49 protein-coding genes (1 of these 49 running past the window's edge) are annotated in these 57,671 nt (G+C 62.0%); 20 read left to right on the top strand and 29 right to left on the bottom strand.

Features of this window, described 5'->3' with window-relative positions:
* The 4 genes in view from AB6O04_RS00245 to modC are tightly spaced (at most 25 nt apart) and all read left to right on the top strand, a layout consistent with a single transcriptional unit that may run on beyond the window.
* Positions 1 to 450: the 3' portion of a S1/P1 nuclease gene (locus AB6O04_RS00245; RefSeq protein ID WP_368561604.1), read on the top strand. Its footprint begins 354 nt before the window's first position; the window shows 450 of its 804 coding nt (coding positions 355-804); the start codon falls outside the window, past its left edge; it ends in the stop codon at positions 448 to 450.
* Positions 451 to 475: 25 nt separating this feature from the next.
* Positions 476 to 1,252, top strand: a complete 777-nt coding sequence (modA, locus tag AB6O04_RS00240) for a molybdate ABC transporter substrate-binding protein (protein WP_368561603.1) — start codon at positions 476 to 478, stop codon at positions 1,250 to 1,252.
* Positions 1,253 to 1,262: 10 nt separating this feature from the next.
* Complete coding sequence (modB, locus tag AB6O04_RS00235) at positions 1,263 to 1,955, top strand: molybdate ABC transporter permease subunit (protein WP_368561602.1); 693 nt, start codon at positions 1,263 to 1,265, stop codon at positions 1,953 to 1,955.
* Entirely contained in the window at positions 1,955 to 2,572 is a 618-nt protein-coding gene (modC, locus tag AB6O04_RS00230; RefSeq protein WP_368561601.1) for a molybdenum ABC transporter ATP-binding protein, read from the top strand. The genes modB and modC overlap by 1 nt, the downstream gene beginning before the upstream one ends.
* A gap of 128 nt (positions 2,573 to 2,700) precedes the next feature.
* Here the strand turns inward: modC and AB6O04_RS00225 are convergent, their stop codons facing one another.
* Both AB6O04_RS00225 and AB6O04_RS00220 read right to left on the bottom strand, forming a co-directional pair.
* A complete protein-coding gene (locus AB6O04_RS00225) occupies positions 2,701 to 4,092 on the bottom strand; it encodes a TonB family protein (RefSeq protein ID WP_368561600.1) in 1,392 nt (463 codons plus the stop codon).
* Positions 4,082 to 4,450, bottom strand: a complete 369-nt coding sequence (locus AB6O04_RS00220; protein WP_368561599.1) for a BlaI/MecI/CopY family transcriptional regulator — start codon at positions 4,448 to 4,450, stop codon at positions 4,082 to 4,084. The genes AB6O04_RS00225 and AB6O04_RS00220 overlap by 11 nt, the downstream gene beginning before the upstream one ends.
* 110 nt (positions 4,451 to 4,560) lie before the next feature.
* Between AB6O04_RS00220 and AB6O04_RS00215 the strand changes: the two genes are divergently transcribed.
* On the top strand, positions 4,561 to 6,507 hold the full coding sequence (locus AB6O04_RS00215) for an acetyl-CoA hydrolase/transferase C-terminal domain-containing protein (RefSeq protein WP_368561598.1): 1,947 nt from the start codon (positions 4,561 to 4,563) through the stop codon (positions 6,505 to 6,507).
* Between the two features lie 243 nt (positions 6,508 to 6,750).
* Here the strand turns inward: AB6O04_RS00215 and AB6O04_RS00210 are convergent, their stop codons facing one another.
* The 15 genes from AB6O04_RS00210 to AB6O04_RS00140 form a co-directional block, all read right to left on the bottom strand.
* Positions 6,751 to 8,115, bottom strand: coding sequence for an AcvB/VirJ family lysyl-phosphatidylglycerol hydrolase (locus AB6O04_RS00210; protein ID WP_368561597.1), 1,365 nt, complete (start codon positions 8,113 to 8,115; stop codon positions 6,751 to 6,753).
* An 11-nt stretch (positions 8,116 to 8,126) separates the two neighbouring features.
* Entirely contained in the window at positions 8,127 to 10,709 is a 2,583-nt protein-coding gene (mprF, locus tag AB6O04_RS00205; RefSeq protein ID WP_368561596.1) for a bifunctional lysylphosphatidylglycerol flippase/synthetase MprF, read from the bottom strand.
* Between the two features lie 135 nt (positions 10,710 to 10,844).
* A complete protein-coding gene (tkt, locus tag AB6O04_RS00200) occupies positions 10,845 to 12,860 on the bottom strand; it encodes a transketolase (RefSeq protein ID WP_368561595.1) in 2,016 nt (671 codons plus the stop codon).
* Positions 12,861 to 13,080: 220 nt separating this feature from the next.
* The gene (locus AB6O04_RS00195; protein ID WP_368561594.1) at positions 13,081 to 14,388 is read right to left on the bottom strand and encodes a dicarboxylate/amino acid:cation symporter; all 1,308 of its coding nucleotides are present in this window, start codon (positions 14,386 to 14,388) and stop codon (positions 13,081 to 13,083) included.
* Between the two features lie 205 nt (positions 14,389 to 14,593).
* Positions 14,594 to 16,273, bottom strand: coding sequence for a BatD family protein (locus AB6O04_RS00190; RefSeq protein WP_368561593.1), 1,680 nt, complete (start codon positions 16,271 to 16,273; stop codon positions 14,594 to 14,596).
* On the bottom strand, positions 16,270 to 18,084 hold the full coding sequence (locus AB6O04_RS00185) for a tetratricopeptide repeat protein (RefSeq protein WP_368561592.1): 1,815 nt from the start codon (positions 18,082 to 18,084) through the stop codon (positions 16,270 to 16,272). The genes AB6O04_RS00190 and AB6O04_RS00185 overlap by 4 nt, the downstream gene beginning before the upstream one ends.
* On the bottom strand, positions 18,045 to 19,085 hold the full coding sequence (locus tag AB6O04_RS00180; protein ID WP_368561591.1) for a VWA domain-containing protein: 1,041 nt from the start codon (positions 19,083 to 19,085) through the stop codon (positions 18,045 to 18,047). The genes AB6O04_RS00185 and AB6O04_RS00180 overlap by 40 nt, the downstream gene beginning before the upstream one ends.
* On the bottom strand, positions 19,082 to 19,534 hold the full coding sequence (locus AB6O04_RS00175; protein ID WP_368561590.1) for a DUF4381 domain-containing protein: 453 nt from the start codon (positions 19,532 to 19,534) through the stop codon (positions 19,082 to 19,084). Before AB6O04_RS00175 ends, AB6O04_RS00180 begins: the two co-directional genes overlap by 4 nt.
* The gene (locus tag AB6O04_RS00170; RefSeq protein WP_368561589.1) at positions 19,534 to 20,430 is read right to left on the bottom strand and encodes a DUF58 domain-containing protein; all 897 of its coding nucleotides are present in this window, start codon (positions 20,428 to 20,430) and stop codon (positions 19,534 to 19,536) included. Before AB6O04_RS00170 ends, AB6O04_RS00175 begins: the two co-directional genes overlap by 1 nt.
* 384 nt (positions 20,431 to 20,814) lie before the next feature.
* The gene (locus tag AB6O04_RS00165) at positions 20,815 to 21,831 is read right to left on the bottom strand and encodes an AAA family ATPase (RefSeq protein ID WP_368561588.1); all 1,017 of its coding nucleotides are present in this window, start codon (positions 21,829 to 21,831) and stop codon (positions 20,815 to 20,817) included.
* Positions 21,832 to 22,077: 246 nt separating this feature from the next.
* The gene (locus AB6O04_RS00160) at positions 22,078 to 23,994 is read right to left on the bottom strand and encodes a type IV pilus secretin PilQ (protein ID WP_368561587.1); all 1,917 of its coding nucleotides are present in this window, start codon (positions 23,992 to 23,994) and stop codon (positions 22,078 to 22,080) included.
* A 14-nt stretch (positions 23,995 to 24,008) separates the two neighbouring features.
* Complete coding sequence (locus AB6O04_RS00155) at positions 24,009 to 24,548, bottom strand: pilus assembly protein PilP (RefSeq protein WP_368561586.1); 540 nt, start codon at positions 24,546 to 24,548, stop codon at positions 24,009 to 24,011.
* Complete coding sequence (locus AB6O04_RS00150; RefSeq protein ID WP_368561585.1) at positions 24,545 to 25,210, bottom strand: type 4a pilus biogenesis protein PilO; 666 nt, start codon at positions 25,208 to 25,210, stop codon at positions 24,545 to 24,547. Before AB6O04_RS00150 ends, AB6O04_RS00155 begins: the two co-directional genes overlap by 4 nt.
* A 10-nt stretch (positions 25,211 to 25,220) precedes the next feature.
* The gene (locus AB6O04_RS00145; protein WP_368561584.1) at positions 25,221 to 25,997 is read right to left on the bottom strand and encodes a PilN domain-containing protein; all 777 of its coding nucleotides are present in this window, start codon (positions 25,995 to 25,997) and stop codon (positions 25,221 to 25,223) included.
* Positions 25,997 to 27,055 carry a pilus assembly protein PilM gene (locus tag AB6O04_RS00140; RefSeq protein ID WP_368561583.1) on the bottom strand — a complete coding sequence of 353 codons (1,059 nt, stop codon included), beginning with the start codon at positions 27,053 to 27,055 and terminating at the stop codon, positions 25,997 to 25,999. Before AB6O04_RS00140 ends, AB6O04_RS00145 begins: the two co-directional genes overlap by 1 nt.
* Before the next feature lie 217 nt (positions 27,056 to 27,272).
* On the opposite strand from AB6O04_RS00140, the gene AB6O04_RS00135 reads away from it, so the two are divergent.
* Together AB6O04_RS00135 and AB6O04_RS00130 are read left to right on the top strand one after the other, a co-directional pair.
* Positions 27,273 to 29,696 carry a penicillin-binding protein 1A gene (locus tag AB6O04_RS00135; protein WP_368561582.1) on the top strand — a complete coding sequence of 808 codons (2,424 nt, stop codon included), beginning with the start codon at positions 27,273 to 27,275 and terminating at the stop codon, positions 29,694 to 29,696.
* A 112-nt stretch (positions 29,697 to 29,808) separates the two neighbouring features.
* The gene (locus AB6O04_RS00130) at positions 29,809 to 30,471 is read left to right on the top strand and encodes a hypothetical protein (protein ID WP_368561581.1); all 663 of its coding nucleotides are present in this window, start codon (positions 29,809 to 29,811) and stop codon (positions 30,469 to 30,471) included.
* A 265-nt stretch (positions 30,472 to 30,736) separates the two neighbouring features.
* On the opposite strand, the gene AB6O04_RS00125 is transcribed toward AB6O04_RS00130, so the two are convergent.
* The 7 genes from AB6O04_RS00125 to AB6O04_RS00095 all read right to left on the bottom strand — a co-directional run bounded on the left by AB6O04_RS00125 (position 30,737) and on the right by AB6O04_RS00095 (position 41,001).
* Positions 30,737 to 32,026 carry a citrate synthase gene (locus tag AB6O04_RS00125; RefSeq protein WP_368561580.1) on the bottom strand — a complete coding sequence of 430 codons (1,290 nt, stop codon included), beginning with the start codon at positions 32,024 to 32,026 and terminating at the stop codon, positions 30,737 to 30,739.
* Between the two features lie 248 nt (positions 32,027 to 32,274).
* Positions 32,275 to 32,517 (bottom strand): type B 50S ribosomal protein L31, encoded by a 243-nt coding sequence (locus AB6O04_RS00120; RefSeq protein WP_337342638.1) that lies wholly within the window; start codon positions 32,515 to 32,517, stop codon positions 32,275 to 32,277.
* 85 nt (positions 32,518 to 32,602) lie between these two features.
* Entirely contained in the window at positions 32,603 to 33,541 is a 939-nt protein-coding gene (locus AB6O04_RS00115; protein ID WP_368561579.1) for a nucleoside hydrolase, read from the bottom strand.
* Between the two features lie 365 nt (positions 33,542 to 33,906).
* Entirely contained in the window at positions 33,907 to 36,012 is a 2,106-nt protein-coding gene (gene recG / locus AB6O04_RS00110; RefSeq protein ID WP_368561578.1) for an ATP-dependent DNA helicase RecG, read from the bottom strand.
* 103 nt (positions 36,013 to 36,115) lie between these two features.
* A complete protein-coding gene (locus tag AB6O04_RS00105) occupies positions 36,116 to 38,551 on the bottom strand; it encodes a TonB-dependent receptor (protein WP_368561577.1) in 2,436 nt (811 codons plus the stop codon).
* Between the two features lie 71 nt (positions 38,552 to 38,622).
* Complete coding sequence (locus AB6O04_RS00100) at positions 38,623 to 39,768, bottom strand: SO2930 family diheme c-type cytochrome (RefSeq protein WP_368561576.1); 1,146 nt, start codon at positions 39,766 to 39,768, stop codon at positions 38,623 to 38,625.
* A 3-nt stretch (positions 39,769 to 39,771) separates the two neighbouring features.
* Positions 39,772 to 41,001 (bottom strand): parallel beta-helix domain-containing protein, encoded by a 1,230-nt coding sequence (locus tag AB6O04_RS00095; protein ID WP_368561575.1) that lies wholly within the window; start codon positions 40,999 to 41,001, stop codon positions 39,772 to 39,774.
* Positions 41,002 to 41,154: 153 nt separating this feature from the next.
* Between AB6O04_RS00095 and AB6O04_RS00090 the strand changes: the two genes are divergently transcribed.
* Positions 41,155 to 42,201, top strand: a complete 1,047-nt coding sequence (locus AB6O04_RS00090) for an AraC family transcriptional regulator (RefSeq protein WP_368561574.1) — start codon at positions 41,155 to 41,157, stop codon at positions 42,199 to 42,201.
* Positions 42,202 to 42,465: 264 nt separating this feature from the next.
* Here the strand turns inward: AB6O04_RS00090 and AB6O04_RS00085 are convergent, their stop codons facing one another.
* The 5 genes from AB6O04_RS00085 to AB6O04_RS00065 form a co-directional block, all read right to left on the bottom strand.
* Positions 42,466 to 42,849: a RidA family protein gene (locus AB6O04_RS00085; protein ID WP_337342645.1), complete on the bottom strand. Its 384-nt coding sequence runs from the start codon at positions 42,847 to 42,849 to the stop codon at positions 42,466 to 42,468.
* Between the two features lie 161 nt (positions 42,850 to 43,010).
* On the bottom strand, positions 43,011 to 45,182 hold the full coding sequence (locus AB6O04_RS00080) for a bifunctional (p)ppGpp synthetase/guanosine-3',5'-bis(diphosphate) 3'-pyrophosphohydrolase (RefSeq protein WP_368561573.1): 2,172 nt from the start codon (positions 45,180 to 45,182) through the stop codon (positions 43,011 to 43,013).
* 119 nt (positions 45,183 to 45,301) lie between these two features.
* A complete protein-coding gene (rpoZ, locus tag AB6O04_RS00075; protein ID WP_097121050.1) occupies positions 45,302 to 45,601 on the bottom strand; it encodes a DNA-directed RNA polymerase subunit omega in 300 nt (99 codons plus the stop codon).
* Between the two features lie 248 nt (positions 45,602 to 45,849).
* Positions 45,850 to 46,467 (bottom strand): guanylate kinase, encoded by a 618-nt coding sequence (gene gmk / locus AB6O04_RS00070; RefSeq protein WP_368561572.1) that lies wholly within the window; start codon positions 46,465 to 46,467, stop codon positions 45,850 to 45,852.
* A complete protein-coding gene (locus tag AB6O04_RS00065; protein WP_368561571.1) occupies positions 46,464 to 47,324 on the bottom strand; it encodes a YicC/YloC family endoribonuclease in 861 nt (286 codons plus the stop codon). The genes gmk and AB6O04_RS00065 overlap by 4 nt, the downstream gene beginning before the upstream one ends.
* A gap of 120 nt (positions 47,325 to 47,444) precedes the next feature.
* On the opposite strand from AB6O04_RS00065, the gene rph reads away from it, so the two are divergent.
* From rph to AB6O04_RS00005, 12 genes are all read left to right on the top strand, one after another.
* Positions 47,445 to 48,170, top strand: a complete 726-nt coding sequence (rph, locus tag AB6O04_RS00060; RefSeq protein ID WP_368561570.1) for a ribonuclease PH — start codon at positions 47,445 to 47,447, stop codon at positions 48,168 to 48,170.
* A 162-nt stretch (positions 48,171 to 48,332) separates the two neighbouring features.
* Positions 48,333 to 48,725 carry a VOC family protein gene (locus tag AB6O04_RS00055; RefSeq protein WP_368561569.1) on the top strand — a complete coding sequence of 131 codons (393 nt, stop codon included), beginning with the start codon at positions 48,333 to 48,335 and terminating at the stop codon, positions 48,723 to 48,725.
* Between the two features lie 22 nt (positions 48,726 to 48,747).
* The gene (gene rdgB, locus AB6O04_RS00050) at positions 48,748 to 49,344 is read left to right on the top strand and encodes an RdgB/HAM1 family non-canonical purine NTP pyrophosphatase (protein ID WP_368561568.1); all 597 of its coding nucleotides are present in this window, start codon (positions 48,748 to 48,750) and stop codon (positions 49,342 to 49,344) included.
* A gap of 37 nt (positions 49,345 to 49,381) precedes the next feature.
* Positions 49,382 to 50,536 carry a radical SAM family heme chaperone HemW gene (hemW, locus tag AB6O04_RS00045; RefSeq protein ID WP_368561567.1) on the top strand — a complete coding sequence of 385 codons (1,155 nt, stop codon included), beginning with the start codon at positions 49,382 to 49,384 and terminating at the stop codon, positions 50,534 to 50,536.
* 174 nt (positions 50,537 to 50,710) lie between these two features.
* Positions 50,711 to 53,095, top strand: a complete 2,385-nt coding sequence (locus AB6O04_RS00040; protein ID WP_368561566.1) for a DUF1631 domain-containing protein — start codon at positions 50,711 to 50,713, stop codon at positions 53,093 to 53,095.
* The gene (locus AB6O04_RS00035; RefSeq protein WP_368561565.1) at positions 53,092 to 53,439 is read left to right on the top strand and encodes a PilZ domain-containing protein; all 348 of its coding nucleotides are present in this window, start codon (positions 53,092 to 53,094) and stop codon (positions 53,437 to 53,439) included. Before AB6O04_RS00040 ends, AB6O04_RS00035 begins: the two co-directional genes overlap by 4 nt.
* 415 nt (positions 53,440 to 53,854) lie before the next feature.
* Positions 53,855 to 55,195, top strand: coding sequence for a Xaa-Pro dipeptidase (gene pepQ, locus AB6O04_RS00030; protein WP_368561564.1), 1,341 nt, complete (start codon positions 53,855 to 53,857; stop codon positions 55,193 to 55,195).
* An 85-nt stretch (positions 55,196 to 55,280) separates the two neighbouring features.
* Positions 55,281 to 55,604, top strand: coding sequence for a low molecular weight protein tyrosine phosphatase family protein (locus tag AB6O04_RS00025; protein ID WP_368561563.1), 324 nt, complete (start codon positions 55,281 to 55,283; stop codon positions 55,602 to 55,604).
* Positions 55,605 to 55,875: 271 nt separating this feature from the next.
* On the top strand, positions 55,876 to 56,238 hold the full coding sequence (locus tag AB6O04_RS00020; RefSeq protein ID WP_368561562.1) for a hypothetical protein: 363 nt from the start codon (positions 55,876 to 55,878) through the stop codon (positions 56,236 to 56,238).
* Between the two features lie 143 nt (positions 56,239 to 56,381).
* A complete protein-coding gene (locus AB6O04_RS00015) occupies positions 56,382 to 56,603 on the top strand; it encodes a hypothetical protein (RefSeq protein WP_368561561.1) in 222 nt (73 codons plus the stop codon).
* 126 nt (positions 56,604 to 56,729) lie between these two features.
* Entirely contained in the window at positions 56,730 to 57,071 is a 342-nt protein-coding gene (locus AB6O04_RS00010; RefSeq protein WP_368561560.1) for a hypothetical protein, read from the top strand.
* 81 nt (positions 57,072 to 57,152) lie between these two features.
* A complete protein-coding gene (locus AB6O04_RS00005; protein WP_368561559.1) occupies positions 57,153 to 57,653 on the top strand; it encodes a transposase in 501 nt (166 codons plus the stop codon).
* Positions 57,654 to 57,671 lie beyond the last annotated feature (18 nt).

Here is a 57,671-nt window from a genome sequence, read left to right as displayed (position 1 = left end):
GACCGCAGCAAACCCAAGGCCGAGCGCCTGCAAGCCTTGAAGTTCGTCGTACATTTCGTCGGCGATGTCCACCAGCCGCTTCATGCCAGCAACACCAACGACCGGGGCGGCAACGACTTCCAGGTCAACTATCGCGGCCAGGGCAGCAATCTGCATAGCGTGTGGGACAGCGGCCTGCTGAAGTCCGCCCGCCTGAGCGAAGACGCATATCTTCGCCATCTGCAAGCGCTGCCGCCACCGAAGGAGGCTACTCAATCTCTCTTGCCCACTGCGCCCGCCCAGTGGGCGGAACAGTCCTGCAAGTCGGTAACCCAGCCTGGCTTCTATCCGGCGCGTGCGAAGTTGGACGATAGCTACTACACCCGCCATCGGTCCATCGCCGAGCAGCGCCTGCGCGAGGGCGGCGCGCACCTGGCTCAGTTGCTCAATGCCACGCTAAGCGGTAGTTGATCTCACCCGTGCGAAGATCGCTCTGATGATGAACCTGCCGAACCGTTTCCTCGCGGTGTTGCTGCTGATGTTTCTGGCATCGCCGCTGCATGCCGTCGAGCCGGCAAGGCCGCTAACGGTTTTTGCCGCAGCCAGTCTCAAGGAGTCCCTGGACGAAGCGGCACGCGCTTACGAAAAGCAAACCGGCACGCCGGTGCGGGTTTCATACGCCGCCAGCTCTGCATTGGCGCGGCAGATAGAGCGAGGTGCGCCCGCGGATGTTTTCTTTTCGGCTGATCTTGAGTGGATGGATTACCTGCAGCAGCGGCGGAAGATTGACCCGGCCAATCGCCGCAATGTGCTGGGCAATCAATTGGCACTGGTGGCGCCAAAGAACAGCCGTGCTCAGGTCGACCTCAGGAATCCAGCATCGCTATCTACCGCACTCGGTGACAGGCGGCTGGCCGTCGGCCAGATCCGTAGCGTCCCGGCGGGCAAGTACGCACGTGCTTCGCTGGAATCGCTGGGCGCGTGGGACAACGTGAAATCGAAACTCGCCGAATCGGAAAGCGTACGCGCCGCATTGATGCTGGTGGCACGCGGTGAGACACCGCTGGGCATCGTCTATCTTTCCGACGCGAAAGCGGAACCCGGCGTGCGAGTAGTCGCGATTTTCCCGAACGATAGCCATCCACCTATCCTCTATCCCGTGGCGTCGCTGCGCGATAATCGGCATCCGCAAACGGGAGCTTTCGTACGCTGGCTGTCTTCACCTGCTGCGCGCGGTATTTTCCAGCGCCGCGGCTTTACCGTGCTTCCCTAAGGTTGCTCGCTTGCCCTGGTTCTCACCCGAAGAAGTCACCACCATTGCATTGAGCCTGAAAGTGGCTCTGGTGGCATCGGTCGCCAGCCTGCCGTTCGGCGTGGCGCTGGGTTGGCTGTTGGCGCGACGCCGCTTTCCGGGCAAAGCCTTGGTGGATGCTCTGGTGCATTTGCCGCTGGTGCTGCCGCCTGTGGTCATGGGCTACGCGCTTCTGGTCTCCTTGGGTACACAGGGGCCGGTGGGGGCATTCCTCGAGAACCATTTCGGCATCGTGTTCGCTTTCCGCTGGACAGGCGCTGCGCTTGCGTCCGCGGTGATGGGTTTCCCGCTGATGGTGCGCGCCATCCGGCTTTCGCTCGAGGCCACGGATCGTCGCTTGGAACAGGCTGCGTCGACACTCGGCGCCGGGCCTTGGCGCGTCTTCTTCACCATCACTCTGCCGTTGGCGTGGCCGGGACTTGTAGCCGGCACGGTACTGGCTTTCGCCAAAGCGCTGGGAGAGTTCGGCGCCACCATCACGTTCGTGTCCAATATCCCCGGCGAAACGCAAACATTGTCGTCGGCGATCTATGGACTGATGCAGGTTCCCGGCGCCGAAAGCGGCATTTGGCGACTGGCGGCGGTTGCCGTCAGTATCTCCCTGCTGGCGTTGATGTTGTCGGAGTACCTGGTGCGGCGCCATCGCGGGAACGAGGAACACTGATGCTGCGGCTGGACATCGAACTGCGACGCGGCGGTTTCCAACGACATGTTCGGCTGGAATCAGACGCGCGCGTCACCGCGTTGACCGGCCCTTCTGGTGCAGGCAAGACTACGGTGCTCAACGCGATCGCCGGCTTGCTGAAACCGCATGCGGGACGCATCGAAATAGATGGACGTTGCTTGTTCGACAGCGAGCAGCGCATCGATGTACCAGCCCATCGCCGCCACGTCGGCTACGTCTTCCAGGATGCCCGCCTGTTTCCGCATCTGGATGTGCGTCGCAACCTGCTGTACGGCCGCCACGGCCGCGACCGCACTCCTCAATTCGGCTTCGATGCCATCGTCGAACTGCTGGGCATCGCTCCTCTGCTGAAACGCCGGCCAACCCACCTTTCCGGCGGCGAAGCGCAACGCGTCGCCATGGGCCGCGCATTGTTGTCGCAGCCGGCCATCCTGTTGTTCGACGAACCCCTGTCCGCCTTGGACCAAGCCCGGCGCGAAGAACTGATCCCCTACCTGCAACGCGTCCGCGACGAAATCCGCTTGCCGATCGTGTACGTCAGCCACCATCCGGAAGAGGTGCGCCGGCTGGCGGATGAGATACGGACGCTAGAGTAGTGTTGTAGAGCGGAGCTTCGCCCCGCGATAGCATAGAGTCAGTAGCAATGAGGCCGTCGCAACGGCAAGTGATAGGAAATAGCCGCATAGAGACGCTTCTCGTAGAGCCGAGATCTAATGTTGAACTGTCAACTCGTCATGGCGGCAGTGCCGACGTCGCTCCTACAATCCGCGCTTTGGTAGAGCCGAGCTTGCTCGGCTGATCGTATCCGAAGGGCATTGCGCCAAAAACAGCGGAGCAAGCTCCGCTCTACGACAGTGTTCATCGCTCGGATGCGTTCGCTATGCCCCGAAGGAGTGGCCGCATCAGCGGCTTGACGCTTGGCGTCGAAATAGATGGGCACACGTATCCAGCCTTCCACCGGCTTCCCGTCCTGTTGCTTCGGGACGAAGGTCCATTGCTTCGCGGCTTGAATAGATGCCGCATCGAAAACGCCAGCCGGATCTGCCTTCTCCACCCGTACATCCTTGGGCTTGCCGTCCGTGCCAACCAAAATCCTCAATAGCACCTGCCCGGAAACGCCTTGCTTGGCCACGCCCTCAGGATATGGCGGTGCCGGCGTGCGCATCGCGACTACATCAGTAACGGCAGCAGGCGGTTCAGTCGATGTCTTCAGCACCGGTCGTGGCGCGTCCGCTTGCGGAGGCTGCATGGCCCAAGCGACCGCGGCGGTGGTCAGTGCGAAAGAGACTGCGAGTAACGATCCGGCTTTCGTGCGGCGACGAGATGGCAGTGGAAATTTCAGCATGGCGATACGCTCCTTCAGCAGATGATGGCCGCCCCAATGGCAGGCCAATGGAAAAACGTCCACAGCTAGCTGGGTCTTCAGCATGGCATCGCCATAGGTGCGGCGCTGCTGCGGAAATCGTGCGATCACGGCCTGATCGCACGACAGCTCCTGGTCGTGCCGGAAGTACCGCGCCGCCAGTTGGACCAGTGGATTGAACCAATACAGGCAACTAATCAAGGTAAGTGCCGCATTGACCTGGAGGTCGCCACGGCACAGATGCGCGCGCTCGTGCTGTAGAACCAGACACCGTTCTTGTTCGTTGTAGCGAAGATCGAAATCGGATGGCACCACGATGCGGGGACGCAGTACACCAATCACGGCTGGCAACCCTGCACAGACACCAGCTTCATAGAGGCCATCGGCGCGTCGCCTCAGATGCCCTAGGCGGGAGACAAACCGGCACTGCCGCACGGCATAGAAAATCGCGGTTGTTGCTGCGCCCGCTATCCAGAGCGCCAGTAGCCACGGTCCGTAGTTCCGCTGCAGGGCGTGCTCGACCATCAGCGGCTGCAATGGGCCCAGCCGCATTTCCATCGTTAACACCTGCTCGCCCACGCGCGCCGGCAGCAGCACGGCAGCCATCGCAGCGGGTACTGCTGTCCAAAGCAGATAGGCGATACGAGCGCCAAACCGGTCCGCGACCCATCGGCGTACGGCCATCACCAGCACGATAGCGGCACTGCCAGTCAATGTGGTTTCGAAAAGCGCAGTCAACAGTTCATTGCTCATCATCCAGCTCCCTGATGAGCTTTTTCAGCTCGGCAATATCTGCTGCGGATAGCTTTCCGCGCTCGCTGAAATGGGCCACCAAAGGCGCCACCCGACCGCCGAACAAGCGCTCCAGCAAACCTTCGCTCTGCTGCTCCACCCACGCCTCCCGCTGCAACGCGGGCGAGTACAAGTAGCGGCGGCCCTGCTTCTCCGCGTGAATAGCACCCTTGTTGAGCAAGCGATTGAGCAAGGTCTTGATGGTGGGCTCGGCCCAACCGGTACTGGCAGCCAAGGCCACGATTACCTCTTCCGCGCTAAGAGGATTTCGCTGCCACAGGACTTCCATCACCATGGCTTCGGCGTCACTGATCGACATATCGATTACACCTGTAATTTTTACTGATTACATTCGTAATCGAACGAGTTGTCAACCCCTTTTATCGCCATTCGTCGGCATCTCAGCCGACATCGCCTAAGCTGCCCGCCATGACCCTCCTCCTTGAAAGCCTCGACGACGCCGTCGACTTCATCTTCCAGAACACGCCAGCCACCATCCGCATGGGGGCGCCATTAGGCATCGGCAAACCGCATCGCCTGTTGAATGCGCTGTATGCGCGCATAGAAAGCGACACCACACGGCATTGGCATCTTTATACGGCGTTGTCCCTGGACCCACCCGCGGGCGGTGAAGGCCTGGAGGGACGTTTCGTCGGTCCATTCGCGGAACGGCACTTCGGCGCCGATTTTCCCCGGCTGGCCTACGTGCAGGCGATGAAGCGCGATGCACTGCCGGCCAACATCGAAGTCGAAGAGTTCTACATGCAATCGGGCGCACTACTGCGGTCGGCGCAGGCGCAACGTCACTACGCCAGCCTCAACTACACCCATGTGGCGCGGGCGCTGGCCGAACGGCAAGTCAACGTCATCATCCAGAAAGTGGCGCGCGAGCCGGGCGGCACGCGCCTGTCGCTCTCCAGCAACAACGACCTGACCCACGACGCGGTGGACGCCATCGTGGCACGCGGACTGCCGCGCCCGCTGCTGGTCGCCGAGATCGATCCGCAATTGCCGTGGATAGGCGGTACCGCCGTAGTGGAAGCGGCGTTTTTCGATGCCGTGATCACGCCGCCGGGACCATATCCCAAGCTGTTCGGCCTGCCGCGACAACCGGTGGCTGACGCCGAATACGCTATTGGCCTGTACGCCAGCACACTGGTACGCGACGGCGGCACGCTTCAGATCGGGATCGGCGCGCTGGCTGACGCGCTCTGCCATGCGCTGGTGCTTCGTCATGTCGACAACGGCACCTACCGACGCGTACTCGCTGCGCTGGATCCTGGCATCGAACAGCATCCTTCCGTCATCGCCAGCGGTGGGCTTGGACCGTTCGAGGTCGGCTTGTACGGCTGCAGCGAAATGATCAACGAAGGCTTCAAGCACCTGGTGGAAACCGGTGTGATCCGCCGCAAAGTGGTGGACGACGAACTGCTGATGCGTCGTCTGGCCGACGGAACCGCAAACCTGGGCGACCAAGCACGGCTCGACCGCGACGGCGAGTATCTGCACGGCGCGTTCTATCTGGGTTCGCCCGAATTTTACGAGTGGTTGCGAAATTTCCCGGACGACCAGCGCCGCGCCATCGGCATGCGCCGGATCAGCGAAATCAATCAGCTATACGGCGGCAATGAGAATCTTGAACGATTGCAACGCCACGATGCTCGCTTCTTCAACTCCTGCATGATGGCGACCGCACTGGGTGCGGCAACATCCGATGGCCTGGAAGATGGGCGCATCGTCTCCGGTGTCGGCGGCCAATACAACTTCGTGGCCATGGCGCATGCACTGGATGGCGCCCGCTCTGCCCTGATGTTCCGCGCGGTACGCGAGGATGCCGGCAAGCCGCAATCCAACGTACGCTGGAATTATGGCCACACCACCATCCCCCGCCATCTGCGCGATATCTACATCAACGAATACGGCATCGCTGATTTGCACGGTCGCAATGATGAAGATTGCGTCATTGCCATGGCAGCGATTACCGATGCGCGATTCCAGGCGGAATTGTTGGAAACAGCGAAGCGCTGCAAGAAACTCCGGAGCGATTTCGTCGAGCCAGAGAGCTGGCAGAGCAATGTCCAAAGCCGCCTAAGTGCGAAGCTTTCGGCCTTCCGGCGCGATGGGACGCTGCCGGACTATCCTCTGGGCAGCGACTTCACCCCGGCGGAACAGCGTTTGGTGAAAGCCCTCGGTTGGTTGAAGGCCGAAACCGCCACGCTCCCGCGAAAGCTGGGAACGCTTTGCAGTGCGGTGCTCGCTGGTAAGCAGATAGATGCCGAGGCATTACAGCGCATGGGACTCGACCGACCGGCGAATGTGGGCGAATGGTTGTATGCCCGGCTGGTTTCGCGTGCGCTGTCTAGAACTGCAGGCTAGAACGACTTCGTTTCAAGAGCTGATAGATCATCTTACCGGCGGCTACATTCTGCTTTGATGGCTTACTGAAGTGGACGTTTCCGCTGAAGGCAAAAGCAAATCCCCCTCAAATGCTTTTCAACCGCCGAATGGCGGGTCATCCCCTTGACCAGCCATTCGGCTGTTGAAAAGCGCTTGATAAAGAGGGAGGCGAAGCAAGAACTTCCAGCTCGTCTCCTCGCCCGCTGCTTTGATGCTCATTTTTCATCGCGCGGATCGTCGCAGGATTAGTTCGGCGAGCTTGTCATAAGCACCGTCGAAATGATGACCGCCTGCCAGCGGTTGTGCATGCACATGCCCTGCCGCAATCTCGGGGCATAGAGAGTCTTTCTCGTCCTGGCCATAGAGGCACAACGTTTCCGCTTCGCGCAATCTGATCACCTCAGGCAATATGGGTAGGCCGTCGTCCTTTCCGATCCAGTTGGCGAGGTGGAATTCGAACGATGCGTTTTGTCCCAATCCCATGAGCACAATCCGCGCGATCAGTACGCGGGATGCGGCGGGCAAGCGATTGACGGCAAAAGGCAACACATCGGCGCCTTGCGAGTAGCCAATCAACAGGACTCGCTTCTTGCTCCAGCGTCCTGCGTAGTAGCGGACGATGCGGTCGAGATCGGTAGCCAAGCCTTTTGGATCGCGCGCTTTCCAGAAGTAGCGCAGCGAATCGAAACTCACGACAGGGATACCTTTGGCAACCAGTGACGCGGCCACTTGCTTGTCCAGCCCGGCCCAGCCGCCATCACCGCTGAGCAGAACGGCGAAGGTGTCGCCGTTTCCGCTGGCTGGCATCTCTATTAGCGGAAGATCGACTAACTTCGCCGGTGGCGGCGGCAGTGCGGCTTTGTAGCGCGTCGCCAACTCGCGGTTGCTGGCTAGAAGCGCAGGCAATGCCGCTTTCTCCCCGTTGTCCCGGTCGCGGTCAGGCAGCACCGATAGCGCGGCGCCGTGGATGCGATCGACGAAGTTGCGTACGTTCGCGCCTGGGCATACGTTCTCATGCGCTCGCTGCAACACCACCCAAGGCTGGGGCATCTCCGGGACCGCCGCCAGCACCGAAACCTCGCCTTCCCCTTCCTCGAAAAAGTGCTTGCCGGCACGTTCGCACAACGGTTTACCCAGGTCGACTCGAGGACAGAACGAAAGCGATATCGCGCCGGAAAACGTATCCTCATCGGCGGCCGCCTGCATGGCATAGGCAAAAGCCGCGCCGGAATCGTAGCCGACCAGCAATGGAGCACGGTAATTCGATTGACGTGCATAGCCTTGCAAGTAGTGTGAGAGGTTCTCCAGATCCCCATCCGGTAACACGCAGTCGCCGCCGCTCTTGCCCAGTGCGGTGCGCAACCGCGGCATGTCGATGCCAGCCACCATCGCACCCTTGCTGCTCAAGGCGCGAGCGGCAACATCCATGCGCTTGTCCCAGCCGCCGTCTCCCGAAAGAAACAGCACGAATTGCCCAGCCTCTCCGGGCGGCCGATACAAAGCGACACGATCGAAAAGTCCATGGGAGATGTACTCCTGCGCATACGCTGGACACTCCGGCAACAGCGCAAGCAAAAGAACAAGCATGAGGCTCCTGGTCATTTCGCGATCACGCCCTTCAAACCACCACTGATCAACGCGGCGATATCGGCCAACAGAAGTAACGGCGCCACACCGCCCGGCGACGCCAGGTAACGCGCTTCCCATTGCGGATCGAATTTTTCCTTGAACGCACGCAGGCCGCGAAAGTTGTAGAAGTTCTCGCCGTGCGCGAACAACAGCCGGCCTCCGCGATGCCAAAAGGGAGCCAGTGGATGTTTGGCCATGCCCGATAGCGGCGCCATGCCCAGCCCGAATCGCTGAAAGCCAAGCTCGCGAAAATGCAGCATCAGTTCGGCGAACAGGAAGTCCATAGTGCCGTAAGGCATCTCGGGCAGATGACGCATCAGGTCGATGCTGACCTCGGCTTTCGTGTCAGTGGTCAATAGCGTGGCGAAGGCGACGATGCGGCCTCCGTGGCGGACCACCGCTACGGGTTGTCTTAGCACGTAGTTGTCCATGAAGGCGCCGACCGAGAAGCGTTTCTCCGCCGCGCGATGTTCGGCCAGCCAGGCATCGGAGACGGCGCGCAATTCTTCAAGAATCGCCGGCACCCCTTCCATCGGCACCACGTCGAGTTCAGCACCTTCGCGTGCGGAACGTTTGGCGCTGTAGCGTAGACCGGAACGCTGTTTGCCTTCCAGAGAGAAATCGGCCAGCGGCACATGGGCATACTCGCCCAGCTTGAACAAACGCAGACCTGCATCCAGATACATCGGCAGCGATTGCGAGCGCACCTGATAGAAACACGCGCGCCCACCCGCTTCCCGCGCAAGCTCGACGAAGCGCCACACCAGCTCAGTTTGCTCCTGCTCCGGCCCTATCGGATCGAACAGGCTGATCCACGAACGTCGTTGACGCCCGAACATCACCAGCGCATTGCCGGATTCGGAAAAAAGAAACCGCTTGTCGCCAGTCAATGCCAGCAGGCTGTCGGCGTTGTCTTGCCGCCGGATGACTTGCTCGGCGCGCGCAAGCGCTGTTGCATCAGGCGCTTGCCAGACCGAGGGCGCTGGCCGCAGCAATTGGCGCATGGCCAATACCAGCGCCAGCAGAGCGATGCCGACCAGCGCGCGCAATGAACGCGGCGCATCGCCATTGAATTCGAATTGCCACCACAGCTCATGGGTGTAATTCACACTCTGGTAGGCGAAGAACAGCAATGCCGTCAGCGCGACAAGAATGCCTCCGATGGCCAGCCACCAGCCCCAGGAGAACGCAACCGAAAACAGCGAAGCCTTGCGCTTGAACTGTTTACGCGAGACCGCCAGCGCCGTCACCAGCGACACCAGCAGGATCGCTTCGCCGATGGCGATGCCTTTGGGCAGTGCCATCAGCAGGCTCATCAATGCCAACCCCAGCCCTGCCCACCATGCCGCGTCCAATCGCGACAACATGCCGCGCGCGACAAACAACAGCGCCAATCCTGCAACGCTGCTAAGAAAGTGCGAAGCCTCCACCAGCGGCAACGGCACATGCAACGCCAGTAACGCCGTGGCTTCTTCGCTGGCCGGCGTTACGCCCGACACCAGCACAACAACCGCGACGACCAGCGTGTAGGCAGCAAGTAGCAAAGGCGCCAGACTGCCAATAGCACGAGTCAGCGGCGCGGCGACCCCGCTGCGCAATTCGTGCAGCATCATCAGCAGCAAGGCCAACACCAGCGGCAGCACGTAGTAAACAAGGCGGTAAAGCACCAGCGCGCCGGCGAGCGCCTCGCCAGGCACTCGCCCGCCAAGCGCGACCAGCATGACCGCTTCGAACACACCCAAGCCGCCCGGCACATGGCTGACGACGCCCAGCACCAGTGCCGCAGCATAAAAGCCGATAAAGCTCGGAAAGCCGATGACGCCATCGGGCAGCAGCACCCACAGCACCGCGCCCGCCGCCATGATATCCAGCACTGACCACAGCAACTGGCGCAGCGCCAGCGATGCTGGCGGCAGGCGTAAGGTAAACCGTCCCAACAGTCGGCGTTCACGGCCGTCGCGACACCACACCAACAAGCTGCCGATTGTCAGCAAGACCAAACATGCGCCGGCCGACAGCAGCCACACCGGGACCCGCATCAGAGAAGCGAGTTCCGGTGCATCCCACAGCAAACCCAAAGCACCTACGGTGCCGACGCCCAACCCAAAGGCCACCGCATTGAAAGCGATAGCCTTGGAAATCTGTGCCGCTTCCACATCCGCGGCACCATAAAGGCGCATGCGCACGGCGCCACCGGTGAACACGCCCAGGCCAATGGTGTTGGTCAGCGCATACGCGATAAAAGATGTCTGCGCGACCAACCGATAAGGCAGCGACACGCCGACGTAGCGCAACGACGAATGGTCGTATCCGCTCAACGCCAAATAGCTTATGACGGTAGCCAGCAAGGCCAGCGCCAGCTCAATCCGGTCGACACTGCGGACGGCGGCTACGACCTGGTCGTAGCTGATTTCCTGCCAAAGGCTTTTGAACGCGAGGGTCAGCAGCCCCGCCAGCACAAGCACGCCGGCCGCCAGCAACCAAGGCTTACCCCGTTGCAGCCAGGGTAGCCATGATGCCGTCTTGAAACCGATGGTCCGCATGCGCGACATGGTCCCTACCCGTTGAGAACATCAATGCGACAGATTTCCATCCATCGCAGTTCCCTGTTTCTTAGCGACTGCTGGGTACCGGCGAAGCTTCCCTGCCATCGCCGCCAGTATCAGGTAAGGACCAGTCGCTTGCGATCAGCCCAGCGACTTCGCTGCTTCGACTACTTTCTCAACGGTGATACCGAAGTGCTTGTACAACGCCTCGGCCGGAGCGGAGGCGCCGAAACCGGTCATGCCGATAACCGCACCATCCAGGCCGACATACTTGCGCCAGAAATCGGTGATACCGGCTTCCACCGCCACCCGCTTGCGCACGGCTTTCGGCAGCACGGACTCGCGGTATTCGGCCGATTGCCGGTCGAACACATCCGTCGACGGCATCGACACCACGCGCGTCTTGAGGCCTTCCGCATCCAGTACGGCCTTGGCCTGCACGGCCAGTCCGACTTCCGAACCAGTACCGATCAGGATGACGTCCGGCGTACCGTCCGCGTCGGCCAGCACATAACCGCCGCGAGCAATATCCGCCACCTGGGTTTCGCTACGTGGCTGGTGCTGCAGGTTCTGGCGCGAGAACACCAGGCAGCTCGGTCCTTCTTTACGCTGGATCGCAGCCCGCCACGACACCGCCGACTCCACCGCATCGCAAGGACGCCATACGTCGTTGTTCGGGATATAGCGCAGCGATGCCAGGTGCTCGATCGGTTGGTGGGTGGGACCATCTTCGCCCAGGCCAATCGAATCGTGCGTGTAGACGTGGATGTTGTGCGCGGGGATCAACGCGCCCATGCGCACCGCGTTGCGGGCGTAATCGCTGAACACCAGGAAGGTGGCATCGAACGGAATGAAGCCGCCATGCAAGGCCAGGCCATTGCTGATCGCGGTCATCGCGAACTCGCGCACGCCGTAGTACACGTAGTTGGCGTCAGGGTCATCGGTAGCCACGGACTTGCTGGCCTTCCACAACGTCAGGTTGGAATGCGCCAGATCGGCCGAGCCGCCGATCAGTTCCGGCAGCAGAGGCGCGAAGGTTTCGATGGCCATCTGCGATGCCTTGCGCGATGCGATGCTCGGGCCGTCGGCCTGCAGCTTGGCAATGTAGGCGTCGGCAGCAGCGGCGAAGTCTTCCGGCAACTCGCCATGCGAACGGCGCGATAGTTCGGCCGCTTCACCGGCGTATTGCGCGGCGTACTTGTCGAACAGCATGTTCCACTGTTCCTCGCGCACCAAGCCACTGTTGCCGGCGCGCCAGCCGTCGTAGATCTCCTGCGGAATCTCGAACGGTCCGTACGGCCATTCCAACGCCTTGCGGGTAGCCTCCAGCTCTTCCTTGCCTAGCGGTGCGCCGTGTGACGACTCCTTGCCGGCTTTGTTGGGTGCGCCAAAGCCAATCGTGGTGCGGCAGCAGATCAGCGTGGGACGATCGTCGGACTTCAGCGCAGTTTCGATGGCCGTCTTGATCTCGACTGGATCGTGGCCGTTGACGTTGCGCACTACCTGCCAGCCATAAGCCTCGAAGCGCGCCGGTGTGTCGTCGGTGAACCAGCCAGCGGTATTGCCATCGATGGAAATCTTGTTGTCGTCCCAGAATGCGATCAGCTTGCCCAGGCCCCAGGTACCGGCGAGCGATGCCGCTTCGTGGGAAATGCCTTCCATCAAACAGCCGTCGCCCATGAATACCCAGGTGCGGTGGTCGACGATGCCGAATTCGGGACGGTTATAGCGTTGGGCCAGCAGCTTTTCCGCCAGTGCGAAGCCGACCGCATTGGCAAAGCCTTGGCCCAGCGGACCGGTGGTGGTTTCAACGCCGGGGGTTTCGTGGCGTTCCGGATGGCCGGCGGTTTTGCTGTGCAGCTGACGGAAATTCTTCAACTCTTCCAGCGGAAGGTCGTAGCCGCTCAAATGCAGCAATGCGTATTGCAGCATCGAGCCATGGCCGTTGGACAAAATGAAGCGGTCGCGGTTGAACCAGTGGGGGTTCTTCGGGCTATGGCTCAGGTAGTCGTTCCATAGCACTTCGGCGATATCGGCCATGCCCATCGGCATGCCGGGATGACCGGATTTGGCGGCTTCCACTGCGTCGGCGGCAAGAAAGCGGATGGCGTTGGCAAGCTGGCGGCGGCCAGGCTTATTGGAGGCAGGCGTCGTCATAGCGAGTTGGGGTGTTCAGGCGGCACCCGGCGGTCTGCGGGCGGCTCATTGTCCCACAGTCTTCCACCGGGACAGAAACCCGCTGGCCGCCACAGTGAATCCCCAGGGAAATCGGCCGCCTATCGGAAATCACATCCCCATTCTTCACGTCCCGGATACACCGGAAACAACGATGCCCTGCTTTAGCAGGGCATCGCTGGGACGAATACCAATATGGAACCTACTCGCGGCCTGGCAACGCGACTTCGCTTCTTTCGCCCTTGGCCACCAAGGTCGCCAACGTCAGATCGCCGGTGACATTAAGTGTGGTGCGGCACATATCCAGGAAGTGGTTGACGCCCAGAATCAAGCCGATGCCGACAGGATTCACTCCCACCATGGCACAGATCAATGCGACCACGGGCAACGAACCGGAGGGCACACCCGCGGTTCCGATGCCACCCAGGATGCACACCAGCATCACCATGAACTGCTGCGTCAGGGTGAGGTCCACACCAAAAAACTGTGCCAGGAACAACACGGTCACGCCTTCGAATAGCGCAGTGCCGTTCTGGTTGGCGGTAGCGCCGACCGTCAGCACGAAGCGCGAAACCTGCCGCGGCAGGCCGAGTTTCTCATCGGCAACGCGCAGGGCGGTGGGCAGAGTAGCGTTGCTGGAGGCGGTGGAGAACGCCATCACCATGGCTTCCTGGCTGCCACGGAAAAACTTGAGGGGCGAAAAGCCGGCCAGCTTCAATGCGATCGAGTAGTTGACGAACAGATGCAGCGCCAACGCCAGCACCACGACGCCGACATAGGCGCCAAGACGGAGCAACAGATCGAAGCCGAAGATCGCGGCCAGGTTGAACATGAAGCAAGCCACCGCGTAGGGCGCCAGCCGGATAACCAGCCCGATCAACGTCATCGATATTTCGAACACGCCTTCGATGATCCGTTTAAGGACATCGGTATTCTTGGATGGCGTCAGCACCAGGCCGACGCCGAACATCACCGCGAAAAACATCAGCGCCAGGATGGAACCGTTGTTGGACGCCGCGCTCAACACATTGTCGGGCACGATGGACAGCAGCATGTCCAGGCCTTTCGGCTGCTTGTCGATGCTGGCGACGATCTGCTGTGCCCTTTCGGCATTCTCGGTCAGCAGTTGCTGCGCCAGCGCCTGGTCCACACCGACGCCTGGCTTCAATACATTGACCAGCACCAATCCCAGCAACACCGCCACTGCCGATAACAGCACCGTGTAGGCCAGCGTTTTCCAGCCGATGCGGCCCAGCGCGCGGATATCGCCCATCTCCGCGATGCCGACCACCAGCGCTGAGAACAGCAGCGGAACGATCAGCATGAAGATCAGGTTGAGGAATGTCTTGGAAAACGGGTTGGTGACGTAAGTTGTGAAGTTTTGGACCCAGCCGGCTTCCGCATTGCCGGTGACATGCACGATCAGGCCGAACAACAGGCCGACGCCGAAGCCGATGGCCATCTTCCAGTGCAGTGGAAGTTTGGATTTGGGATTCTTGGCTTCGGTCATGGGTTTGCCCTGCGAGTGAAGGCAGAAGCTTAGCAAACCCGGTCCGGGCTGCCGTTGCGCAGTGCGCCAGCAGCCGTAAAAAGCGCCTTACTCACGCCTTTTGCATGCCCATTTCGTCATGCAAGTCACGTAACGGCCCGAGCCTTCCCTAGGTCCAGAATCGCGCCAGCCCCTGTCTTTTCTGCTGTGCGAGCGCGCCCTCCCGTTATGTCCGTGGATATAGCGGCGGCAAAGGCTCTTGTGATGGCTTTGCAGTGGCTTTCCACGCCGGTCCTTGGCGAAACGCCTGCCAGACCGCGGCCCGAGCAGCAGGAATATCACCGCCTGCCCAGCAAGCTCGCCGCAGCTGCTCCACTGCATCACGCTGTTTTGGGTTTTCCAATCGTGCAATCAACGCATCCAGATCCTTGGCCGGAGGCGACGCCATGGCGCAAAGAACTTCACCGGCTTCGGCCAGATCGCCAGTGTCCAATACGCGCTTGAGGTCGGACAACGTGCGGGTGGAGGCAGATGCGGGTGTCGTCTCGCCGGTCGATGATGGCGCGGTACGCAGACGTGGCAACGGGCCGCGCTTCCGGAGCGCCCAGATCAGCGTAATCAGCCACAACAAACCGAATCCGGCGGCCAGCCACGGCCAGACCTGAGAAGGAATATTCCGCTGCGCTCCTTCAGCGGTAAAGGCGCCGTCTTCGCTCGCGGCAACCGATGTATCCGGCACTGCCGCAGCCGGTGCAGGGATACCGCCAGCGCTAGCACCTACCTGCAAATCAAGGTCAGGCAGCGATGCCGTCTTGGCGGTACCGGCGCGTACGTCCCACCAGGCCATCGATATTCCCGGAATCACCAGCGCTCCCGTCTTGGACGGTACCACCGAGTAGCGCCGGGTCAATTTCACCTGCGGCGTGCCGGCCACGAATGTTTCGTCGTACTGCGGCGGCTCGGCGAACACTTGCGCGCCTGGAACGGAAGGCGCCGGCATTTCGGGCATTTGAGCTTGAGTGGCACCCAGCGCGGTGACCTCGATGGCCAATGTTGCCGCTTCGCCGGCATGCAGCGATTGGGGTGCCGCTACGTAACGCATGCGTAGATCACGCAGCGGTAGCCATGGCTGCGGCACGGCCGCCGGCTGCGCGCGTACCTGCAATGTGCGTGGCGCGCCATTGATGCGCATTTCGCGGCTGTTGCCACCCAACAGGTCGTCCATCCAGCTGCCGGCGCCGCGGCCTTCGAAACGCGGACCTGGAATGGTCAGCGGGCCGCTGCGTTCGGGCACCAGCAGAAAACGACGCTCGGCGGTGCTGTAGCGGCGGCCGTTGATCTCACGCGTGGATTGGGTGATCTCGCCGACTCGCTGCAGCAACGCGCCTTCAGGAGGATCGAGGTCCAGCTGTCCGGACACCAACGGCACCGCGTAGTACAGGCGCACGGTGACACCGACCGATTGCTGCACATAGGGATTGGCGTCGTCGATTTCGGTTTCCAGGAAGGCCATCGCATTGCTGTTGGCGCTTGGCGTGGTAGTGGTCGCGTTGGCGCCTACCGACAAGGTCAACGGCGCTGTCTGTTGCCCGCCGACACGCAACGATGGTATCCGCAGCTCTCCGGCACGCTTGGGCGCCAGGATGACCGCGTACACGGTTCTCGAAGTCATCCGCCCATTGATCAGGCGCACGCTGCGGCTATTGGATTGGCCTTCCAGCGCGAAGTCGGCCATCAGAGGCGTGAGATCGGGGACGGCGGACACTTCGTCGGTTTCGACATTCAGCGTCACCGATTCACCCAGTGCGACCTGCGGCTGTTCCAGCCAAGCGCGTGCGGCCGCCAATGCGGTGTTGGAGAACAGCGCCAGCAGCAACAGTACGGTGGTAGCAAAAACGCGCTTCATTGCCCTTCCCTCTGTCGACGCTCGTATTCCAGCCGAAATTTGGATTTCAGTAACCCGCCCGGCTCGTCCGGCACGCGCCGCAACCAGGTTTCCAAAGCTTGCCGGCGTTCGCGCTCTTCGGCGGTTTCCGACTGCACTGCCTTATCGGGTTGTTGGCCTTTCTGTTCTTCTCCCTGCTTGCCCGCCATGGCCTGTTGCATGCGTTCGCGCTGGGCGGCATCGGCAGCCTGTTGGGACTTTGCGTCCTGCGGTTCGCTTGGCTGCGGAGCCGTCGGCGCGTTCGAAGCCTTTTCATCCTTCGGCTGCCCGGGCTTGGATGGCGATGGTGATGGTGATGGTGATGGCGAATCTGCGTCCTGGGGTTGGCTTCCGGAATTTTCTTCCGACTCAGTTGGCGACTGTTGTCCGCTCTGGTCCTGGTCCGGCTTCTGTTTCTGGTCCTTGCCTTCGTTGCCTTTTCCCTGCTGGCCTTGGCCACCTGGTTGCTGACGCTTTCGCGCGGCCTCCACTGCGCTGCGATTGGCGATCGCATCCTGCATGCCCGGCTCGCGGGCGAGTGCCTTGTCATAAGCGGAAACCGCTTCGTCGTACTTGCCTTGTTTGGCCAAAGCGTTGCCACGGTTGTACCAACCGGTAGCGGTGTCGATATCGCTGAAGGCTTTCTCGGCTGCGGCAAAGTCGCCTTTGCGATAGTCCTCCGCACCCGAAGCGATACGCGCATGCTGCTGCTGATCGGGGCGGCGCCACCAGTCGCGCTCCGCGGCCTGAGCCGGCAGGGATAGCGGCAATCCCAGGCACAGCACCAGTGCCGCGGCGCCCCCCCCGCGACGGAAGGCAAACAAAGAAAGCGCCAATAGCGGCAGTAATAGCCAATAACCTTCGTCTCGCCACGTCTTGCCAGCTTCGCCACCAGCCGAGGCTTCGGCTGCTTGTGGATTCAACACGCCAAGTGCGCGCAGATCGCCGTCGTCGCGGCTTAGCACTTCAAACTTTCCGCGCCCCGCCGAAGCCAGCGCGCGCAGCGAGCCATCATCGCGCGCGGCATGGCCGATATTGCCTTCGGCGTCGCGATATGCCGCGCCGGCCGGCGTACCCAGGCCCAGGATGGATACACGGAATCCCTGCGCAGCGGCAGCCTGAGCCGCATCGCGTGCTGCCGCATCCGAGCGATCGGTCATCACCAGAATATCGCCGGTGTCATAACCACCTTGCTTCAGCAGCCGCACCGACCATTCGATTGCACGGTCCGCACGCTGCCCATCGATGGGCATCACGTCAGGCGACAGATCATCCAGGAACAGCGAAACATTCGCGGGATCATCGGTCAGCGGCGTTACCGTGAATGCATCGCCCGCGTAAGCCACCAATGCGACCTGCCCGCCCGTGCGGTCCCGCAGCAGGTGCGCGAGTTTGGCGCGGGTTTGTAGCAACCGCGATGGCGGCAGGTCGCCCGCGCTGATACGGCTTGAAAGATCCAGCGCCAACACCAGCGGCGCGCTTGATCGCCACAACGGTTGTTCTTCTTGTCGCCAGCTTGGGCCCGTCATCGCCAACACCGCCAACACATATGTCAGTGTCATTCCCACGAGCGCGCCACGCACACTGCGGTCGCCGCGCGCCAGTAAATGCGGCAGCAGATGCGGGTCGACTTGATTGCGCCAAACATTCTGACGTTGCCGCCGCACCCGCCACAGCGCCCAAAGCAATGGCAGCGCGAGTAGTGCCCACAACCAATGTGGACGCAGGAAATGAAGTGTGGATAGCCAGGCGATCATGACCGATGCCTCGGCCTGTTCGGCAAACTCATCCATGCGAAGCCCAGCAACGCAATCAGCAGAGCGCCGCCTAGCGGCCACGGATAACGTTCTATCCGCGGACGAACGGCTTGCCCGGCACGCTCCACTGGCTCGATGCGATCCAGCTCCGCATAGATCTGCACCAGCTCATCAGTATCGCGGGCGCGGAAGGAACGGCCACCAGTGAGCTGCGCGATCTGTCGTAGCGTAGCTTCATCGATTGCCTCGGGCGCGCTCTGCGGCATTGCCAGGCCGAAAATACTCAACGATCCGCCATCGCTGCCAAAAGCAATGGTGTGCACGCGTATGCCTTCCTGCTGCGCGAGTTCGGCCGCCTTCAACGGCGTGAGCGTTCCCGTGGAATTGACGCCATCTGTCAACAGGACGAGTACGCGCTGACCTTCCGGCTGTCGGCGCAAGCGTTTGACTGCCAGGCCGATCGCATCGCCAATAGCGGTTTCGCGCCCAGCCAGACCGGCAACACTGTCACGCAGTTGTTGACGCACGGTATCCAAGTCCAATGTCAGCGGCGCCATTACATAGGCGCGCTGACCGAAGATCAGCAGCCCCACCCTGTCGCCAGCCCGCCGATCGAGGAAGTCGGCCAACACCGCTTTGGCCGCGGTCAACCGATCCACGACGGCGCCGCCCAGTTCCATGTCCGCCTCTGTCATGCTGCCGGATAGATCCAGCGCCAGCATCAGGTCGCGCCCACTTTGCGGCGGCGAGATGGGTTCGCCGAATTCCTGCGGACGCGCTGCCGCTGTGCACAACAAAAACCAGGCCAGCCAAGCCACGGCGGTCGCGCGCGTTGGCCTGCCGAGACGGCCTCCTGCTCCGGCAATGGCCTCCAGATGCCAGCCCGAAGGAGCCTTCAGGGCATCGGAATCGCTGCGGCGTGCCGGCAGCAGCCATCGCGCCAGCCACGGCAGTGGGAATGCCAGCCACAACCACGGCCAGGCGAATCCCGCGAAACCTTGATAGAAATCCTGGATATCAGGCAACGGCAGGTTCATCGCTTGCCCGCCATCAGCTCCAGAAACCGCGCACGTGCGGCTGCTTTTGCTTGCGCCAGCTGGTGCGCGTCGAGTTCGCGGCGATAACCGCCATCGAGCAGCACACGGCCCGGTCCACGCGAGAAGTCGGTTCCTTGTTTCCCATCGAGAAAGCGCAGCCACTCTTCGCCGTGCAGACGATTGGCTTTGGCGTCCACGCGCCGCGCGGCACGGCGCAACAGCTCGGAAATCGCAGCCGCTTGAAGAGCGGGCTGCGACGCGAGACCCGCTTCATCGAACATGCGCTGCCAAGTTCGCAAACGGCGACGGCGGCGCCACAGCATGATGGCGCCGAAGGCCAGCACCAGCGCCACCGCACCGATGACAAGCCACCAGCCGGGCGCGGGCGGCCACAGCGATGGCGCTGGCGGCACATGCACATCGCGCAGGACCAGAGCTCCGCCTTGCATCAGGCCACCTGTGGCTGCGCACGACCCAGCAGCGGCAACCATGATTCGCTCGGCGCGTCATTGGCCAGCGAATAGGTGCGGACGCCTCGCTGAGGGAGCTTTTCCAGTGCGGACTCCAGCGGCCGCACGAATTCATCGCGCCATCTCTGGCGTTGCGCAGCGACGCTCAAGTCGAGTTCCACCCGGCGGTCACCGATCACGAAAGGCAACACGTCCTCTGGCGGCTCGCGTTCCAGTGCGTCGGTCAATAGAAGCACCATGACCTCGTGATGGGCTGCCAACGCTGGCCAGCGCGTTTCCGGTACAGCGGCAATGCTGCTTGGATCGGCCAACACGATCAACCGCGAACCCGGACGCAACAAACGGCCCGCGTTGTCGAGCGCCGCCGCCAAACCTGCGTCGTCGCGCGGTGGTTGCGCATACCAGCGCACCAACGCATCCAGCACCCGCAGCGCGCCGCGCGGTCCGGATGCTGGCGGCACGGGGGCCTCTTCGGTGCTGCCACGGATTATCGCGATACGATCGCCATCGCGGATCGCCGACCACACCGCCACCGCGCCAGCCCGCGCCGCCTGTACCGATTTGAAGCGCACGCGCGTTCCGAAATACAGGGCTGGCGAGGTGTCCGCGACAAGCAGCGTCAATCGCTCGCGCTCGGCCTGGAACAACTTCGTGTGCGTACGCCCGCTGCGCGCGGTCAGGCGCCAATCGATATGCCGCACATCGTCGCCAGCGACATATTCGCGTGACTCGGCGTACTCCATGCCGCGCCCGCGCAAGCTGGATGCCGACGGACCGGTCAGGTTATGGCTGCCTTTGCGCGCCGGTGCACGACGCTGCGCGACGCGACGCAGTGCCGTTAGTTCCGTGAGCGTGGGCTTCAGACCGTCAGCCACCCGGCACCGCGCCTCGCGATAGCACCGACTCAGTGGCAACAAGGCCGTCGCAACGGCGGGCGATAACGAATAGCCATTTAAGGCACTTCTCGTAGAGCGGAACCGCGCCTCGCGATAGCACCCAGTCAGTAACGATGAGGCCGTTGCAACGGCGCGCCTCGCAGCCGTGCCGTGACGATAGCGATAAGGCCGTCGCAACGCCAGGCGATGGTGAATAAGCGTAAAGGCGCTTCTGGTAGAGCGGAGCTTGCTCCGCTGCTGTCAGTGTATCGGCTCCGGAAACGATCAGCGGAGCGAGCTCCGCTCTACGTGGCTCAGGCGCACCGCTAGACCGTGGACGGCTTTTCAGCAGCGAAGCGGTTACGAAGATGCTACGGCCCTTTTTCATGGCAACGGCACGATGTCGAGCAGGGCGGTCGCCAGCTTATCGCCGTCCCAGCCCTCGGCCGTGGCCTCGTAGCTGGGCAGCACACGGTGACGCAGCACATCGGGTGCGACAGCGCGAATGTCGTCTGGGGTGACATAGTCGCGTCCGGCCAGCCAGGCACGCGCACGGGCGCAGCGCTCCAGCGCGATCGATCCACGCGGGCTGGCACCCCAGGCGATACGCCGGGCCAGTTGCGGGTCGTAACGCCGGGCGTCGCGCGAAGCCAGCACCAGTTCGATCAGATATCGCTCCAGTTGCGGCGCCATATGCAAATCCAACACGGCGGCGCGCGCCGCGAAGACGTCCTCGATCGGCATCTTCTCAAGCACGGGAGCCACCGGCCGCAGCGTGTCTCGGGCGCGGGCACGAGCGAGATTGAGGATCTCCGCCTCCGCTTCCGCCGCCGGATAGCCGATGCGTACATGCATGAGGAACCGATCCAACTGCGCTTCGGGAAGCGGGAACGTACCTTCCTGTTCAATCGGGTTCTGGGTGGCCATCACCAGGAATAACTGCGGCAATGGATAGGTCTGGCGTCCGACCGTCACCTGACGCTCACCCATCGCCTCCAACAGCGCCGACTGCACCTTGGCAGGCGCACGATTGATCTCGTCCGCTAGCAGAATGGGATGGAAAATGGGCCCGGGCTGGAATTCGAAACGGCCGTCCTGCGGACGCCAGACCTCGGTACCGGTTAGATCGGCCGGCAGCAGGTCCGGCGTGAACTGCACCCGCGCGAAATCCGCTTCCAATCGGGAGGCCAACGCACGGATTGCGGTGGTTTTGGCCAGCCCGGGCGCGCCTTCCACCAGTAGGTGGCCGTCCGCCAACAGCGCGATCAGCAGGCTTTCGACCAGCGCCGATTGCCCCACGATCGTTTGCGACAAACCATCGCGCAATGCGCTGAATGCCTGGTGCAGACGGGAGTGGTCCGAATCGTGCAAAGGGAGGGTTGAGCTGGCGGAACTGTCCATCGGCAAGGCTTCATTGCGGTGATGAGCCGATTTTGACCGATGTGCGCGGCGATGGTTCAGGTTTTTCGCGTCGTGGCGCAGTGCGATTCAGGCTTGGTGTCCATGAAGCCTAGCGGCGGCTATGTAGCCTATTCTCGGCCGCACCCGATATGCGTCGCTTTTGGTCGAGTAGCCCGTCCGCCGGGGCCATTTTCTTGTAAAAAAAGGGGGCCTTACGCCCCCTTTTTCTAGCTTCTTTTCCTACTATCAGGGCTTTGCAGCGCCACTGACCCGCAACACCTTCGGCGTAATGAAGATCAGCAACTCAGCCTTTTCCTTGCTGCGACCCTTTTTCTTGAACAGGTTGCCGAGGAACGGCACATCGCCCAGGAACGGCACCTTGGCGACGCTGCTGCGGTCGGAGAACTCATAGACGCCGCCGATTACCACGGTCTGGCCGTCATCGACCAATACGGCGGTGTTGATCTCGCGACGCGCAAGCTCAGGTACCGAGCCGAAATCGCCGAGGTCGATGAAGCGCAGTACTTCGTCCTTCTTCACGTTCAACGACAAAAATACGCGGTTATCGCTGGTGATGGTCGGAATGACCTTCAGTTCCAGCAAAGCTTCCTTGAACTGCACGGTCGGGGTGGCAACGCCAGTGCCGCTACCGGTGACCGTCAGATAGCCGACTTCGCGGCCCTGTTTGATCACGGCTTCGCGCTGGTTGGTAGTGACCAAGCGCGGGTTGGAAATGACTTCGCCGCGCCCTTCTTCTTGCAGAGCTGAGAGCTCCAGATCCAGGGAGAAATTGCTACCTAGCAACGTATAGGCGATAGAGCTGGCAGGATTCTGAGTGAAACCACCCGCCGGCAAGTTGACGTTGAAGCCGCCGCGATTGTTGCTGGTGCCAGTGTTACCAACCGCGGTATCGCCAATTATCGCGGTATTGTCGCCATACTGCCTCGTGCCGGAGATGCCAAACCGCGCACCCAAATCACGCGCAAAGGTGTCGGTGGCAATCACGATCCGGCCTTCGATCAGCACCTGGTCCACCGGGCGATCGATGACGGCGATCAGCTCCCGCATCTGCGCGATCTTCTTGGGGATGTCACTGATCATCAGCGTGTTGGTGCGGTCATCGGCCACGATGCGGCCACGCGACGACAGGAAGCCGTTCTCGTTCTCGCTGTTGCCACCACCACCGCCACCACCACTGTTGCCGCTGTTTCCGATGCCTTTGGCTTCAGTCAGTGCTTTGAAGATCGCGCCGGCGTTGTGATAGTTGATCTGGATGTAGTCCGTAACCAGGTCCTCACGGTTTTCGATTGCGATACGCGCATCTTCCTTGTCCTGTTCGAACTTGGCCAGCTCTGGCTGCGGCGCCACCCAGACCACGCCCCCTTCGCGGCGCTTGTCCAGACCTTTGGCGCGCAAGACGATGTCGAGTGCCTGGTCCCATGGCACATTGACCAGGCGCAACGTGACATTGCCCTGCACCGTATCGGAGGCAACGATATTCAGGTTGGACTCTTCGGCGATCAACTGCAGCACGGTGCGCACCGGCACGTCCTGGAAGTTGAAAGTCACCGGCCGGCCACTGTACGGACGTGCGGTCGCGGCCACCTTGGCGGCCGCAGTAGCCACCGCCGTGGAAGCGGAAGAAGAACCTCCGACTGCCTGCTGTACAGCCCGCGGCACGATCTCCACCACGTATTCGTTACCGGTCTGGTAGGCCAGCGACTCGAAATTACCCTGGGTGCTGAGCACCAATTGCGTACCGCTGCCCTTGGCGTTTGCGTCGATACGCTGCACCGGGGTGGCGAAATCCACCACGTTGAGTGGCCGCTGCAAGGAGGCAGGCAAGGTGGCGTTACCGACATCCACGATGACGTTGGCGCCTTGGTTGCGCAGGTCCGGCATGGCGCCCTGGCCATCGAAACGCAGGATCAAGCGGCCCGCGCCGCCTTCACCTCGGCGGAAATCGATATTGGAGACTGAAACGGTGGCAGGCGTCGCCTTGGTCGAAGCCGCCACGTTAGGTGTGGCGGTCTGCGCTCCAGGAGAGCCAGCGCTGGCAGCACTGGCGGCAGCCAACAAGCCGATAGCCAGTCCCAAAGAGCAAACCCGGTGCAAGGCCAGGCGCCGGGACGGCCGCAGGCTGTAGGCATTCAAAGCGGTCATCGTGTATCCCCCAATCATTGATCTTCAAGCGCGATAGCAGCAGGCCGTTCCAGCCAACCGCCTGCGCCATCCGGCACTAGTTCGACAAGTTCTATGCCATCTTCCCGGACCGCAGTGACACGGCCATCGCTTTGTCCCATGTAAGTACCCGGACGTACGCGATAGGTGACTTTGTCCGGCGCCATTACCAGTGCAATCAAGCCAGGGCCGCGGCCGATGGTGCCGACCATGTCCAGGCTGTCCAGCGGATACTGTTCCAGCGTTTCCTTGCGCCGGTTCGGGTCCGGGCGCAATCCAGGACTATCGCTGTTGTTCCAGGCATCGCTGAAAGGATCCCGCAGGCCTTGAGCGGCGTATTCGAAAGTTTCGAACTGCTGCATCACCGGCAATGGCTCCAGTGGCGGCGCCGGCCGAGCGCGGATGTCGGCAATCCATTTTTCCAGATTGGGCGCGTCACCCGGCGTACTGGTGATGCCACGAGCACAGCCAGCCAACAGCAGCACCAAGCCGGCGAAGGCGGTCCATCGAACCGTGTTATTCGTCCGCTTGCTCATTTCGCGCCCGCCTTCGCCGCATCGGCGGCAGCCTTTTCCTGCTCCTCGATTTCCTTCTCATCGAGGTAGCGGTAGGTCTTGACCGTGCCGGAAAGCTCCAGCGCACCGCGGCTGGAAATGGCGCCCTTGCTTTCCTTCGGCTTCAGCGAGATGTCGTGCATGGTCAGGATGACCACACGCGGTAACGATGCCACGCCGCTGACGAATGCACCGAACTGGTGGTAGCTGCCCACCATACGTAGCGCGATTGGTTTTTCGGCATAGAACTCTTTGGGCGTTTCTGGTCCCGGCTGGAACAACTCATTCGCCAACCCGCTGGATAGCGCCGTCTGCGAAATGTCGATGATCAGATCCGGCATTTCCGTCTTGCTGGGCAACTGACGCAGCATCTGCTGCAGCACCTGCTCCATTTGCGCAAGCTGCTGCTTCAATGGCTCCAGATTGGCAGCCTTGCCCTGCTCGGTTTCGAACTTGGCGCGCAGCGTGACTTCTTGCCTTTCCAATCCCTCCAACGTTTCCACCTTGCCCCTGACCAGCAGCAGATAGGCGAATGCCAGGATGAATATGGCGAGCAAGACGCAGAAACCGATCTTGGCGTTCTGCGGCCAGCCGCCGATGTTGTTGAAATCGAGGTTCTTAAGCGATGTCTTTTTCTGGTTCATGGTCGCTTCCTCAATTCGCCGGTGCCGCACTGGCGGGCTGCTGAGCCGGCGCCGGAGCTGGACTTGCGGCGGGCGCTGACGGCGCCGCAGCCGGATTCATGGAAGCGGGAGCGGCGCCTTCCGGAGCAACCGGCGCCGGTGCAGCCGCCGCTTGTCCGGTTGTTTCCACTGCCGCGCCATCCGCAGGAACGCTACCGTCGTCTTCCGTCTTGGCATTCGGGTTGGCAAGGCGGACCTGAAGCGTGAATGCGTAAGGCAGTTCGCGGCTCTGGCTGGTCGCCAACGGGGTTTTGCCGTCTTCCGGCTTCGCCTCGATGATTGACAGGTCAGGCTTGGTCATCCAGCCGGAACTTTCCAGATTGCGCATGTAGGCACTGACGCGCGCATTGGATTGGGCGCGGCCTTGCAGCGTCAGTACCTCGCCTTCCTGCTTGATGTTGGCCAACGCCAGGCCGTCAGGCACGGTGCGGACGAGAGAGTCGAACAAATGGACCATCTGCGAGCGGTTGGCCTGCAGTTCCTCGATGACTTTCTTGCGGGCCAACAACCGGTCCTTCTGCTTGTCCAGTTCCTTGATCTGCTCGTTCTGCGCTTCGACCTTCTTGATTTCTGTTTCCAGAAACTGATTGCGCGCCTGCTGGCCGCTGATCTGGCGGTCGTAGTGAAACCAGAGCAAGAAAGACAGCAACACGCCAGCGAAGGCTGCGATGCCCAGCATGGCGTAGAACTCGCGCTGCCGCTGGACGCGCCGCTCGGCGCGCCAGGGAAGTAGATTGATTTTTGCCATCAGTCCAAGCTCCTCAAAGCCAAGCCGGTGGCGATCATCAGTGCCGGAGCATCCTGCGCCAGCGCATGCGCCTGCACACGGGGGCCGAGGGTCATCTGCGCCAGCGGATTGGCGACGACAGTGGCCACGCCCAACTGTTCCTCGACCATCTCCGGCAGGCCCTGCAGTGCGGCGCAACCGCCCGCCAGCACCACCTGATCGACCCGATTGAATTCGCTACCGGCGTAGAAGAACTGCAGCAGACGGCTGATCTGCTGGACGGTGGCTTCCTTGAACGGTTCCAGCACTTCGATTTCGTAGCTTTCCGGCAAGCCGCCCTGGCGCTTGGCCAAGCCGGCTTCCTCGTAGGTCAGGCCATAGCGGCGCATCACTTCGTCAGTGAGCTGCTTGCCGCCGAACACCTGTTCGCGGCTGTACAGGCTACGGCCACGGCGCAGGACATTCAGCGTGGTCATGGTGGCGCCGACATCGACCAGAGCAACCACACCATCCTGTGGAATCGGCAGATCGCTGGCCAACAACGCAAATGCATTCTCGACCGCGAAAGCCTCCACATCCATGACCTTGGCGGTCAATCCGCCCAGCTCCAGGGCTGATTGCCGCAGCTCGACGTTCTCCGAGCGCGAGGCCGCCAGCAGCACCTGCACCATCTCGGGGTTGTTGGGCATGGGACCCAGCACCTCGAAATCGAGGTTCACTTCCTCGATCGGGTACGGAATGTAGTTCACCGCTTCGAGTTCGATCTGGGCTTCCAGATCGTTCTCGTCAAGATCCGCCGGCATGGGGATGATCTTGGTGATCACTGCCGACCCAGCTACCGCGGCGGCGGCGTACTTGGCCTTGCTGCCTGAGCGCGTCACCGCTCGGCGTATGGCTTCGCCCACCGCCTCGACCTCGACGATGTTCTTTTCCACCACCGCGTTAGGCGGCAGCGGCTCGACCGCGTAGTGTTCCACGCGATAGCGGTTACCGACGCGGGAAAGCTGAAGTAGCTTGACCGCAGTCGAACTGATGTCGACGCCAATAAGCGGCGACTGGCTTTTTGGGATGAGCCCCACGGTCTTTCCCCTTCCGACGGGCAATGGACGATATTGCTGACGCCCACATTAATAACTAACTTTTTACGCTTGGCAACCTATGTTTTCGTGGCTGTGCGGCTTGTCACGTTTCACGAAGGTTGTCCCCCAAGTCCCTGTTTCCCCCGGGATCGCCTCAGGCGGGCCCATCGCTCATCTATACTCTGACCCCAAGAATTCTGCAATCGGAAAGCACTGGATGCCCCGTTTCCGTCGTTTGATCCGGTGGGCGCTCATCGCGTTCGTCGGCGTCTCCCTGCTGGGCCTTATCGGCCTGGGTAGCCTTTATTACGTGGTTTCCTCCAAATTGCCCGACGTTCCGTCGCTGCGCAACGTGGAGCTGCAGGAGCCTCTCTACGTATACGCGAGCGATGGCCGGCTGATCGGCTTGTTCGGCGAGACCCGGCGCTACCCCGTGGCGATCGCGAAGGTGCCAGACAAGGTCAAGCAGGCCTTCATCGCCGCCGAGGACTCCCACTTCTATACCCACAACGGCATCGACTACACCGGCATCGGCCGGGCCGTCTGGCAGATCGTCAGTCGCAAGGAAGGCCGCGTAGCGGGCGGCAGCACCATCACCCAGCAGGTAGCGCGGCAGTTCTTCCTCAGTTCCGAGTACAGCTATACCCGCAAGCTGGTGGAGATGATGCTGGCGATGCGCATCGAGGAGGATCTGACCAAGGACGAGATCCTGGAGCTGTACCTCAACAAGAGCTTTTTCGGTAATCGGTCCTATGGCGTGGCCGCCGCTGCCGAGTACTACTACGGCAAACCGCTGGACCAGCTGACATTGGCGGAAGCCGCCACGTTGGTCAGCGCGCTGAAGTTTCCGTCCAGCGGCAACCCCATCAGCAACCCGGAACGGAACCATCAGCGCAGCGTCTACGTCATTGACCGGATGCTCGAGGACCGCTACATCACCGCCGCCGAGGCCGCCCACGCCAAGGCCGAACCGATGCATGCCAAACCGCACGAGCGGCCGGTGGAGGTCTATGCGCCTTTCGTTGCCGAAATGGTGCGCCAGGAAATGATCGCCCGCTTTGGGGGGGACATCCTGACCAAGGGTTATCACGTCACCACCACCATCGACGCCAGCTTGCAGTTGGCCGCCGATCAAGCGGTGCGCGACGGACTGGAACTCTATGACCGCCGCCATGGTTGGAACGGCGTGGAGCGCCATTTCGACATCGCCGCCGATGCGGACACAGCGGCAATCGCCGCGCAGCTCAACGGGGTTCCGCCGCAGGCCGGCCTGATTCCCGGCATCGTCGCGAGCACGCACAGCGACGGCGGCGCGACGCTGGTGCTGGCCAATGGCACCGAACTGGTGTTGCCCGCCTCGGCCAGCCGATGGACCAATCGCACACCCGCCAAACTGTTCAAGCGCGGTGACGTGGCGCGCATCAAAGCGGGCAAGGCCGAGGGCGAATTCGTTCTGGCCCAGCTACCGCGTGCGCAGGCTGCGCTGGTATCGCTGGATGCCAACAATGGGGCATTGCGCGCGCTGATTGGTGGCTACAGCTTCGCCGGCAACAAGTTCAACCGCGCCACACAGGCGCGTCGCCAGCCAGGCTCCAGCTTCAAGCCCTTCCTCTACGCGGCTGCATTCGAGAAAGGCTTCAACCCGGCCTCGATCGTGCTGGATGCGCCAGTGGTGTTCCGCGACCGTCGCGGCCATATGTGGCGACCGCAGAACGATGGCGGCGGGTTCCGCGGGCCGATGCGTCTGCGGGAAGCGCTGGTGCAGTCGCGCAACCTGGTGCCTGTGCGCCTGTTGGATGGCATTGGTGTTCCGTTCGCCCGCAAGTACATCAGCCAGTTCGGATTCGAAGAGGCCGAGCTTCCGCCCAACTTGTCGATGTCGCTGGGAACCGCCTCGCTGACGCCGCTGTCGGTTGCGCGCGGCTATGCGGTGTTCGCCAATGGCGGCTCGCGAGTCACGCCATGGTTCATAGACGAAGTGAAGGACCGTGAGGGCAATGTGGTTTTCAAAGAAAATCCTGCTATTGCCTGCCGCGGCTGCGGGCAATCGCAACACGGCACCGCCAGTCCTGCCAGCAACGTGGTGGACGGCTTCAATCTTGGACCGCTGCAGTCCTCGGCGCCTAAACCCGAAGCGACCACCAAACCCGTCGAACCCGAAAAACCCGTTGATCCGAACACCGTCACCGCGCCACGCGCCATCGACGAACGCACCGCCTATCAACTGATTTCCATGATGCGCGATGTGGTCCAACGCGGAACCGGCACTGCGGCCAAGGTGCTGAATCGCGAGGATGTCGGTGGCAAGACCGGCTCGACCAACGACCATCGAGATGCTTGGTTTTCGGGCTTTGGCGGTCCGTATGCGACCACCGTGTGGGTCGGGCGGGACGACTTCCGTTCGTTGGGCTATCGCGAATACGGCGGCAAAGCCGCCCTGCCCATCTGGATCAACTACATGCGCGTGGCGCTGAAGGATAAGCCCATCGCCGCGAACGATCCGCCTGAGGGAATGGTGCAAGTCACCCTCAATGGCGCAACCGAATGGATCAAGGTCGAAGACATGGAGCGCATCCAGAGCTTCGATCTGTTCGGCCCGGAAGATGCGGTGCCGGACGAAGCCGCATTCGATATCTTCTGAGTTGTTGATCACGAAACGTTGACGAGGAAGGCGGATGCGCCGCCTTCCTCGCCATCAGATGTTCATGGAATATCGTGTACAGTCGCCGCAAGTCACGACGCGGAGGCTCACCATGCATCACGCTCGTCAGCACGCTGAGACCCGCACCCGCGAACGCCGTCGCCGTCTCGCCCATGAGGCGGCCCGATTGATGGCCGAAGGCGGCATTCGCGATTTCCATCAGGCCAAGCTCAAAGCCGCCAGCCGACTGGGCATCCATGACGACGCCTCACTGCCGCGCAATCGCGAAATCGAGGATGCCTTGCGCGAATACCAGCGCTTGTTCGCGGGCGAATCGCACTCCGCCGGGCTGCGCACGCGTCGCGAAGCGGCCGCGCGCGCACTGGCATTCTTCGAGCCGTTTTCGCCCCGCTTGATCGGTCCCGTCCTCGACGGCACGGCTGATGCCAACTCGCCCGTGCATCTGCATCTGCACAGTGACGACCTGGATGCTGTCGCACGCTTCCTGGAAGAGCATCGTATTCCCGCGGAATCGCGCAGCCGCCGCCTACGCATGGACCGGGAGCGCAGCGCCGATCTGCCGGTATGGGTTTTCAGCGCCGAGGACCTGACCTTCGACATCACGGTGCTGCCGCACGATGCGTTGCGACAGGCGCCATTGTCCAGCATCGATGAAAAGCCGATGAAACGCGCTTCGGCGACGCAGCTGCGACAGCTGTTGGCGGAAGAAGAGATCGCGGGCTATGAAGCGGACACCCGTCATGCCGCAGGCTAGGATGTTTTTGCAGCCATTGCCCGGAATCAATCACCTGCCACCAACCGTCTCGTAAGAGCGCCGTCTCGGCGCGAGCTTATCGGCGTTGCCTGCCCGCTGAGGAAGAGCTCGCAGCGGGACGCCGCTCCTACCTTGCGGAAATCGGTGCCACAACGGCGAGAGACGATACTGGCCTTAATGAATCGTATTTCTTCAAACGGGTCACATGCCAGAAAAAAAGCCCCGCGATGCGGGGCTTTTTCTACTTAAATCAAGATCAGTATTTTCAGCGCTGATCCAGGCTCTTGTAGTCGCGCACATCGTAGCCGGTGTAGATCTGGCGCGGGCGGCCGATCTTGGCTTCGGGATCGACCTGCTGTTCCAGCCAGTGCGCGACCCAGCCGGCGGTGCGGCCGATGGCGAACATCACCGTGAACATCTCGGTGGGAATCTTCAACGCCTTGTAGATGATGCCGCTGTAGAAATCGACATTGGGATAAAGCTTGCGCTGCACGAAGTAGTCGTCCTTCAGCGCGGCTTCTTCCAACCGCATAGCCACTTCCAGCAGCGGATCGTCGACGCCCAGTTCGCCCAGGACCTTGTGGGTCATTTCTCGAATGATCTTGGCGCGCGGGTCGAAGTTCTTGTACACGCGATGGCCGAAGCCCATCAAGCGAAAACCGGACTCCTTGTCCTTGGCCTTGGCCACGGCCGAAGCCACGTTCTTGGCGTCGCCGATCTCTTCCAGCATCTTCAGCACCGCTTCGTTGGCGCCGCCATGCGCCGGTCCCCATAGCGCGGCGATGCCAGCGGCAACCGAAGCGTAGGGATTAGCGCCGGTGGAACCGACCAGACGCACGGTGGAAGTGGATGCGTTCTGCTCGTGGTCCGCATGCAGAATGAACAACAGATCGAGCGCCTTGGCGACCACCGGATTCAGTTCCAACGGCTCGCTGGGCACTTCGAACATCATGTGCAGGAAGCGGCTGACGTAGTCCAGGTTGTTGCGCGGATAACGGATCGGCCAGCCAATCGAATAGCGGTACGCGGCAGCGGCGATCGTCGGCACCTTGGCGATCAGGCGAATCGCGGCCAGGCGGCGCTGTTCCGGATCGTTGAGGTCCAAGGTGTCGTGGTAGAACGCCGACAGCGAGGCCACGGAGCCGCACAACATGGCCATCGGGTGCGCGTCATAGTGGAAGCCGCCCAGGAAGTTCTTCAGCGACTCATGCATCATCGTGTGATGCGTGACTTCATGATCGAACGCTTCGAACTCCGTCTTGCTGGGCAGTTCGCCGTTCATCAGCAGATACGCCACTTCCAGGAAGCTGGAGTTCTTCGCCAACTGCTCAATGGGATAGCCGCGGTACAACAACACGCCGTTGTCGCCATCGATGTACGTAATGGCGGACTTGCAGCTGGCGGTAGCGGTAAAACCCGAGTCGTAAGTGAAAAGCCCGGTTTCTTTGGTCAGCTTGGAAACGTCGATGCAATCATTGCCAAGCGTGGGCTTGAGTACTGGCAGGGCTACCGATTTGTCGCCTGCATTCAGCGTGACCTGGTCAAATTCGGACACAGTGTGCGCTCCTTCATGGGGGTTCGCCGACCGGTTACCCAGGCGACGTGTGACGGGAGTCCATGGAATTAACCCTGGATAACCAAATTATCGCATACCGTATTTGGAGCCGTCGCTCTGAAACGGACCAAAATCAGACCAAAGAATGAGACCGGTCGGTAATGGGCCCGCGGCGCCTGTTACTTATTTCGGCGCAAACGCAAACGGCCGCGCAATGCGCGGCCGCTGTGCAGCGAAGACAGTAATGATCAGCGCGCGTAGCGCTTCTGGAACTTGTCGATACGGCCGCTGGTATCCATGACCTTGTGCTTGCCCGTGTAGAACGGGTGCGAGGCCGAGGAGATTTCGACCTTGATCAGCGGATATTCTTTGCCGTCTTCCCACTTCGTGGTTTCCTTGCTGCTCAGGGTCGAGCGCGTCAGGATCTTGAAGTCGGAGGTGACGTCGAAAAAGACGACGTCGCGGTATTGGGGATGGATGTCGGCCTTCATGGCGGGCACCGGGTTTCAGGAAGGGAAGAGCGGCATTTTAGCCCGCTCACCGCCCCCAGCGCAACCCGGTCTTTCGGCGGATTCCTCAGACTGCCGCCAGTGCCGCCCGGATCAAGCCTTCGAACCGCTCCTGGTCGTAGCGCATCAGAATGTTGGCTTTGTCCGGATGGCCACCTTCCCGCCGCCAATCGACCACGGTAGCGCCACGCGCATGGCTGCCTTGCAGTTCGACGGCCACCGGCCGCTCCAGCAGCTCCTGGGCGCCTTGCGGCTCCAGCACGAACGCCATCGCCAGCGCGTCAGCGGCATACCAATAGTCGCCACGGCGGTCGATCGACCACAACCGCGTCTTCTCCGAGATGCCGGCGTAGAACCGGGCACGAGCCGAATCGGCGCTCAGCCAGTCGACCACTTTGTCATGGTGCAGGCCGTGGGCGATGGTCGCTTCCCAGTCGGCCAGATCGAATCGCCCGAACGCCTCAAAGACCACGTGGGCAGCCTCGGGGTCGAAGTAGATATTGAACTCGGCCGCCGGGGTGATATTGCCGTGCCCGGTTACCGCGCCCCCCATCACGACGAAGCGCGCAACCCGTTGCGGCAAGGTGGGGTCGAGCTTGAGCGCCAGGGCGATATTGGTCAGTGGCCCCAGCGCCACCAGCACCAGCTCGCCGGCATGCGCATGGGATAAGCGAAGCAACGCCAGCGCCGCGTGCTCGCTTTCTGCCACACGGGATGAAGACACATAGCCGATGTCGCCAAACCCGTCGCGGCCGTGGACGTAGGCCGCGTCGCGCGCCGGGTGCAGCAGCGGCTGGGCGCAGCCGGCGAAGACCGGCACATCATCACGACCTACGATTTCGCATAACTTCAGCGCGTTGCGCACGGTGTGATCCAGGCCAACGTTGCCAGCGGCGATGGTCAGACCGACGATCTCGTGCCTGGGATCGTTGAACGCCATCAGCAACGCCAACGCATCATCCACACCGGGGTCGGTATCGATCAGCAAGGGAATTTTCTTCGCCATATCTCTTCGCTCTGTATGAGCCGCCGAGTCTCTCACTACCGGGTTGCGGGGGAAAGTCGCTGGGTCGGGACGTCTCGTAGAGCCGAGCTGCGCCCCGCGATAGCGACAGGTCGGTAGCCATCGGGCCGTCGCAACGGCAGGCGATAGCGAATAGCCGGTTGTCGTAGAGCGGAGCTTGCTCCGCTGCTCTTTGCGATCACGTGGAAAGGCAGAAGAGCAGCCGAGCAAGCTCGGCTCTACGAGAAGCGCCTTTAGGGGATGAAAGGCGGCTATTCGCTATCGCCTGCCGTTGCGACGGCCTCATCGCTACTGACTGGGCACTATCGCGGGGCGCAGCTCCGCTCTACGAGCAGCCGAACGAGGGGCTAAGCCGATGCATACCGCGCTGCGCCGCCCACCCAGCGGCCAATGATGCGATCGGCGACATCCGGCGATTCGGACAACAGGCGATCGGCCAATTCGCGTACTTGCGGCAGCAGGCCTGCATCGCGCGCCAGATCGGCCACTCGGAAGGTGGCGAGGCCAGTCTGCCGGGTGCCCAGCAGCTCGCCCGGGCCGCGCAGCTCCAGGTCTTTTTCGGCGATGACGAAGCCGTCGTTGGTCTGGCGCATGGTCGCCAGCCGATGTTTGGCCATCATCGACAGCGGCGGTTGGTACAACAGTACGCAGTTGGACGCCGCCGCACCGCGCCCCACCCGCCCACGCAGCTGGTGCAGCTGCGCCAGGCCCAGGCGCTCGGCGTTCTCGATGATCATCAGCGAGGCATTGGGCACGTCGACGCCGACTTCGATGACGGTGGTTGCCACCAGCAGATCCACGTCGCCCTGCTTGAATGCGCGCATGGTCGCCTGCTTCTCGGCAGCCTTCATGCGCCCGTGGACCAGCGCGATACGCAATTCGGGCAGAGCGGCGGAGAGTTGTTCGTAGGTGGTCTGGGCCGCTTGCGCGACGACCTCATCGCTGTCGTCGATCAGGGTGCAGACCCAGTAAGCCTGACGGCCTTCGGCGCAAGCGGCGCGAATGCGTTCGACCAGCTCCGGCCGTCGTTCTGCGCTCAACGCCACGGTGTGCACCGGCGTGCGGCCCGGCGGTAATTCGTCTATCGCCGACACATCCAGGTCCGCATAGGCGGCCATCGCCAACGTGCGCGGAATCGGCGTGGCGGTCATCACCAATTGATGCGGCACCGACGTACCCGAGGCGCCTTTGTCGCGCAGCGCCAGCCGCTGGTGCACGCCAAAGCGGTGCTGCTCATCGACGATGGCCAGCGCCAGGTTGTGGAAAGTAACCGCCTCCTGCATCAACGCGTGGGTACCGACCACCACCTGTGCCGCACCGGAGGCGATCTCGGCCAACACCGCCGTGCGCGCCTTGCCGGTCACCTTGCCGGCCAGCCACGCCACCTTTACGCCCAACGGCTCCAGCCAGCCACGCAGATTGGCCAGGTGCTGTTCCGCCAGCAACTCAGTCGGCGCGGCCAGCGCGGCCTGCCGGCCCGACTCCACCGCCAGCATCGCCGCCAATGCAGCGACCACGGTCTTGCCGCTGCCTACGTCACCCTGCACCAGCCGCAGCATGGGCATGGGCAGCTTCAGGTCGGCACGGATCTGCTTGAACACACGTTGCTGCGCGCCCGTCAGTTTGAATGGCAGCGACGCCAGTAGATCGGCTGCCAGCCGGCCTTTGCCGGTCAACGCAGGTGCCTTGTGCCGCTGCATGGCAATACGTTGCCGCCGCAGGCTCAGGTGATGCGCCAACAATTCTTCCAGCGCCAGTCGGCGTTGTGCAGGATGCGCGCCCACCGCCAACGCCAAAAGATCGGCATCGCGCGGCGGGCGATGCATGATCAGCAAGGCGTCGCGCAGCGAAGGCAAATTCAGACCGCGCAGCGAATCCGCCGGCAGCAGCTCCAGCGTGGCCTCGTCCGGCAACTTGTCCAAGGCCTGCCCGATCAGCCGGCGCCATGTGGCCGGACCAATCCCCTCGACGGCCGGATACACCGGATCCAGTTCATCACCGAGCTCACCCTCGTCGGCGTCACCCAGCACGCGATAGCTGGGGTGCACGATTTCCAACCCATGGTGGCCAGGCTTGGGCGTGCCGTAACAACGCACGCGCGCACCCACCGAGAACTGCGCTACCTGCGCCGCCCGGAAATGGAAAAAGCGCATCACCAGCGTGGAATGTGAATCGTCGGCGATCGCCACGCGCAACATCGGGCGATAGCGGAAACCGCGCTCCACGGCTTCCACACGGCCTTCCACCTGCGCCGGAACGCCCGGCTGCAGCAGGCGGATAGGCGTCAGCGACGTGCGGTCTTCGTAGCGCAGCGGCAAGTGCAGCCACAAGTCCTGCAACGTGGATAGACCGCGCGCCGCCAATTTCTCGGCCACGCGCGGACCCACTCCGGACAAAGTGCTCAATAGCTGCTGCTGGAGATCGACGGACGCCCCGCCTTTTCGGATCGGCATCAGCTAAGCATGCCGGGATCGCGCCGAAATCAAAACCCTCGGGCGTGCCGCGCCAGTTTGGCGGCTGCGGATCAGCGTATCCGCAGCCGTGTGTTTACCCGCGTCAGAATTTCAAGCCGACCTCAAGACCGTAAGTCCGCGGTTCGCTGACCACTCCGCCCACGGTACCGAACGCTTCCCGGCCGTAGACATTCAATTGAGTGACATAGCGGTTGTCGAACACGTTGTTCCCGTATACCGCCCAGGTCCAATGACCTTGCGCCGAAGTCCAGCCCAGACGTACGTCGGTACGGTTCTGCGATTCGCCGGTGGTAAACGCCGGGTAATCCGCGCAGTCGCCGGAAGACCGGCTGTAATCATTGCTGCGGCAGGCGCCACGGAACGCATGGCGCAATGCCAGCCGCAGGTCGCCCGCGTTGCCCAGTTGCCAGACGTAGTGGCCGCCGACGGCCGCCGACCAATTGGGTTCACCCGTGGGCTGTCCGTTCAAATCGAGCATGCCGGCCGGCGTTTCGATGCCGTAGTCCCGGTACTTTGAGTCGATGTATGCCGCGTTGAAATCCAGTCCGAACGCATCGGTCACCTGCCAGCGCATGTCGAAGTCCACGCCGTAGGCCTCCACGTCACCGGTATCGACCACGAAGCGCGGGATGGAACTGGTGTTGTCCAAACGGATCGACTGGCGATTGTCGTAACGGTAGTAGTAGACCGACAGGTTGTAGGCCAGCCGTGCGTCCGGGAACGATTGCTTGATGCCGACCTCGGCGTTCCAGACGTCCTCGTTGTCGAACTCACTGCCGATCTGCAGCGCGTTGAAGCCGCCCGCCTTGTAACCTTTCGCCAGCGAGGCATAACCCATCATGTCCTCGGTGAAGTGATAGTCGACCACCAGGCGCGGGCTCCAGTCGCTCCATGATTGGCTGGCGCGATTGGTGACGCCCTTGTTCATCATCGCCGGCGGGTCGATGAAGGCGAGATCGAAGATGAAGGTTTCCTTGGGCACACCGGCCAAGGCGAAGAAGCCGGCGGCATCCAGCGCGTCCAGCGTGGCATCCAGCGTCGGCGCATTGCGGATGTCGTTGAACCACGTGAAGTCCTTTTCGTCGCGGGTATATCGTAGGCCGAAGGTCAGATTGAGTTTGTCGTTGACATGCCAGATGACGTCGCCGAACCCGGCGTAGGCTTTGGTCTTGAGCGTGTTGTTGAACGACTCGTTCCAGCCGTGATCCAGCAGACTCAACGGAATGCCGTTGGCAGCGAGCACCTGCGAGAAGAATCCAAACAATGTTCCGTCGGGCGTCGGCGCCAGCCCCAAGTTGGCGACAGCGGTATCGACGGCTGTCGTGTTGGTATCGATCTCGCTGGTCTGGCGCGCTTCTTCTTCGTAATAGCTCACGCCGGCCACCCAGTCGAGCTTGTCGGTGGCGCCGCTGAACTTGAATTCCTGATATTTGTTCTCGTTGGTTTCACTATTGGTGGAGTCGAGATAGAGATCGGGCCGATTGGTGCCGTCCTCTTCCACACGATTAAGCGAATCGAACTGACGCCAAGCCGTGGTCGAGGTCAGATGGCCCCACTCGAAGGCGTGGTCAACGATCAGCGTCACGCCATCGAACGTGCGCCATTCTGCGCTGGCGGTGGTGTCGTTGAACGTACTGATATCACGCGGGTCTCGATATTCCAGCGGGTTGGCCGGTGCGGTCGGCCGGCCGGGCGGCGGCGGTAACGGCACGATACCGGTGGTAGGCCGGCCGCGTTGATCCAGGTTTTCATGGTCCCAGCTCAGTAGCGCGGTGGTGTTGTCGCCCAGGCCCAGCTGCCACGCCGCGCGCGTGGCCCATACGTTATCGCCCGCCAAATCCTCGCCGGTGGCGCCATCCTGCACCCAGCCATCGCTGTGATTGATCAGGCCGTTCAAGCGTAACGCCGACCGTTCACCGACCGGGATATTGGCCATCGCTTCGAGGTACTGCTTGCCGTGATTGCCCAGCCGCAGTTTGGCGGCTGCTTCGGTTTCATCGCTTGGCCGCTTGGTGATCACCGATACCGCGCCAGCGGCGGTATTACGGCCAAACAATGTGCCTTGCGGACCTTTCAGCACTTCGATGCGCTCCACATCGGTCAACGGCAACAGGATGCCTCCGCTACGGCCGGTGTAGACGCCATCGATAAATACGCCGACTGCCGGGTCGGTGCCGATGCCGAAGTCGTCGGTGCTGATACCACGCAGCGAAATTTCCGGCTGAGTCGGCTGCACGCTGTTGATGCGCAGGCCCGGGACGAAACTGTCCAGATCTCCCATGTCCTCGGCGGCGACGTCATCGATCAGTTGGTCGTTCAGCACCTGCAACGCGATGGGCACGTCCTGCAGTTCCTGCTCGCGACCCTGCGCGGTCACGGTGATCTTATCCAGCGTGGTGGCGTCGGTGGGCGCCTCACTTTCTTGAGCCCAGGCCGTTCCCGACGCCGCCAGCACCACCCATCCCCCGAACAAGGCACGACGCATGCCGATGACCAGATCGCGTTGCATCAGTTTCATCACTCTCTCCCAAGAAGCGGTTGTGCGTTCTGACCGCCACAGACGGCCGCTGCATCACGGTTCCCTTCCCCTTAAATCTCGCAGCTGCCTTGCTGCGCCTGTATCCACTCGCGTATCAGTGCCACGCCCTCGCGATGAATCACCGACCGCCCCAACTCCGGCATCATCACCGACGGATCATCGCTATCCATGCGGAACGCCAGAATCGACGCGTCCGGGTCACCGGGCACGATGCCGTACAGCCGATTGCCCGTGCCCTTGCCGGCGGCGATCGGCTGTTTGCAGAAACCCAGCCTGAGCCGGTCCTGAGTTGAAGCGTCCAGCCACATGCCCGATGTGATCGCCGGACCGGTGGCGCTATGGCAATGACCGCAGTTAATGTCGAGATATGCCCGAGCGCGATCGTCCAGGCTCGCATGCACTGTGTTGGTCCAATCCGCTGCCCTGGGCGCTTGGCCAGGTGCGGGCGCGCCGGTGAGATAGCCGATGCGCGACAAATGGGTCAGCTGGTTCTCGGGCCCTTCCGCATAAGTGAAATCGCGATTGAGGTGCCGCGCCTTGGGGCCGATAGGCTGGATCTTCCGTGATCGGTTGTCGGTAGCGTGGCAGCCCGCGCATTGATTCTGGTCGGGCACTTGGTAGTTGGCTGCTTTCCTAGCACCGGCTGCGTCCACCAATTCCAGCGGAATCACCGCGCCCGTGCGTTCCAGCGTTGCGTCGGTCTGCGCGTCGTTCCATACGTACGGTAATGCGATCCAGCCTTCCTTGCGATGCACCAGCAATCGGGTTTCGATCAATCGCACCTTGCTCAGATCAAGTGTTTCCTTTTCGAGCGCATCATCCTGCGGCAACGTGCGCGCTACCGATTTTCCATCCCATGGCTGTTTTGACGGCAGCGGATAGTAGAACGTCTTGCTGATGATGGTGCCGACTGGAAAATCGAAACTTCCGGTGTCGCTGTAGCGGGCCGACACGCCAGCCGGCATCCAGATGGTGCGCAGCTTATGTGCGTAGTCGCTGAACAAGGGCGTGTTGAGATCGTAGGGAATGACGCCTTTGTTGAGTGTCAGGCGCCCATCCTCGCGTTCCACCACATGCCAATCGCTCAGTGCTGTCGGTTGGCCTTCGGCAAAAAAATGTACCGGCTCGCTCTTTCCGCAAGCGGCGAGCGTCGCCAGCGACAGCAGCATCGCCAAGCCGCGCAGCGCCTTCAACATGGATCAGCCCCGGCCCAGATCGACGGCAGGCAGTCGCGGCAACTCGCAGTCGAAGCGTTTCGCATCCTTGTCCGGGTTCTTATAGCCGCCAGGTCCGTCTGCGTTCACCACACCGTTGACGTCGCGCAGACAGATATCCGGGCCGCGGACCTGAGTACCGACCTTGCGCTGCGCGTTGTAGTAGCCGTCCCACAACACATCCGGGAAGCTCCCGCGCAGTCCGAATAGCGCCACCTTCAGCGCCTTCAGGTCCAAGCCGTCTGGCGAATCGCCGCCACCAGACAGCTTGTTGCTGTGCACATAGATGTTTTCCGGATAGGGATCGAAAGTCTCCGACCTGCTGGAGTCCTTGTAGCCGGCCGAATACACACTGGAGATGATGATGTTGGCGGTGACGTTGTTTGCGATGGTGTTGCCGAATATCTCGATGTCGTCATTCGAGTTGACCAGCACGCCGGACCCGGCCGGCACACTCGCCACCGGTGTGCCCTTGGCGCCGAAATTGTCGGTGTTGTTGGCAATTACCTGATTGTTGAACACCCGGATATTGCCGCCCTGCTGCGACAGGCCTGGCATGTTGAACACCAGGATGCCGCCGGTGTTCTTGGTGGCGACGTTGTCGTACACGTCGGCGTTGATGGTGTTTTCGATCTCGATCCCGGCCACGTTGGATTCGGCGCGGCTGCGGCGCACGATCACTCCGTCGGATTGGCCCACATAGATACCGGCGTCGGAAGCGCCAAACGCTACCGAGTCCTCGATCAGCACGTTCTTGCATAGCACCGGATATAGTCCGTAGGCGCCGTTCCTGGTGCTGGGCCCTCCGGTCCAGTGCACCTTCACGCTACGGATGGTGATGTTCTTGGATTCGCTGATCTTCAGTCCATCGCCATTGGAATCCTCAATGGTGAGGTTCTCGATGGTGAAATCATCACCATTCACCAGCAGCCCTTCGGCGCCGGCTTTCTGGCCTTTGAAGGTCAGCACGCTCTTGTCCATACCGGCGCCGCGCAGGGTGACGCCATTCGCACGCAAGCTCAGACTTCGATCGAAAGCGTGGCGTCCCGGCGGGATTTCGATGACATCGCCGGGTTTGGCGTCCAGCAGGCGTTCCTGGAACGTCTTGGCGAATGCGGCATCCGCAGCCGCGATTTCGGTGCCCATCTCCGGTGCTGGCCGGCTGCACCCCACCACCACCAGCGCTACTGCCATCGCCAGAATCGATCGCCGCATCTTGCCCTCCCGTTGACCCGAACGGCACAGGTGCCCGGAAGTCCTCCGGACGCCTGCGTATGTGGAAAGCAGTCTTGTCCGCGACGCCGATCACGCGAGAGGGCAGGAGCGGCATACTAAGGGGGGCAAAGCGGACAAGCTGGAGGGGCTTCGATGCGACGCAATCAGGGCCAGGGGGAAGATGCGCGGCTATCCGTCGCCAATCTGCCGACCAACATGCTGTGCGGCTTGGTGCTGCTGGCGGGCGAACTGGGAGTGAACTGCGAGGACTGGTTCACCGGCTTGCGCCTCAATACGCGTGAGGTGCAGGAACCTGACGCGCGGGTTTCTTACCGCCAGGCCATCGAGGTGATCCGTCGCGCGCTGCGCTCGCTACCGCTCGACGGCGTCGGCCTGGCGATGGGAGCCAAGCAGAACGGCGGCAACTTCGGCTTGTTGGGGTTGGCGATGAAGACCGCGCCGAATTTCGGCGAAGCCGTATCTATCGGCCTGACCTACCAACACGCCATCGGCCCGCTGATGGATTTGGACATGCCGTCGCTGGAGGGCGGCGATGCGGTGACCGTAGTGGCATCCGCGCCGTTCGCGCCGGCGGACATCCTGCCGTTCCTGTGCGAGGAAATGTTCTCCAGCGTGTTGATGCTGGCGCGCGAACTAGCGGGACTGGAGTTCCATCCCCGGCGTCTGGACCTGGCTTATCCAGCGCCGGCCTATGCGCACAAGTACACCGAGATGTTCGAGTGCGAAGTGCGATTCGACCAGCCCTATAACGGCATGGTGGTGGACAGCCGATGGCTGGCCCTGCCCTTTCCCAGCTACAACCCGGTCACCTCGCGTCAGGCGCTGGCGCTATGCCGCGCCCAGCTGGATGCGCTGTCGCTGCAGGGTGAAACCACTGCAGCGGTGGGTCGCCAGTTGCGTCCGCGGCTACGAGAAAACCCTCAGATGGCGGACATCGCGACGGCGCTGCATCTCAGCGAACGCACCTTGCGCCGGCAGTTGGCCGAGGAAGGCACCCGTTTCACAGCGCTGCACGATCACATTCGCACGCAACGCGCATTGGAACTGCTGCACGATCGTGGCATGACCATCTCGCGGGTCGGCAACCAGGTCGGCTTCACCGACGTGCGCGAATTCCGCCGCGCGTTCAAACGCTGGACCGGCTACACGCCCAGCGAAGCGCGTGAGCGCATGGCGTGACAGGGATCCTCTTAGTTTCAAGCCACAACAGATTCGTCATCCCGGCGCAGGCCGGGACCCAGCGCCGTGCAATCCAAAAATGGCGGCTGGCCTGACCCGTCATCCGGCTGTTAAAGCTCTACAGTCGAACCCCCGATCAAGTCGCTAGATCCCGGCCTACGCCGGGATGACGATGAATGATTGAATCCTAGCAATCGGTGCAAGGACGTTCCGGCTTCCCGTCGGCTCCGATTGAAACAATCGCTATGGAAACGCGCTAGCGCTTCAATCCAGCACCATCACCGCATCGACTTCAAACACCGCTCCCTTGGGCAGACCGGAAACTTCGACGGTGGAGCGCGCCGGAAACGGCGTTGAGAAATATTCCTGCATCACCGCGTTGACCGCAGCGAATTGGCCCAGGTCGGTCAAGTACAAACCCAATCGCACCATCCGGTCCAACGATCCGCCGGCCGCTTCGGCCACCGCTTTCAAGTTGTCGAATGCGCGCCGCGCTTGCACTGAGATATCGCCTTCGACCAATGCACCGGTGGCGGGATCCAGCGGAATCTGCCCGGAGAAATAAACAGTATTGCCGGTGCGAACCGCTTGCGAATACGGGCCGATGGCAGCGGGCGCATGGTCGGTCTGGACGATCTGGCGGGTCATGGTGATTCCTGTGTTCGGCGTTGCAGGGATTCTAAACCGTAGGGCGGGCCCAGGCCCGCCATCGCGCGCGTTCGGATCATGGCGGCGATGATCGAGGCCGACCAATTAGAACCCATCGTCGTCGCAAGAACGGGCATGGCGATGGCGGGCCTGGGCCCGCCCTATTGCCGGCGTACGCCATGCACTACGTTCAATCGGCGCAAGCGACGCATCACTTCCGCCAGGTGATTGCGGTCGCGCACCTGGATGGAGAAACGCAGCACGGCGACGTTGATATCGCGCTCCAGATACTCCACGCGTTCGATATTCGACTGGCTCTTCGCCACCGCGGCCGCGACTTGCGCCAGCACGCCGGGACGGTTTTCCACATCGATGAGCAGCGAAGCGTCGTAATCGCCGCTGACGTTGGCGTCCCAGTCGATAGGCACCCAACGATCAGGCGACTTGCGGAACTCAGTGACGTTGGGACAATCCAGCCGATGCACCACGATGCCCTTGCCGGCGGTGTGATAGCCCATGATCTCGTCGCCGGGGATCGGCTGACAGCAATTGGCGAAGCTGACCACGCCGCGCTCGGTGCCGTTGATCAGGATTTTTTCCTGCGAATGACGCGAATGGCCACCACTGCGCAGTTCGGCGAATGCCGTAAGCGCCTGCGCGGCCTGTGACGGCATCCAGTTGCCCAATGCGACGTCGGCCAGCAGCGCTTCCAGACGCGGATACCGATGCTCGGTCAGGAACGCATCCAGCCGCTGTGCGGGCAGGCGCTCCAGTGAACTGTCGAGTTCTTCCAGCGCGCGGTCCAGCATGCGGTGGCCCAGCTGCACCGCGTCTTCGTGCTCGAGTTGCTTGAGCTGGTGCCGGATCGCCGTGCGCGCCTTGCTGGTCACCACGAACTCGAGCCATTGCGGCTTGGGCGCGGCGGACTTGGCGGTGATGATTTCCACGCTCTGGCCACTGGCCAGCTTGGTGCGCAACGGCACCAGCTTCTTGTCCACGCGCGAAGCCACCGCGCGATTGCCGACGTCCGTGTGCACAGCGTAGGCGAAGTCGAGCGCGGTGGAGTTGCGCGGTAACGCCAGGATCTTGCCCTTAGGCGTGAACAGATAGACCTCATCAGGGAAGAGATCGACCTTGACGTTGTCCAGGAACTCCAGCGAAGAACCTGCGGCGCGCTGGTTCTCGATCAGCTCCACTATCCAGGCATGCGCGCGGCTCTGCGCGCTATTCGGGGTGTCGGCACCGAACTTGTAGGTCCAATGCGCCGCGATGCCGCGTTCGGCGATCAAATCCATTTCCTGTGTGCGTATCTGCACTTCGATCGGCGAACCGTACGGCCCGAACAGCACCGTGTGCAGCGACTGGTAGCCATTGGCCTTGGGAATGGCGATGAAATCGCGAAAGCGTCCGTCCAACGGCTTGTACTGCGAATGCACTGCGCCGAGCGCGTGATAGCAGGTCGGTACCGAGTCGACCACGACGCGGAAGCCGAACACGTCCATTACCTGATCGAAGCTTTTACCTTCGCTGCGCATCTTGTTATAGATGCTCCACGGCGTCTTGATGCGGCTGACCAGTCGGTGCTCGATGCCTTCCTTGGTCAGCCGTTGCGACAGGTGCGCTTCGATCTGCGCCATCGATTCGCGCCGCACCACCGGCTGGCTGCGGATGTGCTTGTCGATGATGGCGTGCCGCCACGGATGCATGGCGCGGAAGCCCAGGTCCTGCAGTTCCGACTTGACCAGGTTCATGCCCAGGCGCTGGGCGATGGGCGCATAGATATCCAGCGTTTCACGGGCGATGCGCTGCCGCGCTTCGGCGCCCTGCGCGCCCAGCGTGCGCATGTTGTGCAGGCGGTCGGCCAGCTTGATCATGATCACGCGCAGGTCGCGCGACATCGCCAGCAGCATCTTGCGGAAACTTTCCGCCGCGGCTTCCTGGCGGTCGCGGAATTTCAGCTTGTCCAGCTTGGTGACGCCATCGACCAATTCGGCAACCGACTCGCCGAATTCGATGGCGATTTCATCGCGCGTCAGCGGCGTGTCTTCAATGGTGTCGTGCAGGATGGCCGCAATGAGTGTTTCCGCATCCATGCCCAGTTCGGCCAGCACGCGCGCGACGGCGATCGGATGGGTGATATACGGTTCGCCGGATTTGCGGGTTTGACCGATGTGCGCGGCGGCGCCGAGTTCCCAGGCATGCCGCAGCAGTGGCAGTTGTTCGGCCGGCAGGTACGAAGCGGCGTGTTCGAACTGCAGAACATAGTCCGGCGCCGCTTCGTCGCGCGACGGAGCGCTGGCTTTGACTGCCTTGGCGGTGCGGCCTGGGTTCATGCCGCCAGCCTATTCCAGACGCGGCTTAACGGCAAACGACCAAAACAAGAAAAGCCCGCTGGCGCGGGCTTTTCCAGTGGCTGACAAACCGGACTATCGCCCGGCCTGTTGCCGGTGGTTCAGTCGTCGCCCTTGGACAGATCGTCGTCGGCGACCACTTCGGCGGCGGCCCACTCCAGTGCTTCGCGTTCGGCGCGCTCGCGCTCGGCCTTTTCGACGCGGTCGATCAGGTCGTTGTCGATCTTGCGGGCGGCGATTTCGCGCAACGCCAGCACGGTCGGCTTATCGGCGCTTTCGCTATTGTCGATGGTGGGCTCCACGCCATTGGCGAGCTGACGGGCGCGCTTGGCGGCCATCGTGACCAGATCGAAACGGTTGTTGACGACTTCCAGGCAGTCTTCGACGGTGATGCGGGCCATACGGGCTCCCGGCGACCCGATGGGCCGCACGATTGAATGGGGAAAGGGCCGCGATTGTAGGCAAGCCACCCCTCGATTGCAAGCCTTTTCTTAAAAATCAATTAGTTAGATTCACCGTATCCGCCGCAGAGTGCGCTGTGCGCACGAACGGAGGGCCAGCTCATATGGAAAGCAGTGCCGGTGCACGGGCCTGAACGTTGCCGTGGAGGGCCCAGACGTGTGCGCAACGCAGCTAATCGCGCCTGAACCTACGCCAGCAACGTCCGGATCAAGCTGGCGTGGCGGACTTCCTGCGCCTCACGGCGCAGGCGGCTGGCGGTAAAGATGGTCTGCATTTCTTCCACCGCCTTTTCGAAGATGTCATTGACGATGACGTAATCAAACTCGTCGTAGTGCGACATCTCCTCGCGCGCGGCCGCCAGCCGGCGCTGGATGGTTTCCTCGCTGTCCTGGCCCCGTGTACGCATGCGCTGTTCCAGCGCATCGCGGGACGGCGGCAGGATGAAGACACTGACGGCATCCGGCACTTTTTCGCGCACCTGGCGGGCGCCCTGCCAGTCGATTTCCAGCAGCACGTCCTTGCCGGCGCATAGCTGTGGCTCCACCGACTGCCGTGCGGTCCCTTTCCAGTCGCCGTGCACTTGCGCGTACTCGAAGAACTCGCCGGCGCGGATCATCGTTTTGAACTCGTCCGCGCTGATGAAGTGGTAATGGTGCGCGTGACGTTCGCCGGGGCGCGGAGCGCGCGACGTGAACGAGATCGACAGTGCGATTTCAGAGTCGCGCGCCAGCACGGCATTGACGATGCTGCTCTTACCGGCGCCAGACGGCGCGGCCACGATATACAAGGTGCCGCGCTTGCTCATTCGATGTTCTGCACTTGTTCGCGGATCTGGTCGATCAGCACTTTCAGTTCCACCGCGATGTTGGTGGTGCGGGTATCGACCGATTTTGAGCCCAGCGTATTCGCCTCGCGGTTGAACTCCTGCAGCAGGAAATCCAGGCGCCGGCCAACCGGCTCGGCCTGCTTCAGAACCCGGCGGATTTCCTTGATGTGGCTATCCAGGCGATCCAATTCCTCATCGACATCAAGCTTCTGCAACGACATCACCAGTTCCTGCTCCACCCGCCCCGGATCGGCCGGCTGCGCCAGATCGGCAAGCCGCGCTTCCAGTTTCTGCCGCTGTCCGGTGCGGATCGCGGGAATCAGCTTCCTCGCTTCGGCCGCCTGCGCGGCGATCGCATCGACGCGCTCCAGGATGACCGTCGCCAGCTTTTCGCCTTCACGTTCGCGCGCCGCCATGAACTGGTCCAGCAGCGTATCCAACAACGCCAACGCTTCCGCCTGCAGCGCGACCGGGTCCACCGATTTGTTCTGCAGCACGCCGGGGAACTGCAACAGGTCGGTCAGTTCGGTACGCAGCCCGGGAAAACGCGCGGACATGTCCAGCGCCAGTTCCGACAGCTGCGCCAGCATGTGCGGATTCAGTTGCAGGCTGCCCTCGCCTTCCGGTCCACGCAGGCGCAGCGTGAAATCCAGTTTGCCGCGAGCGACGCGCGAGGCGATGCGTTCACGCAGGGCGGATTCCAGCACGCGCAATTCTTCCGGCAGGCGCATGCCCAGCTCAAGAAAGCGATGGTTGACCGCGCGCAGTTCGCAGGTCAGCGTGCCGCCGTCCGTGGAGCGCTCGGCGGTGGCGAAAGCAGTCATGCTGCGAATCATGGGCGGGTCCGGTCGTAGCGAGAGCGCGAATGTTACCCTAGCGCGCCTCCGGAACCCGCACGACCCACATGCGCGGCTTCTATTCCTCGCTTCCCACTCCCCACTCCCCGGAATCCCCACATGTCAGTGTTACGTCCCAGCGGCCGCCTGCCTGATCAGATGCGCGAAGTTCGCATCCAGCGCGGTTATACCCGCCACGCCGAAGGCTCGGTATTAATCAGCTTCGGCGAAACCCGCGTACTTTGCACCGCCAGCGTGGACAACCGGGTGCCGGGCTTCCTGCGTGGCAAAGGCGAGGGCTGGGTGACGGCCGAATACGGCATGCTGCCGCGATCCACCCACACCCGCAGCGACCGCGAAGCATCGCGTGGAAAGCAGGGCGGACGCACGCTGGAGATCCAGCGCTTGATCGGCCGCACGCTGCGCGCCTGCGTGGACCGCGGAGCATTGGGTGAGCGCACCATCACGCTGGATTGCGACGTGTTGCAGGCCGATGGCGGCACCCGCACCGCCGCCATCACCGGCGCCTACGTGGCGTTGGTGGACGCGATCAATTTGCTGAAGAGCCGCAACGAGATCAAGCGCGAAGTCATTCACGGCGCAGTCGCCGCGGTGTCGGTAGGTGTTTACCGCGGTGTGCCGGTGCTGGACCTGGATTATCCGGAAGACAGCGATTGCGACACCGACATGAACCTGGTGATGAACGATGGCGGCGGCTTCATTGAGCTGCAAGGCACCGCCGAAGGCCACGCTTTCCGCCGCGATGAACTGGACGCGTTGCTGGTACTGGGCGAAAAGGGCATTAGCGAACTGTTCGCCGCCCAGCGCGCGGCGCTGGCCGGGTAAACCCTTCTCCCTTTCCTCATTTGCCTTGTAGGAGCGGCGTCCCGCCGCGAGCTCTTCTTGTCAGATCGCGATGGAAGACAAGAGCTCGCGGCGGGACGCCGCTCCTACCGCCAGGGACGGCGCTCCTACAATGGGAATTCCACCGGATTGCCTTGGCGCCCGATGAAACAAACTCTCAGCCTGATCACTTTGGTCGTCGACGATTACGACAAGGCCATCGCCCACTACACCAGCGACCTGGGATTCGCATTGCTGGAAGATACCGACCAAGGCGGCGGCAAGCGCTGGGTACGGGTAGCGCCGCGGGGTAGCCAGGAGACCTGCCTGCTGCTGGCGCAAGCCAGCTCCGACGCCCAGCGCGCGCGAATCGGCGACCAGACCGGCGGCCGAGTGGGTTTCTTCCTGCAGACCGATGACTTCTGGCGCGATTACCACGCCATGGTGGCGCGCGGCGTGACGTTCCTGGAAGTCCCTCGTGAGGAGAGCTATGCCACCGTGGTCGTATTCCGCGACCTCTACGGCAACCGCTGGGATCTACTGCAACCCACATCTTGAACGCCAACGAACAGGACTCCTCGTGAAGCTGGTACTCGCCTCCTCCAACCACGGCAAGCTGGAAGAACTACGCGGCCTGCTGGCCGACAGCGGCATCGAGCTGATCGCCCAATCCGACCTGGGCGTCAGCGATGCTGACGAAACTGCCACGACCTTTGTCGAGAACGCGCTGATCAAGGCGCGCCACGCCTGCCAGATCACCGGCCTGCCCGCGTTGGCGGACGACTCCGGCATCTGCGTGGACGCGCTGCACGGCGCACCCGGCTTGTATTCGGCGCGCTATGCCGGTCAACACGGCGATGCCGCGCGTAATATCGACAAGTTGCTGGAGGCGATGAAAGACGTGCCGGACGACCAGCGCAGCGCCCACTTCTACTGCGTGCTGGTGCTGCTGCGCCACGCCAACGATCCGCAACCGCTGATCGTGGAAGGCGAATGGCGCGGCCACATCCTGCACGAACGGCGCGGCAGTGGCGGACACGGTTACGATCCGGTGTTCTTCGATCCGCGTTATGGCCAATCCGCCGCCGAGATGGCGTTGGACTTCAAGAACACGTTGAGCCACCGTGGCCAGGCGCTGGTGCAGCTGCGCGAGCGCCTGCGCACCGTCGTTCTGTAGACCCGTCGCACCTTCGATCGCCCAGTCGCCATACCGCATGCTGATTCCACCGCCCCTATCGCTGTACGTTCACCTGCCGTGGTGCGTACGCAAATGTCCTTATTGCGATTTCAACTCGCACCAGGGCAAAGGCGCGCTGCCGTTCGATGAATACACGGACGCTTTGATCCGCGACCTCGATCAGGATCTGCCGCTGGTCTGGGGCCGAACCGTTCACAGCGTGTTCTTTGGCGGCGGCACGCCCAGCCTGTTCCCACCGGAAACCATCGACCGTTTCCTGCAAACCGCCAGTAGCCGGCTGCGTTTTGCCCCGGGCTGCGAGATCACGTTGGAAACCAACCCGGGTACCGCCGAACACGGACGGTTCGACCGTTATCGCGATGCCGGGGTCAACCGCATCAGCTTCGGCATCCAGAGCTTCGATGACGAATGCCTGAAGCGGCTCGGCCGTATCCACGACAGCAGCGAAGCCGAGCGCGCGGTGAAGCTGGCACAGGACGCCGGCTACGACAACTTCAACCTGGACCTGATGTACGCGTTGCCGGAGCAGACGCTGGCCATGGCCGAGCGCGATCTGGACCGCGCCTTTGCCCTTCAACCCGCGCACATCTCGCACTACCAGCTCACCCTGGAGCCCAATACCATCTTCTTCGCGCGGCCGCCGAAGGGCATTCCCGATGACGACCACGCTTGGGATATGCAGGAGCACTGCCAGGCGATGCTGGCCGACGCGGGCTACGCGCATTACGAAGTCAGCGCCTATGCGAAGCCGGGGCGTCAATGCGCACACAATCTCAATTACTGGCGCTTCGGCGACTACCTGGGCGTCGGCGCCGGCGCACACGGCAAGATCACCTTGGGCGCGGAACAGACGATCCTGCGGCGCTGGAAAGTGAAGCACCCCACGACTTACCTGGAGGCTGCCGGTACGCCGCAGGCCATCGGCGGCGATGACCGGATAGCACCGCAGCGGCGCCCGTTCGAGTTCATGCTCAATGCCTTGCGGCTGCACGAGGGCTTCGCACTAGCCGACTTCGAGGCCAGGACGGGCTTGCCGGCAACCGCGATCGCCGCACCGCTGGAGCAGGCCTTGCAGCATGGTTGGCTGACGCTGTCGGAAGGCCGCGCCGTCCCCACAGAACTGGGCAGGCGCTTCACCAATGACGTGGTCGAGCTGTTCCTGACGAACTGATCAACAACCGATCATCGGCCTCCATCACACCCTGGCTACAAACCCGTTGTAATCTCGCTGACATGTGATAATCGTTGCCCAAAGGGGAGTGCTGCCGCACTGATGTCTGCGATAAGACCAAATGCAATTGGCGCGAAACCCACCACGATCGCTTCGGCATCGTTGCCGCCGCGAGTGCGCCGGATTCTGCAGAATCTGTATGACCACATCACCGTCGACTTCATTGCCGCGCTCAACGGAATGCTGGTCGAGTTCGAGCAGCAGCTGTTCAAGCAGGCGGAAAAAGCCCGCAACAACAATCGCCAGGCGGAACACTTCGCCGATCTGCTAGCCCTACAGAAAAACCGCAGCGAACTGATTCCGCACTACATGTTCGGCTTGGAAGCGGAACTGGCTGGCATCCGTCTACCACGCGCAAAACGTGATGAAAACGCCCATGCGCTGCTGGATTACCAGACATTGACGCTGGTCGAAGATGCGGCGATGGATCAGGAGATCGTGCTGAACGACGTGGCGCGCCGGCATGAAAGCCGGGCTGCCACGCAGATCTTGCTGATGGGCCAGCGCTTCGGCGTGTTGGCCGGCAGCCCGGCGTTCGATGCGGAGACGCTGCCGCTTGGTCCGCAGCGTCTTTCCCATGTCCTGAAGGACGCGGCGGTCACCCTGGATTTGACCTTGGGCGCCCAGTTGCTGCTGTACCGCAGCTTCGATCTCAAGGTGATGTTCAACTACGTCGAATGGGCCGGCACGGTGAATCAGTTCCTGGCCAGCCAGGGCGTGTTGCCGGGGCTGAACGTCTACCTGCCGCGCATCGTGCGCGCGGGCGACGTGGGCGGCGGACCGCACCGGGGAACGGCATCCGGCCCAGCCGCCAGCCGTCCCATGACCGGATGGCAGGGGCAGTCGTCATCTGCCAGTTGGGCCACCCTGGCTGCGGAAAGCGATACTGCAGGCCTTGGAACAACACCGGCTGCGCCTGTTGCGGTCGACCCCATTCCCGCGGTACCCGCGACGCCGACCGACGCCGACATTGATGCATCGTTCGCCGCGCTGCAGCAACTGCTTTCGATTCGACGCACCGCATTGGCCGCCGACGCGACAGCAGCTAGTTCCGTCACCGCCGGGCCGGCCAATCCACCGTCTGCCGTCGCGCCGGGCGCTGCTTCGGTCGCCAGCGCAGAACCATTCCAACCGCCACCGCGCACCGCCGAGGCGGTAGCGGCCTTCCGCAAAAAACTGCTGCCTACGTCGGATGTGCTGACCACGCTGCAGTCCCTGCAGACTGAAACGACGCTGCCGCACGCGCCCGACCAGCGGCGCCGCACCGTGCAGGATCTTCAACAGGCAATGCTGGCCCAGGCACGGGAAAAGCATGGCGCGAACGCCGCCTTGGCCAGCGCCGATGCCGACACGTTCGAGCTGCTCGGCTTGCTGTACAACGAGATCGAACGAGAGGTGCAGCAGGAAGCGCCGGCGGCGGATCTGTTGGTCCGCTTGCAGGCGCCGATCGTACAAGCGGCCCTGCGTGATCGCGATTTCTTCCTGCGTCCGCAACACCCCGCCCGAGAACTGTTGAATGCCGTCGCCGAGTCCGGCGCCACTTGGCTGGGCGATGACGACGTGGATCCACAGCTGGTGCTCAAGCTGCATCAGGCCGTTGAGCGGGTGGTCGCCGAGTATCAAGGCGATGAAGCGGTGTTCGAGCGCGCCAACCAGGAAGTGCAGCAGCATTTCCAGGTATTGGCCCGCAAAGCCGAATTGGCCGAGCGTCGGCAGGTAGAGGCGGCACGCGGCAAGGATCGCCTGGAAGTTGCCAAGCAGAAGGCGGCGGAAACCATCCAGACCGCATTGCGCGACCAGCAACCGCAGAAGTTCGTTCAAGCCCTGCTGAGTCAGGCCTGGGCGGACGTACTGACGCTGACGTTGTTGCGCAATGGCGAGAGTTCCGATGAGTGGCACGAACAGCTGCAGACCACACTGCGGATCGTGGCGGCCACGACTGCGGGCGACGATGTACCGGCCGACCCGCAGCTGACCGAACGGATCGAGAAATCACTGGTCCAGGTCGGATACCACGAGGACGAGGCATCGGCCATCGCCCGGCGGCTATCGAGCGCCGCGGAGGATGAAAGCACCTCGCGCACGGAACTGACCGCACGCCTGAAGGCGCGCGCGCGCCTGGGCGAGCAGACACCGGCCAAGAAAAAGACGCCACACCCGCGCACGGCGCAGGAACAGGAATGCTATGACTACCTGCGCACGCTGCCATTCGGCACCTGGTTCGAGTTCACCAAGAACCAGCAGGGTGATGTTCATCGGCAGCGGCTGTCCTGGTTCAGCCCGGTAACTGGCAATGCTTTGTTCGTCAATCAGCGCGGCCAGCGCGTAGGCGAGCAATCGCTGGACACCATCGCCCATTTGATGGCACAGGGACAGGCATTGGTGGTGACGGAAGACAAGGGGCGCCTGATCGACCGCGCCTGGAACGCCACCCTCAAGGCGTTGCGCAGCCTGACCGGCACACAGCGGCCGAGTGATCTTTCCGGAGCAGACGCATGAAGGAATTCCGCCGCGCCCGACGCCGCCACGTTCCCGAACCGGTGGCCGTGATCGATCTGATGACCGAACAAGCCATCGGCCGCGTAGGCAATGTGTCCGAATCCGGCATGCTGCTGGTCGCCAATGCACCCATAGTGGAAGACGCGCTGTACCAATTGCGCTTCCACATTCGCGATAACCGCGGCCGCGAAACACCCATCGAAGTCGGCGCCCACCTGATATGGGCCGCCCAAGCCAATACCCCCGGCCAGTCCTTCGCCGGCCTGCGCTTCCTTACCATCGACAAAGAACCACTGGAAGCCCTGCGCGCCTGGGTCAATGCCCCCGACACCGGTACCGGCTGAATTGCGCGCGCCTTTGTAGGTGTTCCTGTACGTATCCCCGTAGGAGCGGCGTCCCGCCGGTAGGAGCGGCGTCCCGCCGCGAGCTCTTTCCGTCAGATGACGGCAAAGCGAAACTGCTGTTCACCACACAGGCGCGCTGCGGCGCGTTCCAGATCGCGCCCATTGCGGAGTTACCGGGGCGCGGAGCGGCGTCCCGCCGCGAGCTCTTCCTATCAGATTGCAATATCTCTCAACCGCAAGAGCACCTTAGGCACGGACAAACGCGGATAAACACAGATCAAGGCATTCGATGCGCTTGTCCGCGGCTATCCGCAGCTATCCGCGTTGATCCGTGTCCAAAGCTGCTCGCATTCATGCCACGGGAAATAGTCGGCCGAATGCGGCAAAATTGCCGCACCCCGAACGAGCCGCCACAATGACCGTATCCGCTCCGAACGTAGATTTCGCCCTACTCTACGCCGACCACTTCGCCACCATGAAGCGGCGTGCGGACGAAGCGCTGACGCGTGGCGGCTTCGATCATCTGGTCGTGCCCAGCGGCACACTGCACTATCAGGTCTTCGACGACCGGGATTATGCGTATGCGGTCAATCCGCAGTTCAAGGCCTGGCTGCCGCTCACTCGCGTGCCTTACAGCTGGCTGGTCTACACGCCGGGCCAGCGGCCGAAGGTGATCTTCTATCAGCCGTTCGACTACTGGCACGTGGTGCCGGATGCGCCCAGCGGCTGGTGGGTGGAGCATTTCGATATCCACATCATCCGCAAACCAGACGAAGCGCTGGCGCTGCTGCCCAAGCCAGTGAACCGCTGCGCCATCCTGGGCGAACCTCAGAGCGCGCTGGGTGACTACACCCCAAATAGTCCGGATGCGGTCGTCAACTATCTGGAGTATCAGCGGTCCTACAAGACCGCTTACGAGATCGCTTTGATGCGCGAGGCCCAACACCTTGCCGTGCGCGGCCATCGCGCTGCCGAGGCGGCATTCCGCGAAGGCAAAAGCGAATTCGCCATCCATATGGCTTATTGCAACGCCGTTGGCCAGGACCCGAGCGAACTGCCTTACAACAACATCATTGGCTTGAATGAACATGGTGCCGTGCTGCACTACCACGACCGGTGCCACACCGCGCCCACGCCGGTGCGCAGTTTTCTGATAGACGCCGGCGCCAGCTTTCATGGCTACGCCAGCGACATCACCCGCACCTACGCCATGGATACGTCCGGCGAATTCCAGGCGTTGGTCAATGCGGTGGACGCCGCGCAGATCACGATGGGCGAAGGCGTACGCGCCGGCGTGGACTACAAGCAACTGCACATCGATGCGCACCTGAGCCTGATGGGCATCTTGAAGGACCACGGTGTTATCAAGGTCTCACCGGAAACCGCTCTGGCAACCGGCGTCAGCGCGGCGTTCTTCCCGCACGGCCTGGGCCATCCCATCGGTTTGCAGGTCCACGACGTGGCCGGCTTCGCCGAAAGCGACCACGGCGGCAAGATACCGCGCCCGCAGGGGCATCCCTATCTGCGCATGACACGCGTGTTGGAACCGGGAATGGTGGTGACCATCGAACCGGGCGTCTACTTCATCGACATGCTGTTGAACGAGGTGAAGCAGAACGGTCACGCCGACAGCATCGATTGGGCGCGTGTGGACGCGCTCCGGCCGTACGGCGGCATCCGCATCGAAGACGAAGTACTGTGCACCAACGGCGACGCGGTCAACCTGACCCGCCCGGCGTTTGCGGAAGCGGTATGAACATGATGAAGACAGGAGCAAGGATGACTAAACGCTCTTCTTCGTTCTCGCATTCCGTGCTCACCAATCATCCAAGCAACTGCCGTTGAAGAAACTACTATTTATCTGCAGCCAGAACCGCTTGCGCAGCCCCACTGCCGAACAAGTGTTCTCACTCCGCGACGATGTCGAAACGGCTTCCGCCGGATTGAATCACGACGCCGAAGTCCCGTTGTCCGCAGAGCTGGTGGAATGGGCGGACCTCATCTTCGTCATGGAGAAGACCCACCGCAACAAACTCCGCAGCAAGTTCAAACACCATCTGCGTGGCCACCAGCGCCTGATCTGTCTGGATATTCCAGACGACTACGACTACATGGACCCGGTGCTAGTCCAGCTGCTGAAGAACAAGGTCGGCCGGTATCTGTAAGCGCGGGGCGACACAGGCTTAATGATCCCCGCGCGACCAAACGCTGCGCGCTCGCACGTCAAGCGGCGCCACTCCTTGTATTATCCGGCGCGCCGGCACCGTAATAGTGCTTAGAGGGCGTAGCGGCCGCATAACACAGTTCCGCATTTATTAAACTTTGATGGGAAACCCTCTGATTCAGAAAGAAATTCACCAATTGACGACCTGCCGAGCAAGCTACAGAATCGGCGCTACACCCCGCTTTGGGGTCGAATAGTAGTTAGGGGCCGGGATGGACAACTACATCACTGTGAGTGAACTCATCGGATTGCTTACCGTCTTGTGGCTCCCCATCTTCGGAGTTGCGGCCGTTCTTCACTGGCAACTGCTCCCCGGGCGGCGTTGGCGTGTTGCCTGGGTAAGTGGATCGTTTTTTCTTGGGGTTGCACTCGCATTCGCTATCTGGATTTCGCCCATCCATCGCCTATTCGTATACTTGGGCCAGCTCAGCAACTTCTTTGCAGTTGGTGGCATCCCGATACAGGCAGCACTACTGTCTGCATTGATCATGACGCTGCTCTTGCTGGCGCTTCGTCGTGCGGGGCTGCCCCCTAACAATTCATTCAAGCCGAACCCGCTTCGCGGCTCGGCTTAATTCAGGCGTTAGGCCGCGGGGTAGTTTCGTCGCCGTATCTGGCGTTTGGTTCCGCGTTCCAGCCGCTCCGTCGTAGCGACTTGCCACCCGTTTCAGCCAATGCAATCCTGACCGCTCGGTGTCCGGGCCGTAGGAGCCTTGTTATGAAAGCACTTATTGGGATAGTTGCTTGGTGCCTTCTCTTCATCCTGTGCTGGCCGCTGGCTCTGCTGGCCTTGGTCCTGTGGCCAATTATCTGGCTGCTCGCCCTACCATTCCGTCTGGTGGGGATCACGTTCTCTGCTATGTTCGCGCTCTTGCAGGCCATTCTGTTTCTACCCGCCCGTCTTCTTGGTTGGCGGCCAGGACACGCGGCTGCGGCCTAACAATTCGTTCAAGCCGAACCCACATCAGGGCGCCGCCTAAGTGCCCGCCTTCGGCTATATTCGCACCCAGTCGCCGCCCTGCTGTGGGTCGGCTTAACTCAGGCGTTAGGCATCACAGGGGGCAATATGGGCGTCATCCAAAAAGCACTCTTTGTCGTCTTGGTCATCGCGACCGGTTGCGCATCGGTGGCGCGGCCGGAGCCCAGTGCAGGCGAGCTTCCTGCGGAGATCGCTGCAGCGCCAGGAGACGAGTTCACTTGGCGTGGTCGCAACTACTCCGTAGAGCGTATGGGAGATGCCATTCGGACAGCTAAGCATTCCGAGGGCGTCACGTCGGTAGTCTTGCTTTACGACCAAGAGGCAACCGTTCAAGACATCATTGACGTCGCACTGATCGCGCGTGCGGCAAGCCTGCCGGCATTCTACGCGCAAGACGGAAAGCTCAATCACATCGAGGTGAGCCGGTGATGCCTAACAATTCATTCAAGCCGAACCGGTAGCTCCTACGGTTTAGTGGACACCCTGATCTAACTATCAGGAGTGTCATCCATGCCCAGACCAGGTCCTCGTACTACGTATCGCTATAGCGATGTATTCAAGGCCACAGCGGTCCGTCTAAGCCAGCTTCCCGGGGTGTCGGTCAGCGACGTGGCCGAGTCGCTTTACATTCACCCCTTCATGTTGTCTCGTTGGCGCAAGCAGGCCCGCGAGGGAGTGATCATGAGCAAGGGTGTTGAAGTGGATAAGGCGGTGGCGGCCGAGCTGAAGTCGCTGCGCGAGATGAAGCGGCAGTACGAGCGGCTGAAGGTCGAGCATGACCTTTTAAAAAAGCCATCGCGTTCACTTCGGCTCGAAAGACGACGTCTTCGCCTTCATCGCCCATCACCAAGAAACCCACTCGGTGAGGACGATGTGCCGCTTGTACGGCGTCAGCGCTTCAGGTTTCTATGCCTGGCGGCATCGGCCGGCAAGTCCCCGCGCAATCGAGGATGCGGCGTTGCTGGAGCGTATCCGCGACGTGCATGCGCAAAGCCGTCAGACCTACGGTAGCCCACGCGTGCACGCCGC

Source organism: Pseudoxanthomonas sp. UTMC 1351 (assembly GCF_040948865.1).
GTDB lineage: Bacteria > Pseudomonadota > Gammaproteobacteria > Xanthomonadales > Xanthomonadaceae > Pseudoxanthomonas_A.
Note: the sequence above shows the minus strand (reverse complement) of the source record. Positions and strands in the feature narration are given on the sequence as shown.

What these genes read in the sequence shown, in the direction of transcription:
- AB6O04_RS00175 (WP_368561590.1), bottom strand. Translation starts at nt 19,534, where the DNA reads ATGCAAGGCGGAGCTCTGGTCCTGCGCGATGTGCATGTGCCGCCAGCG.
- AB6O04_RS00055 (WP_368561569.1), top strand. Translation starts at nt 48,333, where the DNA reads ATGAAACAAACTCTCAGCCTGATCACTTTGGTCGTCGACGATTACGAC.
- AB6O04_RS00090 (WP_368561574.1), top strand. Translation starts at nt 41,155, where the DNA reads ATGCGACGCAATCAGGGCCAGGGGGAAGATGCGCGGCTATCCGTCGCC.
- hemW (WP_368561567.1), top strand. Translation starts at nt 49,382, where the DNA reads ATGCTGATTCCACCGCCCCTATCGCTGTACGTTCACCTGCCGTGGTGC.
- gmk (WP_368561572.1), bottom strand. Translation starts at nt 46,467, where the DNA reads ATGAGCAAGCGCGGCACCTTGTATATCGTGGCCGCGCCGTCTGGCGCC.
- AB6O04_RS00180 (WP_368561591.1), bottom strand. Translation starts at nt 19,085, where the DNA reads ATGAACCTGCCGTTGCCTGATATCCAGGATTTCTATCAAGGTTTCGCG.
- AB6O04_RS00215 (WP_368561598.1), top strand. Translation starts at nt 4,561, where the DNA reads ATGACCCTCCTCCTTGAAAGCCTCGACGACGCCGTCGACTTCATCTTC.
- rph (WP_368561570.1), top strand. Translation starts at nt 47,445, where the DNA reads ATGTCAGTGTTACGTCCCAGCGGCCGCCTGCCTGATCAGATGCGCGAA.
- AB6O04_RS00220 (WP_368561599.1), bottom strand. Translation starts at nt 4,450, where the DNA reads ATGTCGATCAGTGACGCCGAAGCCATGGTGATGGAAGTCCTGTGGCAG.
- AB6O04_RS00160 (WP_368561587.1), bottom strand. Translation starts at nt 23,994, where the DNA reads ATGACCGCTTTGAATGCCTACAGCCTGCGGCCGTCCCGGCGCCTGGCC.
- rpoZ (WP_097121050.1), bottom strand. Translation starts at nt 45,601, where the DNA reads ATGGCCCGCATCACCGTCGAAGACTGCCTGGAAGTCGTCAACAACCGT.
- pepQ (WP_368561564.1), top strand. Translation starts at nt 53,855, where the DNA reads ATGACCGTATCCGCTCCGAACGTAGATTTCGCCCTACTCTACGCCGAC.
- AB6O04_RS00115 (WP_368561579.1), bottom strand. Translation starts at nt 33,541, where the DNA reads ATGGCGAAGAAAATTCCCTTGCTGATCGATACCGACCCCGGTGTGGAT.
- AB6O04_RS00185 (WP_368561592.1), bottom strand. Translation starts at nt 18,084, where the DNA reads ATGGATGAGTTTGCCGAACAGGCCGAGGCATCGGTCATGATCGCCTGG.
- AB6O04_RS00015 (WP_368561561.1), top strand. Translation starts at nt 56,382, where the DNA reads ATGAAAGCACTTATTGGGATAGTTGCTTGGTGCCTTCTCTTCATCCTG.
- AB6O04_RS00005 (WP_368561559.1), top strand. Translation starts at nt 57,153, where the DNA reads ATGCCCAGACCAGGTCCTCGTACTACGTATCGCTATAGCGATGTATTC.
- AB6O04_RS00080 (WP_368561573.1), bottom strand. Translation starts at nt 45,182, where the DNA reads ATGAACCCAGGCCGCACCGCCAAGGCAGTCAAAGCCAGCGCTCCGTCG.
- modC (WP_368561601.1), top strand. Translation starts at nt 1,955, where the DNA reads ATGCTGCGGCTGGACATCGAACTGCGACGCGGCGGTTTCCAACGACAT.
- AB6O04_RS00165 (WP_368561588.1), bottom strand. Translation starts at nt 21,831, where the DNA reads ATGGACAGTTCCGCCAGCTCAACCCTCCCTTTGCACGATTCGGACCAC.
- modA (WP_368561603.1), top strand. Translation starts at nt 476, where the DNA reads ATGATGAACCTGCCGAACCGTTTCCTCGCGGTGTTGCTGCTGATGTTT.
- mprF (WP_368561596.1), bottom strand. Translation starts at nt 10,709, where the DNA reads ATGTCGCGCATGCGGACCATCGGTTTCAAGACGGCATCATGGCTACCC.
- AB6O04_RS00035 (WP_368561565.1), top strand. Translation starts at nt 53,092, where the DNA reads ATGAAGGAATTCCGCCGCGCCCGACGCCGCCACGTTCCCGAACCGGTG.
- AB6O04_RS00225 (WP_368561600.1), bottom strand. Translation starts at nt 4,092, where the DNA reads ATGAGCAATGAACTGTTGACTGCGCTTTTCGAAACCACATTGACTGGC.
- AB6O04_RS00120 (WP_337342638.1), bottom strand. Translation starts at nt 32,517, where the DNA reads ATGAAGGCCGACATCCATCCCCAATACCGCGACGTCGTCTTTTTCGAC.
- AB6O04_RS00135 (WP_368561582.1), top strand. Translation starts at nt 27,273, where the DNA reads ATGCCCCGTTTCCGTCGTTTGATCCGGTGGGCGCTCATCGCGTTCGTC.
- AB6O04_RS00020 (WP_368561562.1), top strand. Translation starts at nt 55,876, where the DNA reads ATGGACAACTACATCACTGTGAGTGAACTCATCGGATTGCTTACCGTC.
- AB6O04_RS00195 (WP_368561594.1), bottom strand. Translation starts at nt 14,388, where the DNA reads ATGACCGAAGCCAAGAATCCCAAATCCAAACTTCCACTGCACTGGAAG.
- AB6O04_RS00065 (WP_368561571.1), bottom strand. Translation starts at nt 47,324, where the DNA reads ATGATTCGCAGCATGACTGCTTTCGCCACCGCCGAGCGCTCCACGGAC.
- AB6O04_RS00145 (WP_368561584.1), bottom strand. Translation starts at nt 25,997, where the DNA reads ATGGCAAAAATCAATCTACTTCCCTGGCGCGCCGAGCGGCGCGTCCAG.
- AB6O04_RS00130 (WP_368561581.1), top strand. Translation starts at nt 29,809, where the DNA reads ATGCATCACGCTCGTCAGCACGCTGAGACCCGCACCCGCGAACGCCGT.
- AB6O04_RS00210 (WP_368561597.1), bottom strand. Translation starts at nt 8,115, where the DNA reads ATGCTTGTTCTTTTGCTTGCGCTGTTGCCGGAGTGTCCAGCGTATGCG.
- recG (WP_368561578.1), bottom strand. Translation starts at nt 36,012, where the DNA reads ATGCCGATCCGAAAAGGCGGGGCGTCCGTCGATCTCCAGCAGCAGCTA.
- AB6O04_RS00155 (WP_368561586.1), bottom strand. Translation starts at nt 24,548, where the DNA reads ATGAGCAAGCGGACGAATAACACGGTTCGATGGACCGCCTTCGCCGGC.
- AB6O04_RS00085 (WP_337342645.1), bottom strand. Translation starts at nt 42,849, where the DNA reads ATGACCCGCCAGATCGTCCAGACCGACCATGCGCCCGCTGCCATCGGC.
- AB6O04_RS00100 (WP_368561576.1), bottom strand. Translation starts at nt 39,768, where the DNA reads ATGTTGAAGGCGCTGCGCGGCTTGGCGATGCTGCTGTCGCTGGCGACG.
- AB6O04_RS00105 (WP_368561577.1), bottom strand. Translation starts at nt 38,551, where the DNA reads ATGAAACTGATGCAACGCGATCTGGTCATCGGCATGCGTCGTGCCTTG.
- AB6O04_RS00150 (WP_368561585.1), bottom strand. Translation starts at nt 25,210, where the DNA reads ATGAACCAGAAAAAGACATCGCTTAAGAACCTCGATTTCAACAACATC.
- tkt (WP_368561595.1), bottom strand. Translation starts at nt 12,860, where the DNA reads ATGACGACGCCTGCCTCCAATAAGCCTGGCCGCCGCCAGCTTGCCAAC.
- AB6O04_RS00010 (WP_368561560.1), top strand. Translation starts at nt 56,730, where the DNA reads ATGGGCGTCATCCAAAAAGCACTCTTTGTCGTCTTGGTCATCGCGACC.
- AB6O04_RS00190 (WP_368561593.1), bottom strand. Translation starts at nt 16,273, where the DNA reads ATGAAGCGCGTTTTTGCTACCACCGTACTGTTGCTGCTGGCGCTGTTC.
- AB6O04_RS00095 (WP_368561575.1), bottom strand. Translation starts at nt 41,001, where the DNA reads ATGCGGCGATCGATTCTGGCGATGGCAGTAGCGCTGGTGGTGGTGGGG.